Source organism: Armatimonadota bacterium, from assembly GCA_022563855.1.
GTDB lineage: Bacteria > Armatimonadota > Fimbriimonadia > Fimbriimonadales > Fimbriimonadaceae > JADFMN01.
On record JADFMN010000004.1, the window covers coordinates 115344 to 173014 of the forward strand.

At 60.3% G+C, this 57671-nt stretch carries 50 protein-coding genes and 1 tRNA gene (2 of these 51 cut by a window edge); 24 read left to right on the forward strand and 27 right to left on the reverse strand.

The window, feature by feature from the left end; genetic code table 11:
* Window positions 1-1129: the 3' portion of an ATP-binding protein gene (locus IH944_06530; GenBank protein MCH7904209.1), read on the forward strand. The gene continues 770 nt to the left of window position 1, outside the view; 1129 of the gene's 1899 nt are visible here — the last part of the coding sequence; its start codon lies beyond the left edge, outside the window; it ends in the stop codon at window positions 1127-1129.
* Window positions 1130-1252: 123 nt separating this feature from the next.
* A complete protein-coding gene (locus tag IH944_06535) occupies window positions 1253-2479 on the forward strand; it encodes a histidinol-phosphatase (protein MCH7904210.1) in 1227 nt (408 codons plus the stop codon).
* 4 nt (window positions 2480-2483) lie between these two features.
* Here IH944_06535 and IH944_06540 read toward each other — a convergent pair whose 3' ends face one another.
* Window positions 2484-2960 carry a cyclic nucleotide-binding domain-containing protein gene (locus IH944_06540; GenBank protein ID MCH7904211.1) on the reverse strand — a complete coding sequence of 159 codons (477 nt, stop codon included), beginning with the start codon at window positions 2958-2960 and terminating at the stop codon, window positions 2484-2486.
* A 500-nt stretch (window positions 2961-3460) separates the two neighbouring features.
* Here IH944_06540 and IH944_06545 point away from each other — a divergent pair, with 500 nt between their 5' ends.
* Window positions 3461-4027 (forward strand): HDIG domain-containing protein, encoded by a 567-nt coding sequence (locus tag IH944_06545; GenBank protein ID MCH7904212.1) that lies wholly within the window; start codon window positions 3461-3463, stop codon window positions 4025-4027.
* Here the strand turns inward: IH944_06545 and IH944_06550 are convergent.
* From IH944_06550 to IH944_06590, 9 genes are read right to left on the reverse strand one after another with little or no spacing between them, the layout of a single operon-like run.
* On the reverse strand, window positions 4024-5340 hold the full coding sequence (locus tag IH944_06550) for a hypothetical protein (GenBank protein MCH7904213.1): 1317 nt from the start codon (window positions 5338-5340) through the stop codon (window positions 4024-4026). The two genes, IH944_06545 and IH944_06550, sit on opposite strands and share 4 nt — an antisense overlap.
* On the reverse strand, window positions 5324-6202 hold the full coding sequence (locus IH944_06555; GenBank protein MCH7904214.1) for a hypothetical protein: 879 nt from the start codon (window positions 6200-6202) through the stop codon (window positions 5324-5326). The genes IH944_06550 and IH944_06555 overlap by 17 nt, the downstream gene beginning before the upstream one ends.
* A complete protein-coding gene (locus tag IH944_06560) occupies window positions 6199-8949 on the reverse strand; it encodes a hypothetical protein (GenBank protein ID MCH7904215.1) in 2751 nt (916 codons plus the stop codon). Before IH944_06560 ends, IH944_06555 begins: the two co-directional genes overlap by 4 nt.
* Window positions 8950-8964: 15 nt before the next feature.
* Window positions 8965-10278 carry a carboxypeptidase regulatory-like domain-containing protein gene (locus IH944_06565; protein ID MCH7904216.1) on the reverse strand — a complete coding sequence of 438 codons (1314 nt, stop codon included), beginning with the start codon at window positions 10276-10278 and terminating at the stop codon, window positions 8965-8967.
* 44 nt (window positions 10279-10322) lie between these two features.
* Window positions 10323-12899, reverse strand: coding sequence for a hypothetical protein (locus IH944_06570; protein ID MCH7904217.1), 2577 nt, complete (start codon window positions 12897-12899; stop codon window positions 10323-10325).
* Window positions 12900-12906: 7 nt separating this feature from the next.
* A complete protein-coding gene (csaB, locus tag IH944_06575; GenBank protein ID MCH7904218.1) occupies window positions 12907-13983 on the reverse strand; it encodes a polysaccharide pyruvyl transferase CsaB in 1077 nt (358 codons plus the stop codon).
* A 1-nt stretch (window position 13984) separates the two neighbouring features.
* On the reverse strand, window positions 13985-15796 hold the full coding sequence (locus tag IH944_06580) for a hypothetical protein (protein ID MCH7904219.1): 1812 nt from the start codon (window positions 15794-15796) through the stop codon (window positions 13985-13987).
* A complete protein-coding gene (locus IH944_06585; GenBank protein ID MCH7904220.1) occupies window positions 15789-16484 on the reverse strand; it encodes a rhomboid family intramembrane serine protease in 696 nt (231 codons plus the stop codon). The genes IH944_06580 and IH944_06585 overlap by 8 nt, the downstream gene beginning before the upstream one ends.
* A gap of 23 nt (window positions 16485-16507) precedes the next feature.
* A complete protein-coding gene (locus IH944_06590) occupies window positions 16508-18496 on the reverse strand; it encodes a hypothetical protein (protein ID MCH7904221.1) in 1989 nt (662 codons plus the stop codon).
* On the opposite strand from IH944_06590, the gene IH944_06595 reads away from it, so the two are divergent.
* Genes IH944_06595 through IH944_06605 form a run of 3 tightly spaced genes read left to right on the forward strand, consistent with a single transcriptional unit; the run spans window position 18462 to window position 21351 of the window.
* Complete coding sequence (locus IH944_06595; protein MCH7904222.1) at window positions 18462-19679, forward strand: prolyl oligopeptidase family serine peptidase; 1218 nt, start codon at window positions 18462-18464, stop codon at window positions 19677-19679. The two genes, IH944_06590 and IH944_06595, sit on opposite strands and share 35 nt — an antisense overlap.
* Before the next feature lie 32 nt (window positions 19680-19711).
* The gene (locus IH944_06600) at window positions 19712-20476 is read left to right on the forward strand and encodes a GNAT family N-acetyltransferase (GenBank protein ID MCH7904223.1); all 765 of its coding nucleotides are present in this window, start codon (window positions 19712-19714) and stop codon (window positions 20474-20476) included.
* Window positions 20477-20505: 29 nt separating this feature from the next.
* Window positions 20506-21351 (forward strand): type II secretion system protein, encoded by an 846-nt coding sequence (locus IH944_06605; GenBank protein MCH7904224.1) that lies wholly within the window; start codon window positions 20506-20508, stop codon window positions 21349-21351.
* A 77-nt stretch (window positions 21352-21428) separates the two neighbouring features.
* Here IH944_06605 and IH944_06610 read toward each other — a convergent pair whose 3' ends face one another.
* Both IH944_06610 and IH944_06615 read right to left on the reverse strand, forming a co-directional pair.
* Complete coding sequence (locus tag IH944_06610; GenBank protein MCH7904225.1) at window positions 21429-21752, reverse strand: hypothetical protein; 324 nt, start codon at window positions 21750-21752, stop codon at window positions 21429-21431.
* A gap of 27 nt (window positions 21753-21779) precedes the next feature.
* On the reverse strand, window positions 21780-22751 hold the full coding sequence (locus IH944_06615; protein ID MCH7904226.1) for a hypothetical protein: 972 nt from the start codon (window positions 22749-22751) through the stop codon (window positions 21780-21782).
* A gap of 148 nt (window positions 22752-22899) precedes the next feature.
* Here IH944_06615 and IH944_06620 point away from each other — a divergent pair, with 148 nt between their 5' ends.
* Entirely contained in the window at window positions 22900-23850 is a 951-nt protein-coding gene (locus tag IH944_06620) for a lactate/malate dehydrogenase family protein (GenBank protein ID MCH7904227.1), read from the forward strand.
* Window positions 23851-24075: 225 nt separating this feature from the next.
* Here the strand turns inward: IH944_06620 and IH944_06625 are convergent, their stop codons facing one another.
* Window positions 24076-25968, reverse strand: a complete 1893-nt coding sequence (locus tag IH944_06625; protein ID MCH7904228.1) for an SBBP repeat-containing protein — start codon at window positions 25966-25968, stop codon at window positions 24076-24078.
* A 129-nt stretch (window positions 25969-26097) separates the two neighbouring features.
* A complete protein-coding gene (locus IH944_06630; GenBank protein MCH7904229.1) occupies window positions 26098-27918 on the reverse strand; it encodes an SBBP repeat-containing protein in 1821 nt (606 codons plus the stop codon).
* A 221-nt stretch (window positions 27919-28139) separates the two neighbouring features.
* On the opposite strand from IH944_06630, the gene IH944_06635 reads away from it, so the two are divergent.
* From IH944_06635 to IH944_06645, 3 genes are all read left to right on the forward strand, one after another.
* The gene (locus IH944_06635; protein MCH7904230.1) at window positions 28140-29060 is read left to right on the forward strand and encodes an IS1595 family transposase; all 921 of its coding nucleotides are present in this window, start codon (window positions 28140-28142) and stop codon (window positions 29058-29060) included.
* A gap of 135 nt (window positions 29061-29195) precedes the next feature.
* Window positions 29196-29645, forward strand: a complete 450-nt coding sequence (locus IH944_06640; protein MCH7904231.1) for a hypothetical protein — start codon at window positions 29196-29198, stop codon at window positions 29643-29645.
* Between the two features lie 78 nt (window positions 29646-29723).
* Window positions 29724-29795, forward strand: a tRNA-Glu gene (locus IH944_06645).
* A 112-nt stretch (window positions 29796-29907) separates the two neighbouring features.
* Here the strand turns inward: IH944_06645 and IH944_06650 are convergent.
* Window positions 29908-30081 carry a hypothetical protein gene (locus tag IH944_06650; GenBank protein ID MCH7904232.1) on the reverse strand — a complete coding sequence of 58 codons (174 nt, stop codon included), beginning with the start codon at window positions 30079-30081 and terminating at the stop codon, window positions 29908-29910.
* A 43-nt stretch (window positions 30082-30124) separates the two neighbouring features.
* On the opposite strand from IH944_06650, the gene IH944_06655 reads away from it, so the two are divergent.
* Window positions 30125-30775 carry a DUF3800 domain-containing protein gene (locus IH944_06655; GenBank protein ID MCH7904233.1) on the forward strand — a complete coding sequence of 217 codons (651 nt, stop codon included), beginning with the start codon at window positions 30125-30127 and terminating at the stop codon, window positions 30773-30775.
* Window positions 30776-31060: 285 nt separating this feature from the next.
* The gene (locus IH944_06660; protein ID MCH7904234.1) at window positions 31061-31399 is read left to right on the forward strand and encodes a VOC family protein; all 339 of its coding nucleotides are present in this window, start codon (window positions 31061-31063) and stop codon (window positions 31397-31399) included.
* Window positions 31400-31773: 374 nt separating this feature from the next.
* Here IH944_06660 and IH944_06665 read toward each other — a convergent pair whose 3' ends face one another.
* From IH944_06665 to IH944_06675, 3 genes are read right to left on the reverse strand one after another with little or no spacing between them, the layout of a single operon-like run.
* A complete protein-coding gene (locus tag IH944_06665; protein ID MCH7904235.1) occupies window positions 31774-32760 on the reverse strand; it encodes a ketoacyl-ACP synthase III in 987 nt (328 codons plus the stop codon).
* On the reverse strand, window positions 32757-33752 hold the full coding sequence (gene plsX, locus IH944_06670) for a phosphate acyltransferase PlsX (GenBank protein ID MCH7904236.1): 996 nt from the start codon (window positions 33750-33752) through the stop codon (window positions 32757-32759). Before plsX ends, IH944_06665 begins: the two co-directional genes overlap by 4 nt.
* The gene (locus IH944_06675; protein ID MCH7904237.1) at window positions 33749-34282 is read right to left on the reverse strand and encodes a DUF177 domain-containing protein; all 534 of its coding nucleotides are present in this window, start codon (window positions 34280-34282) and stop codon (window positions 33749-33751) included. Before IH944_06675 ends, plsX begins: the two co-directional genes overlap by 4 nt.
* Before the next feature lie 338 nt (window positions 34283-34620).
* Here IH944_06675 and IH944_06680 point away from each other — a divergent pair, with 338 nt between their 5' ends.
* Genes IH944_06680 through IH944_06695 form a run of 4 tightly spaced genes read left to right on the forward strand, consistent with a single transcriptional unit; the run spans window position 34621 to window position 38341 of the window.
* The gene (locus tag IH944_06680) at window positions 34621-35928 is read left to right on the forward strand and encodes a hypothetical protein (GenBank protein MCH7904238.1); all 1308 of its coding nucleotides are present in this window, start codon (window positions 34621-34623) and stop codon (window positions 35926-35928) included.
* Window positions 35929-37419: a proteasome accessory factor PafA2 family protein gene (locus tag IH944_06685; GenBank protein MCH7904239.1), complete on the forward strand. Its 1491-nt coding sequence runs from the start codon at window positions 35929-35931 to the stop codon at window positions 37417-37419.
* On the forward strand, window positions 37416-37601 hold the full coding sequence (locus tag IH944_06690) for a ubiquitin-like protein UBact (GenBank protein ID MCH7904240.1): 186 nt from the start codon (window positions 37416-37418) through the stop codon (window positions 37599-37601). The genes IH944_06685 and IH944_06690 overlap by 4 nt, the downstream gene beginning before the upstream one ends.
* Window positions 37598-38341 (forward strand): proteasome subunit alpha, encoded by a 744-nt coding sequence (locus IH944_06695; GenBank protein MCH7904241.1) that lies wholly within the window; start codon window positions 37598-37600, stop codon window positions 38339-38341. The genes IH944_06690 and IH944_06695 overlap by 4 nt, the downstream gene beginning before the upstream one ends.
* Before the next feature lie 49 nt (window positions 38342-38390).
* Here the strand turns inward: IH944_06695 and IH944_06700 are convergent, their stop codons facing one another.
* A complete protein-coding gene (locus tag IH944_06700; protein ID MCH7904242.1) occupies window positions 38391-38891 on the reverse strand; it encodes a hypothetical protein in 501 nt (166 codons plus the stop codon).
* A gap of 137 nt (window positions 38892-39028) precedes the next feature.
* Here IH944_06700 and glyS point away from each other — a divergent pair, with 137 nt between their 5' ends.
* Window positions 39029-41104, forward strand: a complete 2076-nt coding sequence (glyS, locus tag IH944_06705; protein MCH7904243.1) for a glycine--tRNA ligase subunit beta — start codon at window positions 39029-39031, stop codon at window positions 41102-41104.
* Here glyS and IH944_06710 read toward each other — a convergent pair.
* Entirely contained in the window at window positions 41091-41660 is a 570-nt protein-coding gene (locus tag IH944_06710) for a riboflavin synthase (GenBank protein ID MCH7904244.1), read from the reverse strand. The two genes, glyS and IH944_06710, sit on opposite strands and share 14 nt — an antisense overlap.
* Before the next feature lie 162 nt (window positions 41661-41822).
* On the opposite strand from IH944_06710, the gene rpoN reads away from it, so the two are divergent.
* A complete protein-coding gene (gene rpoN, locus IH944_06715) occupies window positions 41823-43205 on the forward strand; it encodes an RNA polymerase factor sigma-54 (GenBank protein MCH7904245.1) in 1383 nt (460 codons plus the stop codon).
* Window positions 43206-43581: 376 nt separating this feature from the next.
* Here rpoN and IH944_06720 read toward each other — a convergent pair whose 3' ends face one another.
* Together IH944_06720 and IH944_06725 are read right to left on the reverse strand one after the other, a co-directional pair.
* Window positions 43582-44187 (reverse strand): hypothetical protein, encoded by a 606-nt coding sequence (locus IH944_06720; protein MCH7904246.1) that lies wholly within the window; start codon window positions 44185-44187, stop codon window positions 43582-43584.
* Window positions 44188-44520: 333 nt separating this feature from the next.
* Window positions 44521-45831 carry an HlyC/CorC family transporter gene (locus tag IH944_06725; protein MCH7904247.1) on the reverse strand — a complete coding sequence of 437 codons (1311 nt, stop codon included), beginning with the start codon at window positions 45829-45831 and terminating at the stop codon, window positions 44521-44523.
* A 152-nt stretch (window positions 45832-45983) separates the two neighbouring features.
* On the opposite strand from IH944_06725, the gene IH944_06730 reads away from it, so the two are divergent.
* The 5 genes from IH944_06730 (at window position 45984) to IH944_06750 (ending at window position 50687) form a co-directional block, all read left to right on the forward strand.
* Window positions 45984-46856 (forward strand): dihydrodipicolinate synthase family protein, encoded by an 873-nt coding sequence (locus IH944_06730; protein ID MCH7904248.1) that lies wholly within the window; start codon window positions 45984-45986, stop codon window positions 46854-46856.
* 82 nt (window positions 46857-46938) lie between these two features.
* The gene (locus IH944_06735; protein ID MCH7904249.1) at window positions 46939-47799 is read left to right on the forward strand and encodes a TIGR00159 family protein; all 861 of its coding nucleotides are present in this window, start codon (window positions 46939-46941) and stop codon (window positions 47797-47799) included.
* Window positions 47796-48737: a hypothetical protein gene (locus IH944_06740; protein ID MCH7904250.1), complete on the forward strand. Its 942-nt coding sequence runs from the start codon at window positions 47796-47798 to the stop codon at window positions 48735-48737. The genes IH944_06735 and IH944_06740 overlap by 4 nt, the downstream gene beginning before the upstream one ends.
* A 19-nt stretch (window positions 48738-48756) precedes the next feature.
* Window positions 48757-49530 carry a GNAT family N-acetyltransferase gene (locus tag IH944_06745; protein ID MCH7904251.1) on the forward strand — a complete coding sequence of 258 codons (774 nt, stop codon included), beginning with the start codon at window positions 48757-48759 and terminating at the stop codon, window positions 49528-49530.
* A 26-nt stretch (window positions 49531-49556) separates the two neighbouring features.
* Entirely contained in the window at window positions 49557-50687 is a 1131-nt protein-coding gene (locus IH944_06750; GenBank protein MCH7904252.1) for a methionine adenosyltransferase, read from the forward strand.
* 7 nt (window positions 50688-50694) lie between these two features.
* On the opposite strand, the gene IH944_06755 is transcribed toward IH944_06750, so the two are convergent.
* The 5 genes from IH944_06755 to IH944_06775 form a co-directional block, all read right to left on the reverse strand.
* Complete coding sequence (locus tag IH944_06755) at window positions 50695-51114, reverse strand: hypothetical protein (protein MCH7904253.1); 420 nt, start codon at window positions 51112-51114, stop codon at window positions 50695-50697.
* A gap of 238 nt (window positions 51115-51352) precedes the next feature.
* Window positions 51353-53323 (reverse strand): GAF domain-containing protein, encoded by a 1971-nt coding sequence (locus IH944_06760; GenBank protein MCH7904254.1) that lies wholly within the window; start codon window positions 53321-53323, stop codon window positions 51353-51355.
* Window positions 53324-53453: 130 nt separating this feature from the next.
* The gene (locus IH944_06765; protein MCH7904255.1) at window positions 53454-54305 is read right to left on the reverse strand and encodes a deoxyribonuclease IV; all 852 of its coding nucleotides are present in this window, start codon (window positions 54303-54305) and stop codon (window positions 53454-53456) included.
* 9 nt (window positions 54306-54314) lie between these two features.
* A complete protein-coding gene (locus IH944_06770; protein MCH7904256.1) occupies window positions 54315-55796 on the reverse strand; it encodes a hypothetical protein in 1482 nt (493 codons plus the stop codon).
* Complete coding sequence (locus IH944_06775; GenBank protein MCH7904257.1) at window positions 55789-56331, reverse strand: RNA polymerase sigma factor; 543 nt, start codon at window positions 56329-56331, stop codon at window positions 55789-55791. Before IH944_06775 ends, IH944_06770 begins: the two co-directional genes overlap by 8 nt.
* Before the next feature lie 87 nt (window positions 56332-56418).
* Between IH944_06775 and IH944_06780 the strand changes: the two genes are divergently transcribed.
* Window positions 56419-57671: the 5' portion of a phosphomannomutase gene (locus tag IH944_06780; protein MCH7904258.1), read on the forward strand. It continues 91 nt past the right edge of the window; 1253 of the gene's 1344 nt are visible here — the first part of the coding sequence; the start codon lies at window positions 56419-56421; its stop codon lies beyond the right edge, outside the window.

The following is a 57671-nucleotide window of genomic DNA, read 5'->3' on the forward strand; positions in this document are numbered from 1 at the left end:
CTCCCCTGAGCAGTTCGAGAGCGAGTCGGCGGTGATCCCCGACGAGCTGTTCGACGAGCTGATCGGTGAGAACGGCCTGTTGGGGAAGTACGAGTTTTCGACCAAGGAGAGCGGGCCGAACGAAACGGTTGTCGCCGTCAATCCGGAAATTCTCGGCGCGGTGTTCAGCGCGTTCATTCAAGGCGACGACAAGGCGGCAATCGTCGACACGAAGTCTCTGCGCGAGGGTTGTCGCGGTGTTATCGCTGCGCACATGGACACCGCCCCGGCGTTGGATCTGCCGCCCGAGCGCAAGCGGCTCAAGGAGTGGATGGTGCGCGTGAGAGCGATCAACATCATCGACGAGGAGTGCGGCGCGGGTTCGTACCTTGTGGCGATGCTCGAAGAGATCACCGCGCTGATCGAACGCATCTCGAAACAGCTGGGGAATCGACCTCTCCGTCGATCTGCGTTGAAGGCACAAGTCGCAAAGGACAACCTCAGGGGGCTCGACAAGAGCGATTTGGCGGTTCAAGTGACGATGATGAGGCTCGCGCTAGCCATTCTTTCAGAAGAGTCTGACGATGCGCCTCTCGCTCTCCCAAACTTGCGGCAGGTCGTCCGCGTCGGGGGCGCGCTGAAACCAGATCGGCCCGCTTCCATTCGACCGGTTCCTCCAGAAAGCGCAGAGGTCGAGTACAAGTCGACGTTCGAGTGGAACTCGCGCAAGGGCGCCCGCGACCCTTCGCTTCGCCTTGCGACGCTCAAGACCGTTGCAGCGTTTCTGAACAGCGAGGGCGGCAAGCTGTATCTCGGAGTGAGCGACTCCGGAGAGCCGATCGGGCTTGCGGGCGACTTCGGTCTTTTCTCCGAGGGCGGATCGCGGGACGGCTTCGAGGGCAAGCTGCGCGAAGCGCTGAAGAACCACTTGGAGCCGCTACCGCTTGGCAACGTATCGATCATGTGGCAGAGATTCGGCGATCTCGACGTTTGCGTCGTCTGCGTGACGCCAACCTCGACAGTCACGTACGTCCGGAGCAAAGACGACCACGGCCAACAGGTCGAGTCGATCTACGTGCGAGACGGGAACCGAACGTTGGACCTCAAGGGCAAACAGCGCGACCAGTTCGTGTTATCGCGGCATTCTTGACTTGCGGGGTAGTGTGGGAAAATGGAAAGGCTTATTCCGGCAGCGGTCGCGCTTGCGGCCACTTGGATCATCGGCGTAGGAGTGTTCGACGAAAATGCGGGGTTTCCTCCAGTGAATGAAGCGGTGTCCGACGACGTTCTAGAGGACACTACCGCTGCCCGCTGGTGGAAAGGCAACCTCCACACCCACACGTTTTGGAGCGACGGCGACGACTATCCGGAGATGGTCGTCGACTGGTACCGGAGCCGCGACTACAACTTCCTGGCGCTCTCCGACCACAACATCCTGAGCGACAAGGAGCTTTGGATGGACATGAGCGGCGGCCGCGGCGCAGGGAGGCCGCTCGTGCGTTATCTCGACCGGTTCGGCGACGACTGGGTCGAGACGCGAGTGCGAAACAACAAGACGCAAGTCCGACTCAAGACCCTGAGCGAATTCCGAGGGCTGTTCGAGGAGCCCGGCGAGTTCCTGTTGATCCAAAGCGAGGAGATAACCGACAGCGCGGAGGGCAAGCCGGTACACGTAAACGCCACGAACATTCAAGAACTGATCAGGCCGCAGCGAGGCAAGACGGTGTTCGAGGCGATGCAGAACAACGTGAACGCAGTCTTGGAGCAGCGCGAGCGCACTGGAGTTCCGATGTTCCCGCACATCAACCATCCGAACTTCGGGTGGGCCGTGACCGCCGAAGACCTGATGAAGCTTGAGGGAGAGAAGTTCTTCGAGGTGTACAACGGGCACCCGTCGGTCCGAAACTTCGGCGACGCGAACCACGCGGGCGGAGAGCTCATGTGGGACATCATCCTGACGGTGCGGCTCGCGGAGCTTGGCAAAGAGGTGATGTACGGCATGGCGACGGACGACGCGCACAACTATTTCAGTTACCAGATCGGGAGAGCCAACCCCGGCCGAGCCTGGGTCGTGGTGCGGGCTGTCGAACTGACAGCCGCGAGCATCGTGGCGGCGATGGAGCGCGGCGACTTCTACGGCTCTACCGGCGTCGTGCTGCGCAATATCGTTTATGATGGAAAGAGTTTGAGCATCGAGATCGAACCGGAGGAGGGAGTCACTTACCAAACGATGTTCATCGGCACCCGTCGCGGGTACGACCGGAGTAGCGAGCCGATCCTGAACGCCGACGGAGCGCCGCTCGCGGTCACCCGCAAGTACAGCGACGAAATCGGCGAGGTCTTCTCCGTGGTCGATGGGCTGTCGGCGTCTTACACGCTTCACGGCGACGAGATATACGTCCGTGCGAAGGTGGTCTCCAGCAAGACGAAGGTGAACCCGTTCACTGCAGGCGAGACCGAGGTCGCCTGGGTGCAGCCCGTCGTCCCTGGGACCGAGTGATCTGCTACAGCGGTGCGTGCTCCCAGTGGTCGTACGTCTTCGCCCGCAGGTCCTCCATCACGGTCGCCGACTGGCGCAGCCGCATGCTGAGAACTCGCGAGAGGTTCGCGAGCATCGTGAACCCGACCTCCCTGTTCTGCGACATGTACGCTCGCAGCTCTTTCGCCGGGAGACGCGCGAACTTCACCTGGCCCATGCAGACCGCCGTAGCAGAGCGCGGTCCGGCATCGACCAGCGCGACCTCGCCGATCACAGAGCCGGGACCGCAGTCGCCCATCTTGTCGCCTTTGTCGGTGTAGACGCACACGGTCCCCTCCAAAATCACGAACAGGTCGCTGCTCTTGTCGTCCTTCTTGATCAGACACTCGTCGGCCAGCAGGCACCCGAACTCGGCCAGTTCGGCGATTTGGTCGATCTCTTCGTCCGACAGTCCGGCGACAAGGTAGTTCTTCTTGAATACGTCTGCGTAGTCAGCGATCATTTGCAATTCTCCAGAACAGTAGCTGAGTCAACCTGTTCAACATCAGCCATGGTTCCACCGGGGTTCGTAGAGCCCCGCTCCATGATACTGGCGGCAGGTGGTCGGGCGTCAATACGGACCGGCAATTTTCCGCGCAGTTGTGGTTCGAGCGTGCCACGGTCAGGCCCGAAGGGCTTGTCCGTGCCGCCGTTCAACGGGAGGGCGAGCGTCCCCGCGAGCCGCGCGAACTAAGGGTTTCCATCGTCCAGCGGCAGTTGCGAAGTGATGTGTGGACCGCAAGCCAAGGTCGCCCAGGAGGACGACCCTCCATGGGGAAGTCCCGAACCCAGTTGGCAGTTTGCAGTTGGCAGTTCCACGAACCGCGAACCTCCGTACAAAGCAGAACCAACCCGAACACAGTTCTCAGTTGGCAGATTGCAGTTGGCAGATCCACGAACCGCGAACCTCCGTACAAACCCGAACCCCCAAACTTCTCAACATCCAAAGTAAACTCCAAGCCAATGACTCAAACCCGAGACGATGCCTGGAACCTGCTTTGCGAGCACACGCCGAGCGACAGCCTGCGACGGCACTGCATGGGAGCGGAAACCTGCATGCGGTGGTACGCCGAGAAGCTGGGAGAGGACGTCGAGAAGTGGGGCATCGCCGGGCTCTTGCACGACTTCGACTACGAGCAGCACCCCGACGAGCATCCGCTTTGGGGGATTGCGCTGCTGAAAGACCAAGGGTGGCCGGAAGACGTGATCCAGGCCATCGGAGCGCACTACACCGCCAAGACCGGAGTCGAGCCGACCGCGCCGATGGACAAGTACCTCTTCGCCTGCGACGAGCTGAGCGGGTTCATCACGGCGGTCACCTACGTCCGACCGAGCAAGAGCATCATGGAGGTGAAGGTCAAGAGCGTGACCAAAAAGCTCAAGACGCTCAACTTCGCCGCAGGGGTCAACCGCGACGATGTGTACAACGGAGCCGAGGTCATCGGGACCGACCTGAACGAGCACATCGGCAACTGCATCACGGCGATGCAGGGGAACGCCGAGGCGCTCGGCCTCAAGGGCGACGTCTAGGCGCCTCCGTCGTCGTCATCAGTGAACACGGTTGCAGCGAAGTTGTTGCCGGTGACCCGTTCGTTGTCCTCGTTCGTCGAGAGAGTAATGTCCGTCGCTTTGAACCGGTCGCCGATCGACAGCAGCAGCATTGCGTCCTGTTTTCCCTCGCTGCTGAGCAGTGTAAGCGTCTCGGCTTCGCCATCGTAGAGCGCGCTGTGCGCCCACCCGAACCTCCAACCTGACGCCAAGTCCTGCCGCGCAAACGGATTCCCGGTGATGACGGCCCGCCGTTCGCCGTCCTTGTACCAGTACTCGACCTGGTCGGCGACGACCTTGGTAGGGAACTTGCGAATGTTCTCTGTGTCGCGCAGGGCTTCGATCTGCTCGTCGGTTGCGGCCTGCGGATCGGTCGGCGTGCCGTCGCGGTCCATCCGGGGCACGTCCAGTATCTTGGTCTCCTCGAGCTTCTCGTCGTCCTCGGCTTTGATGAGCATCGTGACAGAGCCGACGAGCTTCACTCTGCGCTCGTCGCGGTAGACCGTCGCTTCGTCGCACTTCAAGTTGACGTCGACGCTCCAGTACCGCACGTTCCCGGTCGCGATCAGCACGTCCTCCTCGCGGTAGTGGGTGACGAAATCGGCGACGACGATGATCTCGCCATCGGTTGCGCGGGCCTCTTCGTAGCGGCCCACATCCCCAACGATCTCCATATGGAGGCCGTGGATCTGCCATTCGCGGCGTTCGTCTTGGACCGGGTCCTGCAGCTTTCCGGTCCACGAAACTTCGCCTGCAGTCAGGATTCTGCCATCGGTGACATACCCCACTTCGGATGCGATCAAATAACCTCCGTCGAGCGTCCCGGTCACTTCACCTTGGATCGTCAGAGTGCCGGTGTCCTTGTCGTACTGAAACTCGTCGGCGAACAAGTCCATCCGATCGTTCCAAACGTGTACGCCCTCGTCGGCGAGCAGCTGTCGAGTGTAGTACCGATACACCGCTCGCTCGGCTTCGTAAAAAAAGTCGTCGTCTTCCTCCATCCAGAAGTGGCCGTTTCGGACGCCGGTCATCGTAATCGTGCTTCGGTCTCTTGTCACCGACGCCGAGTCCACGGTTGCGCTTGACGTCAAGCGGTCGAACTCGTGAATTTTGAACTCGAAGTTTGAGATCGCAATCCCCTCGGTCGCTCCGAGCGGCTCGTCCCCGCCACGGAACTTCACGAACGCGTCGGCGCGCAGTATCTCCGCCATCGAAACCCAGCCGACGCCGATGGTCAGCAGCGCAACGGCGGGCACTCCAATTATGCGAACCACTTTCTTAGCTGATCGTGACATTGACAACTTTCAGATCGTCCGGCGAATTCAGTGTGACAGGCTCGGACCCGGTTTTGTTTCCAGACGTCGCCACGATAGTGTACGTTCCAGCGGGCACCCAGAAGCGGTATTGAGCGGCGATATCGGCAATGGTAGTCCGGATCGTCGTTCCCCCCTGCTTGATCTCGACGGTCGCGCCGATGCCATCGCCGACAGGGAGTATCGTTCCGGTGATGTTGAACGGCGGCGGCGGCGGATCGCCGGAGCTCTCGGGCGAGAGCGGAATGGTGCCGACCTCTATTACGCCGCCGATCGGCGTCGTAGGCGGGCTGAACAGACGAGTCACGAACTCCTGCTTAGTGACCTCCCCGATCAGATCCCCGAACGCGGCGGGACTGCTGAACGAGTACGCGACTTCGATAAGCGTGAATTCTCCGCTGACGTCTGTGACCGCGCTTCTGCCTGCAAGCTTGACGGTTGCGTCTGCGAGAGCGCTGAGATCAGACGCGTCGACGACGGTACCGTGCACGGTGATCAGGTCAGGTCCGATGTAAAGATCGCCGATATCCACGGTGCCTTGCACCGGCGGAAAGGTGAAGGTCATGACAACCGGAGGCTCCCCGCCGCCGGCGGAATAGCTGACTAGCACGCTGTCCGTGTTGACTGAAACCTCGAGCGTGAAGGACCCGTCCACGATGTCCGATTGGGTCGAGCCGAGGCCTGCGGCAACGCTTGCTGGCGGATCCGGCGCAGCGTTGCTCTCGATCCAAAGTATGCGACCTACTAGAATCGCGTTGGCCGGGCCGCCTCCGCCCCCTCCTCCCCCAGCGCATCCAAGCAAGACGAGTCCAGCAAGGAAGATCGCAGCGCAGCCGCGCCTCAACGGCCTGCCCCCGTTCGCACTATAAACTTGTGGGTCTGCGCACGAGCGATGAACATATATCGCCCTCGTCCGATGTACCTGCGCGTTCTGTCTGCGTCGAGGTCGATGAGGGTAAGCGACTTGCGCCTCATCATCGGCTTGAACTCAAGAACGTAGCGCCTGCCCGGCACGAGTCCCTCGGCCAAGATCGAGAACTCATCCTGTGACCCCCAGAGACGTATGTCCTTGTAAAGCCGTCTTCCGTTCGCAATCGACAGCTGCATGCCTGCGGGGTTTGGCGGAAGGGTAACGTCTTCGCTCGGTCGTACCGCCCGGAGTCCGTTTGTGGCCTGTCCGATGACGATCGGCGAACGCGACCGGAGCGGATCTCGAAGAACGATCTCGGTCTCCCACCGTTTCGGTGTGTACGACCAGTATTCGGGCAGACCAAGCGGCCTGAGCGATCCGCCGCCGACGCCAGACCGCGAGCGGTGCGAGGCCGGAACGAAAATCAGAACTGCGCCTTCCGGGCGCAGCGCCCTCACGAAGTACGACTTGCCCGGCTGCAAGACTGTGACGGGCAGGATCGTCCCCGTATCGGGATTGCCTCCGGCTGGCGCAAACTCGAAGACTGTGCTGCCGACCGACACGCCAGCCGCCTCGATGAAAGTTGAAACGGATTCGGACGAGACGGTGACGAGCAGATCGCTGGTGCTGATCGACTCTTGGAACGGGACGGAGACCATGTTCCAGCCGGGCTGCAGCGAAACGACCACCGGCACGTCCGGCGCGGTTCGGCCGTCGACCTGCACCGTCGCCGCCGATCCAGCCCGAACGAAATACCCCAATCCCGACAGGAATTGACCTTCGGTTGGGAACAGATCGAACGAGTTTGTCACTGCGTTCCACCTCGCGAACAGCGTTTCGCCGAAAGACTGCTGCAGCAGATCGGCGGGGTGAATCCGGTACGGCTGCAGCGGCAAGCCGATCATCTCCAGCCGAGCGAGCTTGTTGAGCTGATAGGAAACCTCCATCGTCGGCGGTCGAAGATCGAGCCCGATGCTGCCGACGCTTTTGTTCACCTTTCGCGTGAAAGCCTCTACAGGTCCTGCGCCGACGTCTAGGAATACTCGAACGATGAGCGCTTGCCCTTTGTCGTAGGACGTATCGGAAATCAACGTACCGAACGCAAAGTTGAGAACCGGAATATCTGTTGCCGATCCGCCGACCCAGTCGACCGATACGCTGTACTCTCCGGGTGACAAAGCCGGCAGCCCGGTCAACGTGCCGTAGAAGTTCTTCGGCGTGGGATCGGTGATGGTTGCGATCGCTCCTGCCGGCAAGTACAGTCGCGCGTTGTTCCCTTCAAACGGTAGATCGACGGCCACCCGGTACGGCTCGCCGCCGAACGTCGCCTCTGGGAAGTTCGGAACGACCGAGCCCCATGCGGCTGTCACGTTGATCAAGTCGTCCTGTGCGTTCGTGAAGAACCTCACGAAGTCCGGGCGCCAAAAGATCGGATAGCTGCGACCGGTCAGCAAAGTCTCGTCGCCGAACTTGTCTGTGCGAAAGGCGTTCAGCACAATCCCGAAGACGCCGAAGTCACCGGACACGGCAGGAGGAATTGGAAACGCCTCCGCGAGAAGCTTGAGGCCTGGCGTCAGCGTGTTGTCGAGTATGTACTGCCTCTTAGTCCACGGCTCGAACTCCAAGCCCTCCACCGTTGTGCCAGGCTGGCCGGTGAGGAAGTCCAGCACATCCTGCCCCAGTTGCAACAGCTGTGGCTCGGTCTGATAGCCGGCAGGAGCCGCGTAGTAACGGCCGTTGAACTCGGCGAAGAAACCTGGGTACTGAACGCCGACTTTCAGCCACGTCGTCCCAACCATTTTGTACCGCAGCAGGAAAATGCCTCCGGTGTTGCCGCCCGGCGGCAGGGGCGTGTCGAGCAGGTTCGGGGCGATGAAAGCAGGTCCGCCCAATGCCGGCTGGTTGTACCAGTCGTAAAACACCGTGACGTCGTACAGGCTTTCTAGGGTCAGCTCGACCTCCTCGGACGTGACGGGATTAGGAATGCTGCCGGCTGAGCGCGAGACCATCATCGCCGCCGCCCGCACGAATCCCTCTTGATACGACTCAAACGGATAGGTCTTGTCGCCAGCGTAAGCGAGCAGCATCGTGTGGATGTAGTTGACCGCTGTGGCCGCCGGACTGAAAAAGACGGGGAATCGGATTTCCGGGCCGTCGGGACCGTTCGGCACGTAGTACCCGCCGGCGACGGCCAACCGGTCTTGGATGTCGGCGTCGTAGTTGAGGACGTGAACAACTCCACCGACGTCCGGCATTCCGAAGATGGCGTTCATCGCCGGCCTTGCCGCGGTGAACACAGACTCCAGCCACGCTCGGTACTCGGCAGGAAAGGCTCGCGCGCCGGCAGTGTCGAACGTCGGTATGATATCTGCGCCAAAACCGCGCCCGCTCGGGTTGAGCGGCAGCGGCACGCCGTTCTCAGTCAGGATTACGCGAACTGGCAGCGTGAAGACGTCCTGCGGCAATCCGTGCTCTATCCTGAAGAGCCGACTGGCTTCGCTGAGCGTCGCGGTCCGACGGGCGTACTGTCGCACGGCCGCGTCGGCAAGGTCCATGATATCGGAGCGCGAGCGAGAACCGCCGACCTCGACATACAGGTCGCTTGCGCCCGCCAATCCGGCAATAAATGTAGCGGCGGCCGCCACGATGAGCGGCCGCGAGATGCTCCGAACCAAGTTCACTAAAGTCAGTTACCTCTATCCTAGGAAGGAGTCAATGGCCGTGATCGTTCGAGCTGACCAGTCACCGTTCACTCCCAGGACGAGGTAATAGTATGTCTTGCCGGGCACCAGGCCAGGGCCGTTGTAGACGTAAGAGGTGCCAAATGCGGGGTCGAGTTCGTTGCTCCAGAAGACGTCGACCCCTACGCCGGGGAACTCTTCGAACAGGAAAACGATGTACTCTGAGGCCAGCGAGCCCGCTTGCCACCGGAACGTTAGGGGTCCGAACGATGGGGGGAGCAGCGTTAATGGAGCAAGCGTGTCTACCACGACCCTGTCACTCAGTTCGCTCTCCGATCCCGCGGCCGGATAGTCCGTTGCGATGGCTGTGACCGCATAAGAGTACGTCGAGGCTGTGCCGACGCTCATGTCGACGTAGTACCCGGCTAGCGGGTCGGCCAGAAAGTCGAGGAACGAAAGCGCTCCGAACGCCGAGTTCGCTCTGTAAATGCCGAAGCCAAGAAGGTCAGGGCTCGTTGGATCATCCCAGAACACATCGACTTCGACAAGCGTCCCAACAGGAAGGTGTGCTTGACTGTTCTGCTCGCCGGTTGCCATCGCTTCTCGACGAGGATCTATCTGTGACTTGACGTACTCGATCGCGTCGACGCCAAAACCGCGGCCAGCCAGTCCGAAGCCGGGAGAGACCCAGGAAACCGCTTCGACCCCGGTCGGAGGCTCCATGAACGGTGAACCGGCGTTGCCCAGTACGAAGTTCAGCGTGCGCGACTCGCGCGCTGACAGCACGACGTCCTCTTGGTCGGAGCGGAACGTTCGAGCCGTTGCGCTGATCGTGTAGACGTAATCCGGCAGAAGGTTCGACAGTAAGTAAACGCCATCGGCATTCGTAAACGTTCTCGCGCTGCTACCGGCGCCGTTGTAGGCGTACACCGAAACGTTCTCAAGGAGGAACCCCTCTCGATCCTTCACTACGCCGTGTACGTGTGCCGCTTCGCTAGCGACTCCGACGATGATGTTGACGCTCTGCGTGACCTCGTTTTCAAAGTCGAGCGTCCAGTTGACTCCGAGGTACCTGACTCCGTTCTTAAAAATCTCCGCCTGGACGCGCACCTCGCCTGCACGCACGTTCTCAAGGACATAGGCGCCTGTCGGCGAAGTGAACGTTAGCGCATCGTCCGTCCACACCTTCGCGTCGCGCACCGGGTTGTTGTCGATGTCTAGAACCGTGCCAGTAATCGACGACGTGAATGGTCCGCTAAAGCCGCCACAACCGCCGAGGCCGGCGCATATCACGCAAGCTAGAACAGGAATCCAAAGTGCTTTTCGCATGGCTTTCACCTGGGACAAGATCAAACGCTTCACAAGCCTATCCGTTACGAGCGGTAAAAGTCGAACACGAGATCAATGTCGAATCCGCGCGAACTGTACGCCCCGGTAGATATGAACGGATCGCTGTTGCGGACGTTCCGAATCCGGTAAGCGAATTGAAGCGCCAGGCTCCTCCATATTTGATACCGGTACGTGACCCCTACGTCAGACTCGATTTGCGCAAGATAACCAGTAGTATTACCGGCCCGAACGTTCACTGCCAACGAATGTCGTGACCCGAGTCGGTACCCGAGCGCGGCGTCAACGCTAGCCGAGTTTTGGCCGAACGTTCCGCTTCCGCCCGAGAGCATGAGCCCGTAAATCACCGAGTACGACCAAAGTTGGGACGGCGCTCCGTTGAATGCGACGTGTAAGGTCGTACTCGCAGAGCGAAGCGGCGAGTCGACGAACCGCGTCCGGCTGAAGTCGAGGTTTGCCGTAACGAAGTTCTGCCGGCCGAGATCGTATGAAACGTCGATCCCAGCCCCGATAGTCGAGGTGTTCGAGCTGTACGAGCCTTGCGATCTCTGCGTGTAGCCGTACGCGTTCAGAGCTAGCCTTGCGCTGGGAACGTACTGCGCGCGCAACCGGTACCTTTGAACTTCGCTTGCGCTGGTGAAGCTTGAACTACCGACGCCTCCGCTAAAGCCGTTGCCATTGAAGCCAGCTCCGTACCCGTTTGAGAAGCCGCTCAACGCCGCAATGCCGCCTGCGTTGCTGTCCTGAAAGTCGAAGTTGATCCCCCACAGCAACTGGCCATCCTTGTTCCTCTGGTACTGAACGGTGGCTAAAATGTCGCGCCCTAGACCGTTAGACCCTTTCGACTTCACGCTGCTCAATCCGGTGTTCATCGCGACGGTCCAGACCTCGCTTCTGTCGGCTCGACCGGCTTCATACGCAGTGCGAAGGTTGAGGCCGAAGATCTCTGCCGACTGCCTTCCGCCTTCGCCATCAGGGCCTGACGCGTTCTGCTGCTGCAGGCTGAGTACGGTGTCGAGTTTGCCGAACCGCTTGTTCGTGTTGAGGCTCCAACTATCGACCGACGTTTCGCCCTGCAGGCTCCCTGAGCGACGCCGGTTGAATTCAAGGTTCCACGGGATGCCGTCGCCGCTCGGCTCGTACTTCGTGAATGCGCTGACGGTTGTGAACCTACTGCTGGTGAACGTCGCATTGCCGTTGCCATCGACCTGTCGAGACGAGATGCTGGAGTTGGTCTGTCCGAGGCCATACGTCCAACGCGAGTCAGGTCGCGCCGTGAGTCTCAGGTTGTGCGCCCTTTCGTTTCGTGCGAATCCTATAGATTCGATGCTGACGTAATCTTCTGGAATCTGCCGCGCGCCGGCAATCAGCTCGTACACCCCGAGCGTGTACCGGAGTTCGACGGATCGTGCAGTGCCCTGCGATGGGGTTGGGGTGTTGCTCAGCCGACCGGTTGCTTGGCTGTAAGTCAGCGCGCCGTCCCTCCCCCCGCTGCCGATCCCCCATCGCAAGTCCCAGCCGAAGGTCTCCCGGTCGCCGTCGACGGTCTTTGTCGGCTTTGGGGTGTACAGCACGTCGATCTCTCGCTCGGGAGCCATGAACCGCGTAAAGAAGAAGATGCTGGCATTGTCCGGATCAAAGAAGTAGTCGATCCCTTCGATCTGCTGTATTCCGTCTACGGTGATGACAACGGGCTCCGTCGGCAACGGCTCGAACTGCAAGAAGTACGGCGTCGACGGCGGACCGAAGCCAAAGAACTTTTCGAGCCTCGTCGAGAGCCGACCTGTCGCGCCAGTGATTTGACGGATCGCCGTCACGCCAATCCTCAGATTGGCCAGCACCTCGTAGGTTCCGCCGACGCCTTGCACGGTGCCTTTCTGTCCCGAGAAGCCGAACACTTCGTACGTGGCGACGATGACGCTTGTCGGTGGAATGATCTTGCTTTGACCGGTTCTGCGATTGACGAACGTGATCGCCCCCCGTTCGTATTCAATCTCATAGTCGGTTCCCAGTACCTGCCGGACGCCGTCGACCTCGATGATCTCAGAGCCCCGGACGATTTGGGTGCTCTGCAAGAAGTACGGCCCTGCGGAGTTCGTGCCGCGGATCGTCACGGTCTTGGCGGCGCCGCGCACCTCGCTGCTCACTACCCGCATTTGGAGCCGCCCCGCCCCGTACCCGATCGTCACTCCCCGCAGTGACTTGTTGAACCGTGCGAATCGATTCGTGTTGAGCAGTCTCCCACGGACGTCGCCCAATTCGATCTCCCAAGGTCCTCGGTCGTAGTCAAGCGTGAACCGTTGCCCCTGCGGGTCGTAAAACCGGCTGTCCGTGATCGTAAAGTCGAAGTTCAGCGCTCCAAGCACCTGGAAACCGCTGATACGGATCGTCCCGTGGTCTGTGATCTTCTTATCGCCTTGACCGGAGTAATTGCCAAAATTGAACGCGTTGCGATCTCCTGTGACCTCGTGGTCGTGATACGACAGCCTGCGATTGCCGGATATTGTGATGCGATCGATGATCTCTCTCTGCACCCAGCGCGGCAATCCAAGGCCGCTCTGGCCCTGGACGTGTGCAGCAGCAAGCCCGAATGCAAGGGCCACGCAGATTCTAGGTGCCAACCGTGTGTACGAGAACCTCAATGTTTCTTTCCGCCTGCTGTGCGAGCGATTCGGCGCTCTTCCGCACTGACTCCGCCCACTGCTCCTTGCTCTTGATGAAAGTCTGGAAGTCGCTGAACAGGGACTCGGCAGTCGCCTCCCTGACATTAGGAGGGGCTGGGAACCCCATGGCGTTCGAGAACACTTGAATCTTTGGGTCATACGAGACCATGAAGGCGGGAACGCCGACGGTAGCCGCCAGGACGCCGGCATGCAGCCTCATGCCTATGACAGCCTGCATTCGAGCGAGCCTTCGCTGGAGGTCCGCAGGGTGAGCAATTCCTTTGAGGTCCGGAACTTTGCCGCCGTGCAACTTGGCGATTTGATGAATCAGCGGCCGATCGAGTTCTCGATCCATCTCGATCATGACGGGCACGTACCTGTTTTCGCTCAGCAACTTGATCAGCTTGGCGAACAGCCCGACGATCGCTCTATCGCGCATTTTCCGGACCGGGCGCACCGACACGCCGACCGCCTTCATGTCGCCAAACCCGAAGCTTGCTTTGCCTTTTTCACTCTCCGGCTGCTTCAACAAGAACGCCATGTCTGCCGACACTTGCGGGCTCGCTCTCACACCCAGCGATTTGAGCGTCGCGGCCGAGCCTTTGTCGCGAACGACGATCGCGTCCGCTGCCTCGAAGGCAGACGCCGCGAAACGCTTACCCAAGAACCGGTCCAAGGGCCCGACCCCCTGTCCGAGCAGGACGACTTTCTTGCCCGCCTTTTTCGCAGATCTAACGAGGTTTGAGTAGTACGCTACGCTACGAACGCTCGTGACGTCTTGAAAGATGCTCCCGCCCGGGAACACAAGAGCGTCGCACGATTCGATCGTCGCCTGTATCGCTTTGAAATCAAGGTGCCCTACGCCCGACAATCCGTAGCTTCCCGACAGCCTCTTGGGAGAGCCGCAGATGACCGAAAAGTCGTAGTTGTAGTCTGCAACGCTCCTTGTGAAGGCAAGCATGATCGCGTCGTCCCCAAGGTTTTCTCGACCAAAGTAACCCGCCACGACTAGCCGCTTGCCCATATCAGTTGGAGGCCTCCGACGGCGCGAACAACCTCCTGCCCAACAGCCACAAAAGCCATCCAATTATACCGCCGAGCAGGATTCCCAGAGCGAGCCGGGCCAGCCCGAGAGCGATCGGTGTGTGGAGGTGGCAGAGCGTGTTGATGAGGCTCGTTTGTGCGATCATCCCGATTACGATCGCCGCTTCGCCCAAGCCGTTGCCGGCGACACGCGACCGGATCAAGGACAGTCCGATCAGTAGTGCAGGGTAGCCGAGGAAGACCTCTTTGGATCGGGGCCTTACGGAGAAAAGCTGATCAATCATCGAGCGCAGCTGGATCTCCACGGCAGAGACGGCTCCGGGGTTGTCGTTCCCCGATCGCACGAAAACGAGTACGCCGATCGCAAGTGCTGCGACTGTTAGAAGCGCTGCACCCCAAGTGACGGGATTTGGCGCCAGCTTTCGCACGCCACCGCTGCGTATGATCATCATCCAGCCGACGATGGCGATCGGCGCAAACATCGCCAGCTTGACGCCGCGAAACGCATCGGCCCTGACCATGAAATCAACGCCGACGAGCGTGCTCGCCACGACCAGGCCGCCGACCAGGCTCGCAAGGCACATGCCCAAGAACGCAACGATCGGGTGCAGGTCGCTCTTCCGGGCGAACAGCAGATACCCGCACACCGGGTAGGCAATGGCGGCGAGCAGTACGTAATACGCGCGCAGTTCGGGAATCACCGTGGCGCCAGCAAACGCGAGAACACCGATCCACGCAATCGTCCGCCCTCCGCGCACGGCAAGAACCTCAGATACCGTCCAAGCAATGGCCGGCGCTGCCAGGAGCGAGATTGCGACGATGAGCCACTGCGGAACCGCGGGGTCTTGGAACGGTCGCGGCTCTTTGACTTCGCCCCCGACGCTTCTGATTTCAGTTCGTATTGACGCGAGCGTTCGACCCATCTCCTCGACGGCGTTTGAGCTGGCCTGCGTCGTCGGGCGCAGCAGAAGCCACCGCACGTTTCGCTCTCGGAACGCCTTTTTCATCCGGTCGAGAAGAGCCCGAGACGAGAGCCGCTCGGATTCAAGTTGCTGGATGGAGTGGAGCCGAATCGTGCTCTGTGCCAACTCGGATCGCAGATACGAATCGCCGCCGAGTACGACGAACTCGGGCGACACATAGTCCATTCCCAGCTCCTCCAAGGTCTCCGCAGTCGTCTCGATCAGCACGCGCGAGCCGAGCGCCTGATTGCCGCCGATCAAGTATGCGTCGGCACCGAGCTCGCTCGACTGGGCCAGCGTATCTTCGATGTAATTTTCGTTTGCCCCAGGCACGTTTTCGTGGCGAGCGATGAGCACGAGCCTCGCGGATTTCACCTGCGCAGCGCGGGCGGGATTGAGTCCGATTGGCGTGTCGTACAACGTCGGCACGTCGCGATCAGAGCGAAAGATATTCGGCCTAAGTTCTTGCAGCGGCTCTCCGAACCTGCGCTCATATGCGCTTCTGAGGCGGGCCGAGCTCGACAGTCGTTGAAGAATTATTCGGTTCCCTCCCTCCTCCGGGAGCAGGAAGAGCGAATTGTTCTCGACCAACGTCTGCACAGTCTCCTCCGTCATCGCGACGCCCGTCAGGCCGCGCTCAGCCAGGTACTCCAGGGTCTCCTCGTAGCTCAGCCCGCTGGTCGATGCAAGCGATTCGATGACGCTTGACTCCAGCATCAAGCCTACGGCCTTGTTGGAAGCCTCGGCCTTGTGGCGCAAACTGAGCGACCAGCCCGCAAGTAGCAAGCACAGCGCAGAGCAGACAGCGATCGCCTGGCGCGACTCAATCATCCTCGTCCTCCTCCTTCAGCCATCGCCGCCACCGCCCGCCTTTCAGCACCTTCTCTCTGCCGCCCATCACCAATACCGTCACCATACCGGCCAAGAAGCCGCCAGCGTGAGCCCAATTGGCAACGCCCTGCTGAGGCAGCAAGACGTTGAATACGAACCAGAACCCTAGAAGGATCCACGCAGGCAGCCTGAACACCCAGAAGATGAACGGAGGAACGAACACTGAGATCTTGTTTCCCGGGAAGACCAGGAAGTACGTTCCGAGCACTCCGCCGATCGCTCCGGACGCCCCGAGCACTGCAACGTTCGACGACGGATCGACGAATATGTGCGCAGCGGAGGCGACGACCCCCCAGAACAGGTAGTAAAGCGCGAAACGGAATCCGCCGAGAGCGTTTTCGACGTTCTCCCCAAACGCGAACAGGTACAGCATGTTGCCGATCAGGTGCGTTAGCGAGCCGTGCAGGAACATGCTCGTGAACAGCTTGCCTAGCTCGATCGGGTCTCCCTGCCCGCTAACCGCGCGCATCACCTCCGCCGGGCGCATCGCAAGGTCTGCGAAAACGTAGCTGGAGCCACCGAGCGACCAAGCTCGATCCCACACGAAGATCAAGACGTTGAGCCCGATCAGTGTCCATGTGACGATGGGCTTGTCTCGCGATTCCAGGTTGTCGCGGATCGGGATCATCTACGCGGCTAATTCTGACACGGCTACTTGTCCCAGAAAACGCCTAGCTGGCTTTCGGCGGGCGTCGGCGCCCGATCGGTCCAACTCGCCGTCTTTACGCCGTTGCGCGCCCACGGTGTCCCGTCGGGGTATGTGTCTACGCCGGACATGTCGATGAATACGCCGAGGCATAGCGCCCGCTCTCGGATGCTGCCCTTGGTCGCGGCGTTCGCCTTGCCCAGCGTCGTACCGCGCGACTCGTAGACGTCGTCGCCCGCTGCGTCATAGAAGATGCCGATTCCGTTAGCATTGCCAGCGCCAAGGCTGAGGTTCGGCGCTCGATACGTGTCGTTGCCGCCGCGGTCGATCAGATACCCGGTGCCGAAGTCGTGGCCAGCCCCCTGCGCCATGTTCATGACTGCGATGTATTCGTCGGCCCCTGCCTTATCCTCCAGGTACCCGAGCCCGAAGTGCGCCGAGGCGCCCTGCACGTACCACATCCCGTAGTATTTGTCGTCCCCCGCGTCGTCCCAGAGCATGCCGAGCGCCTGCCAGTACCCGGTGCCTTGGCCGAAGACGGCGCACGAATAACTGTCCGATCCCTTAATGTCGTAGAGCAACCCCACCCCGCCGCTCAAGCTGTGCCCCGTCAGGTAGTCGGATCGAACCCCAAACCCAGCGCCCTGGGCCATGCTGAAGTTGTGCTCTGCGGACTGTGCGGAGGGCATGTCGATGACCGTGTCGTTCGCGACGTAAGTGTCGTCGCCTGCCCGGTCGATCACAGCGCCAAAGCCGGCAGTCAGGCCCACCCCCTGCACCTGCATAAAGCCTGAGTACGAGTCGTCTCCGGCCAAGTCCTCCAGAACCCCGACGCCGAATCGGCCGAACCCCTGTGCGCTGGTGTACGCGTCATAGACGTCGTTCCCGTCCATGTCGATCAACATCGACGCGCCGAACACGGCTGAACCTAATCCGGTACGGTGCGTCCTGTACAGGTCGTCGCCGAGCGAATCGACCAGGAACGTGACCCCGAACGCCGCCGCGCCCGGTCCGAGTTCGCGCTGGCCGTCCTTTCGGCCGTCCCAGTCGGGAACGGCGATCTGTTTCAGCGCCAAATCGGAGAGGTAGCTGTCGGATCCGTGGGTGTCGATGACGACCGACAGCCAGTTGGTGCTCGACGCGTTCGACGGAACGTTCAAGTACGTGTCGCTTCCTCCTGTATCGATGAGGAGCAGCGTCGGATTGTCTTCGTGCATGGAGTCGTCGCCGCCTGTCAGCACGATCTCGCCCCAGACCGTACTGACGCGGTATCCGTACGATTCGGAGGCCGATACAACTTGGGCCTTTGACTGCGCCTTCTGCACGGCCGCCGCCAAGTCCTGAGACGCCGCGAGCAGGTACTTCATTTCCACTGTCCGGTAGAGGTCGACGAGCGCCTTGTACGCCTGCGGGTCGGCCTCTGCCTCTACCGCCAGCACCCGGCTGTACTCCAGCGCGATGTCATCGATGTCGCTGAACGACGCTCGGCGGTACTTGATCGCGTCAAGCGCGACCTCTAACACGAGAGCGGCCGCGGATCGAACTTCGAACGGAACGTCGTCGGCCGACGGGATGGCGCCGACGATCAGCCCTTGGGCTTTCATCTTCGTCAGGGCTGCGCGCAGGGGTTTTTCGACCTTGATCCTCTCCTCAGCCTGCGCGATCGGATTGCCCAGAAGACTCCTTCGGCTGCCTAGGCCGATCATCCGACTGGCAGTGCTGAGAGTGGCTGCTGGGTCGCCTGCCGTTACCTTCAAGGCTCGACGGTACATGCCCAAGTAAAAAGGCGTCCGCCACGGCTCGGTGTGACAAACTCGGTACAGCGGCGTCGCGAACTCCCCTTGGGCGTAGATCGCCAACATTTCGGGATCGAACACGGCGGTGTTGGCGGTGAGCCCAGCCGCGCCGAGCGCGATTGCGAAGTCGTTGTCTAAAATGGTTGGGGCCTGAACTGCTGAAATGCCAACGGTTGCAATAAGAATCAAGTTTGTCATCGCGCTTTCTCTTTGCGTAGGGGGCTTCTGCATGACTTTGGCTCAGACCGCGTCGATACTGCAAGCTCCGCCGCAGATTCAGTTCGACGGCTGGCGCGAGACGGAGCGTCGCGAGTTCTACAGGCGGTACGAACTCTCCTTTCCCAGCCCGTACGACACACCGTACCCAAGGAACAACATCGTCAAGCTCTCGATCACGATGCCGACGGATTCGCCGGGTCCCGTGCCGGTCGTGATCCTGCTGCACTACTGGGGCGCTTCGAGCGCCACCGTGGAGGATGTGCTGTCGCGCAACTTGGCGGAGCGCGGCGTAGCAAGCGTGCTGATGCCGCTGCCGTACCACCTCACCCGGACCCCGCCCGGTACGCTCTCTGGCGAGCTTGCAGTCCAGGCCGACCCGGAGGCACTGAGGAAGACGATGACTCAGAGCGTTCAGGACGTACGGAGAACGATAGACTGGATTGCGACCAGACCTGAGTTCGATTCAACCAAGGTAGGGGTCAACGGCACAAGCTTGGGAGCGATGGTCGCCGCGCTGGCCTTCGCTGTCGACAGCCGGATTTCGGCGAGCTGCTATGTTCTGGGAGGCGCTGATCTCGCCCATATTCTGTGGAACAGTTCGCGAGTCGTCTCGCAGCGCGAGCGGCTCCGAAAGCTCGGGTACACGGAGGCGAGGATGCGAGAGGAGCTGAAGGAGGTTGAGCCGCTCAACTACCTCGATCCGTCCGATTCGCGTCCGAGCTTCGTCATCGCAGCGCGCTACGATACCGTGATCCCGCCCGTCGACAGCGAAAAGCTCATCGCGGCGCTGGGCAACTCGCAGGAGCTCTGGTTGAACACGGGGCATTACGGCGGCGTGTTGGTGGGGCCGAAGATCTCGCGAACCGTCGCTCGCTACTTCCAGACGACGTTCAACGGTCAGAAATTTGTAGCCCCGACCGTCTTCTATTCGCCGACCATTCGATTCGGTCTGCACACCAATGACGAAACCGGGGTTCAGGTCATAGCAGGGTTGGACGTGTGGCGTCTCCGAGCTGCGGGCAAGACGTTCGCGTCTGTGCTGGTGACGCCCAAAGGAGTACTGGGGTACATCGGACACACGGTCAGCCGGGAGCTGTCGATCGGCATCACGATTACTCGCAGAAGGACTACATGGGGGGTGTTGTGGAGCGTCGTACTTTAGCCGACCCATCTCTCGAAGAGGCGCGCGGTATCGTGATTCACACGTATCTGCGGCTTGCGCTGGCTGTGCCTGGCACCTTCGCAGACCGTCGCCAAAACGCGACGGTTGTGCGCGGTCCAGAGGGGCTTGGGTTCTGCAACTTTGCAATCGGGCTGAACTTCGACGACGATGCGGGGCCGGGACTGGATGCGTTAGTGGCTGAGGCACGGAGCAAGCGGGCGTTCAACATATTCGCGATGACGGGCGACCGGCCGACGGATCTTCGGCAGGAGCTAGAGGCGCGGGGTCTGGCTGTTCGGCAGTGGCTCGTGACCATGCATTGCGCAGGCACGGAATCCGTGACAGCCATCCCCACCGTGCAAGCGGTACAGGCGTCGGTTCGGCGCGAGGTGGCCGACTTTATGGTTCGTCAGTTCTTCCATCAGGCATCGGAGGCGGTCCAGGGCACGCTAGCCCAGGCAACAGCCGGCTCGGATCTGGAATTGCGATATATCGAGGATCGATCGGGGATCGCTGCGGCCTACATGCTCGCACCTGGCCGGACGGGATTTGGGCTGTACAACCTATGCGTCAGGAGCGACCGCAGAGGCCAAGGGTTAGGTGCCAGCCTAGCCCAGCAAGTAGCAGGACAGCTCGCGGCAAAGGGGATGCGAACTTACCTTCAGTGCGAGGAGTCGCTCGTGAGCTGGTACGAGCCGCTCGGGTTCAAACCTCTTGGTGAAGTTGTCGCGCTCGCCTTTGCAGGAACAAAGCAGGATGATATACTGCTGCATAGATCACGGAGTACGGACCGTTGAGCAAGAGTCGAGCCTTCACACTGATCGAGATGCTCGTCGTCATAGCCATCGTGGCGATACTGGCGGCGGTGCTTTTCCCCGTCTTCAGCCGCGCCCGCGACCAGGCGAAGGCGACGGTCTGCCTCAGCAACTTCAAGCAGGTCAGCACCAGCGTGCTGCTGTACCAGGTCGATTACGACGACCGCTACGTTCCTGCGAAGTACTCGACCGACGCAAACGCCGATTCGAGCACAGACCGCACCTGGGTACAGCTGATACTTCCGTACGGCAAGAGCTTTGCCCTCTTCAAGTGTCCGGGCGACTTCTCTGTTCGACCGACGAATGAGAGCCTCTTCAACGCTGACGCCCTTCCAAACGATTCGTACGCTCGGTATTACCGCGCTTCGATGCGATCGAACCTCGGCTACAACTACCTGTATTTTGCTCCGTTGTTCACAGCTCGCTCGAGAATTCCCTATTCCGTTACTCGATCGACATGGGAGGTCCAAGACCCGTCCGGCATGCTCGTTTTCGGTGATTCAGTTCATTCGATCGATTCTTCCGGCAAGCCGGTTGGCGGCGGCAGCTACCTGATCGTTCCGCCGTGCAGGTACGCCAACGCCGAAAACGGCACCGTCGATACGTTCCTGTTGGACTCCATTCCGAATACAGACTTGTACACGGGGAGCCTGGATTGGGGTCCGATCGGCAACGGCGTCGCCGCAGTGGCCAGCGGCGGTCTTTGGCCGTGGCACAGCGACCGGTTGACGACCGTATATGCGGACGGCCACGCCAGGCGCATCACCCTGGACCAAGCGGCGGAAGGATGCGAGGCGTTGCCGATGTGGGCCGGACTCATCTCCGACCGATCGAAGTATCGCTGGGACTTCGACTAGTCTCACCTGCGACCCCAAAAATTCACGACAGGCGAAACACCAGAGGCGGCGCTTCGCCTGTCGTCGGTCGTATGGGACTACTTGCCTTCTACAAGTGCCTTGACCTTCTCGCGGAACGGTATGAAGATCGTCGGCGTGTAGCCGATGTGGATGAACGCCACGTTGCCCTCGCGGTCTAGCACCACCCAGTGCGGAATTCCGCCGACGCCATAGGCGTCATTGTTCGACTGGCCGCCAAAGACCATCGACCAAGGTTCGCCCTTGTCGGCGCGGAAGTTCGCCATTTCAGCGAACTCTTCCTCTTCGGAGATCTCTCTCTTCGCGCCTACGTATCCGTAGTACTGGGTCACGGCGACCATTTCGAGTCCTTTGTCGTGGAAGTCAGCGTACAGCTGCTTCAGGTCCGGAACGGACCTCTGACAGAACCCTCACCAGTGCGCCGTGAAGTCGATGATGACGACCTTGCCCTTCCAGGCATCCAGGCTCTTGAAGTCGCCGTACTGCCGGTCGAAGTCCAGCGCGGTCGCCGGCGAGCCGATCATCTCGGTCTGCATGATCGCAGAATTGGCGCGGCGCACAGAGGCGTTCGACGGATCACGGTCCTTGACGAACTCCTTCAAGACAGAAAGAGCCTCGTCCTTGCGTCCCGCATCTTCCAACAGCCCTGACTTTTTGTTCGCGGCGGAATAGATCAGGCCGACTCTACGGTTCTTGGCGCTACTGACCAGCATTGCGGTGATCTGCTTGTCCGTCATCTCGCTGCCGTCGCGGTTCCTGGTGCCGCGCGCTTTGAAAGAGTCGAACGAGCGCTTCGCGTACTCCTCTGGATCTTCGAACTTGGCCAGGGCCATAGCGTCGTCAATCGCCTTGAGAGCGGCCTCGATGCCCATTTTCTCGGCGATGGTATCGGCGTAAAACCGCACGACGCTCCCCAAATGCCCTTGGCTCTCAATTGTCGTCGCTGGGGCGTACGTCGCCAGCATCTCGACCAGCATGTCCGCGTCACCAAGCGAATTGCAGGCCCTCATCGCCATGCCCTGGGCAATCGACTTGTCCTCTCGGCTCGGATTACTCTCTAGGAACCTCAAGCAGAGGTCGCAGATCTCCTGGTGCATGCCGGCAAAGGAGAACACCGACGCCCACGACAGGGCTAGATCGAGATCGACGTTCGCCGGGTCGACCCCTTTGGCCGCCTTGAGCGCCATAGCCTTAGTCTCAGCGTTTATGGCGGCCATATCGGCCCGCTGTCCAGCAGAACGAGCCTCATCCATGCGTTGCGTCCTGTGGGCGACGATCGCATCCATGATGTCCTTGGGATTCTTCTCTTGCGCAAAGGACACCGCGGTGCTGACGACCAGCGTCAGGCAAGCGACAGTGCGGAAGAAGTATTTCACGGTCATATTCACCTCGTGCCCGGACGTTACCCTTTCGTAGCGCTTGCCGACGTTGGACGAGAGCGCACGGGCGGAGGCCGATTGTCGGAGATACCGATGCGATCCCGGCTAAACTGGTGCCCCTACAGCTTCAACGGAGAACCAACAACACATCATGAAAGTCAGCATCATCGGAGGCGGCGGGCGCGTAGGATCGGACGCGGCGTACGCCCTACAACTCGGCGGCATCGTCACCCACATCGCCCTCGTCGACGTCAACCAGGACATGGCTGCGGGCGAGGCGCTCGACCTGCGCCACGGCGCGTCGTTCACGGCCAACCAGACGTTCACCAGCGGCGGCTACGAGGAGTGCGAGGGCAGCGACTGCGTCGTCATCACAGCAGGGCTTCGCAGAAAGCCCGACGAGAGCCGGCTCGACCTCATCAACCGCAACGTCGGCCTATTCACGGGCATCCTCGAATCATTGAAGGAAGTCAAGCTCGCCGACGTCGCGACGATCCTCGTGGTCAGCAACCCGGTCGACATCCTCACGCACCTCACGGTCAAGAGCGGCCTGCTCCCGCAGAGCCAGATCATGGGCCTCGGAACGGTGCTCGACACGGCGCGGTTCCGCAGCCTGATCGCCGACCACTTCAAGGTCGGAGCGAAGGACGTCAACGCGGTCATCCTCGGCGAGCACGGCGACTCGATGGTGCCGATCTGGTCCGGCGCGACGATCAACGGCGTGGCGATCTCCTCGATCCCCGGCTGGAGCGACTCCTCCGCCGACGAGCTTTTCGAGACGACCAAGAAGTCCGGCGCGACAGTCATCAGGCAGAAGGGCGGCGCGGGCCGCGCGGTCGGCATCGCGATCAAAGAGGTCGTCGAAGGCATCGCGCTCGACGACGGCCGCCTGCTCCCCGTGAGCAGCGCGCAGACCGGCACGATGGGCATCAGCGACATCTCGCTCTCGCTGCCGACCGTGGTGGGCCGAGCGGGCGTGGTCGCGGTCTGGGAGCCGAAGGTCAGCGACGCCGAAAGAGAAGCCCTCATGAAGAGCGCCGCCGCGCTCAAGGAGACGTTCGCCATCGTCGAAGAGTCGACCTTTGGGAGTGCGCGGGCTTGACCGCCCTCTCCGTTGCGTCGGCTTGACGACGCGTGTTCGGATTGGTCCGGGTTAGTTCGGGTTGGTTCGGGTTGGTTCGGGTTTGACCTTTGACCCTTAACCATTTCTCTGCCAACCGCCAACTGCCAACTGCCGACTGCCAGCTGCCGACTGCCGACTGCCAACTGTCTTCGGATTGGTTCGGGTTCGTGCAGGGGGAGCGCTTTAGTGGTGCGGGCTCCACGGTCAAGGCACGATCGTCCACACTGTCTGATCGAAGCTGATCAGCCACGGGTATGAGAGCACGATGCCGGCTTCCTTGTAGCTGATCTTGGCTCTCATCTGCTTCGTTCCTGCTTCGACGAACCGCGCCGGGTCTGTCGTGATGCTCACCTCCACGATCGAGTCCACCGTCGTCGCGATCATGAAGTCGACCTGCTCGTACGAGTTCGTGTCGTAGTTCCACAGCTCGATCCACTGTCCGATGTTGTTGATCTCCGCGTGGGCCTCCAAACGGAATCGAAGCTCGGTCGGCGTCTCAGTCGGAGAAGTGCCAGTGACGATGAGCTGCACCTGTCGCTCAGATTGGTTCAGCGTGATCCCTGGCAGCACCGTCATCCAGCTGTCGTCGCTCGCGAGCAGGTCGCTCAGCCCGCCGCCGGTCAGAATCCCGCGGAACAGCGAGAAACTGTCGGGTAAGACCTCGACCGTCTGAGAGTACTTGATCGTCGCGTAGTCGTAGTTCGTGCCTGAGCCCCACGACCAACCGGTTACATACACGTTGCCCGGGCCGTCCACAGCAACGGCCTCGGCACGGTCATAACCGATGCCTGAACCGTCGTAGCGCATCGACCAAAGCCGGTTGCCGTCCGTGTCGTACTTCAACGTCAAGTAATCGAGGCTCGTACCGAAGCCACTCGAGAAGCCGGTCACGTACATGTTGCCTGAGCTATCCAGAGCAAGCGCAGCGGCACCGTCCGAACCGTTGGCTGGGCCGTTGTAGCGCCTTTCCCAGACAAGGTTGCCGTTCGTGTCGTATTTAAGGGTCGCGACGTCGGTGCGCGTGCCGGAGCCCACCGACCAGCCGGTCACATATACGTTGCCAGCTTCGTCAACAGCAAGCGCATTGGATTGATCGACATCGTTGGCCGGACCGTTGTAGCGCAGTGCCCAAACCAGGTTGCCGTTCGCGTTATACTTCACCGTCGCATAGTCGATGTCTGTGCCGACGCCCCAAGAAGATCCGGTCACATAGACGCTTCCGGCCTCGTCAACAGCAAGTGCGGTAGGGACATCGATGTAGTTGGCCGGGCCGTCGTACCGCCGTACCCAAAGCTGGTTTCCGTTTGTGTCGTATTTGAGGGTCGCGTAGTCGAAGTTCGTGGCGCCCCCCCATGATTGGCCGGTTACATAGACGTTGCCGACGTCGTCGACAGCAATTGCAGTAGCGATATCGCCATTATCGTTGGACGGGCCGTTGTACCGTCGTACCCAGAGGAGGTTGCCATTCGTGTCGTATTTCAGCGTCGCGTAGTCGACACCCGTGCCACCGCCCGAAGAGCTACCGGTCACGTACACGTTGCCAGCGCTGTCCACGGCAAGCGCGTATGCTTGGTCGCCACTTCGGTCTGCGCGGCTGTAGCGGCTTAGCCAGAGCAGGTTGCCGTCCGTGTCGTACTTCAATGTCGCGTATAGCTTGTACCCGTTGGAGGCGGTTGAGGCTCCGGTCACATACACGTTGCCTGCGTCGTCCACGGCAAGCGCACGGGCGATATCGAGTCTGTTGCCTGGGCCGCTGTACCGCCTCTCCCAGAGCTCGTTGCCCACCGTGTCGTACTTCAACGTCGCGTAGTCGTTGCCAGTGCCGGAGCCGTCCGATTCGCCGGTCACATACACGTTGCCTGCCCTGTCCACAGCAAGCGCTCTGGCGACATCCCGATCGTTACCCGGGCCGTTGTAGCGACGGACCCACTCCTCCTGCACTTGGCCGAAAGTCGCGCTCGTCACCGCGAGTGCGACGGCGGTGCACGCGATCCTCACAAATGATTTCCGAGCGCGTATTGCCGACCGTCGCCCGGCTTCATACTGCGCCCTCGTCGCTTCTCGCCATCTGTCTGTTGCGTTTTGGCCGTCAAACATGATTACGGCTTCCTTACAGCAGCTCAAGGCCGCAGATACATCATGACACAGTGCTTCGTCAGAGGATGCCAGTAATTTCACCGGCACGAGCGAGGCGAATTGCTAGCCACGCGATTGCCGGTTGGTCGTCTACGGGACGATAGCCCACACCGTCTGGTCGAAGCTGATCAGCCACGGGAATGAGAGTACAATCCCGGCTTCTTTGTAGCTGATCTTCGCCTTCATCTCCTTCGTGCCCGCCTGTACGAACCGGCCCGGATCGACCGTGATGCTCACCTCGACTATCGAGTCAGTCGTCGTCGCGATCATGAAGTCGACCTCTTCCCACGAACTCGTGTCGTAGTTCCACAGCTCTATCCACTGCCCGATGTTGTTGATCTCGGCGTGGGCCTCCACTCTGATCCGAAGCTCGCTCGGCGTTTCAGTCGGAGCTGTACCGACGACGATGAGCTGCACCTGGCGCTCCGCTTGGTTCAGCGTGATCCCCGGCAGCACAGTCATCCAGCTGTCGTCGCTGGCGAGCAGGTCGCTCAGCCCGCCGCCGGTCAACATCCCGCGGAACACGGAGAAGCTGTCCGGCAAGATCGTCTGCGTCTGGCTGTATTTTATCGTCGCGTAGTCCGTGCCCGTGCCGGAGCCCGTCGATTCGCCAGTTACATACACGTTGCCGGCACTGTCCAAAGCAAGCGCATGCGCCCTGTCAGAACCGTTGCCCGGACCGTTGTAGCGCATTTCCCAAAGCACGTTTCCGCTCGGGTCGTACTTGAGCGTCACGTAGTCGTCGTCAATTCCAGGGACCGGCGAATAGCCGTTCACATACACACAGGATTCGGTGTCGATTTCAATGTCAGCGCCTTGATAGGTAACGAAGCCCGGGCCGTCGGACCGCCTATCCCAGAGTTGATTGCCGTTCGAGTCGTACTTCACGGTCGCGTAGTCCCAGCCTTTGTCGGGTGCCCACGTCAGGCCGATCACATAGACGTTGCCTGCGTTGTCGACAGCAAGTGCGGAGGCACGATCCGCATAGTCGGCCCTGTTGTAGCGGCTTGCCCAAAGCAGGTTTCCGTCCGGGTCGTACTTCAGCGTCGCGTAGTCTAAATCCGTACCCGAGCCAGTCGATTCGCCGGTAACATACACGTTGCCCGCGCTGTCCACTGCAATGTGAGAGGCGATATCCCATGCTCCTCCCGAGCCGGCGTAGCGCCTAGCCCAGAGCAGGTTTCCGTCCGTGTCGTACTTCAACGTTGCGTAGTCCCGTCCAGGGTAGGAGCCCGTGCCCCCGGTCACGTACACGTTGCCTGCGCTGTCCAGTGCAAGCGCAAAGGCGGCATCCGAACCGCTGCCGCCGCCATTGTAGCGACTTTCCCAGAGCAGGATGCCGTCCGTGTCGTACTTCAACGTTGCGTAGTCGTGCCCCGTGCCGGAGCCCACCGAGTTGCCAGTCACATACACGTTGCCTTCGCTGTCCACTGCAATCGCCCGGGCTTGATCGGTACTGCTTCCCGGGCCGTTATAGCGTCTTGTCCAAAGCAAATTGCCGTCCGAGTCGTACTTCAACGTCGCGTAGTCTCTGAGCGTGCTATGTGAGCCGTACGAATCTCCGGTCACATACACGTTGCCCGCGCTGTCCACGGCAAGCGCATTGGCGAAATCGGGTCTGTTGCTTGCGCCGCCGTATGAGCCGTCGTAGCGCCGTTCCCAGAGTTGATTGCCGTCCGAGTCGTACTTCAGCGTCGCGTAGTCCAAGTGCGTGCCGGAGCCCACCGAGCTGCCGGTCACATAGACGTTGCCGGCGCTGTCAACTGCAATCACAGAAGCAGTATCCGAACCGTTGGCGGCGCCGTTGTATCGCGCGACCCACTCCTCCTGCACTTGGCCGTAAGCCGCGCTCGTCACGCCGAAAACCGTGGCGATGCAGAATAACTTTCTTGCGACAGTGACAGTACGCACTTCATCCCTCCAAGCTCGTCAGCGATCGGCGCCGCACGCGCGCGACCGTCACGCTCCCATTGGCAACAACACAGTTGGCCATCGTCCCTCTGGTACCGTTCCACAGTACCGAACCTCTAAAATACCACAGACAGCAACGGTCCGGATTCGGATGCGCCCCGCCCACCCGGTATATTTACGTGTTTATATACTTGTGACACAATCTGTGCTATACTAGGGGCGTGGCCGACCTTCTAGCACTACCCAAGAGCCTGATGGACGCGATGGCGAAGTTCTCGAATGAGGACTATGCTTTCGAGTACGTCAAGGCTAAACGATGGCCGAACGGCGTCATCTGTCCAAGGTGCGGCACTATGGAGCCGTCCTTCGTCAAGTCTCGCAAGATATGGCGTTGCCACGGTTGCAAGAAGCAGTTCAGCATCCGACTTGGCACCATATTCGAGGACAGTCCGATACCGTTGGGCAAATGGCTCTCTGGCGTTTGGCTAATGGCGAACGCTAAGAACGGTGTTAGTTCCTGCGAGGTCGCCAGGAGCCTTGAGATCACGCAAAAGTCAGCATGGCACCTGGTTCACCGGATCAGGCTCGCAATGGAGGCAGAGCCGCCCTTTCGTCTATTGGAGGGCACGGTAGAAGCCGATGAGACCTTCGTTGGGGGCAAGCTGGACAGGCGGAGGCACAAGGCGGGCAGAGACAAGTTTGGCGACTGGGCCCACAAGACGCCAGTGATGGGCGTCCTCGAAAGGGGCGGAGAGGTGCGGGCCATGACGATCCCGCGCTCAAGTGCGCCCCAACTCACTCGCACCGTCCGACGCCACGTGTCGCCAGGATCGAACCTCTATACAGACGCGCACGCAGGCTACTACTGGCTCAAGACGGACTACCTGCACGAGACTGTAAACCATTTGGATGAGTGGGCGCGTGGTGCCGTCCACACCAACAATATCGAGTGCTTCTGGAGCCTGTTCAAGCGGAGCATCAGAGGCACATGGGTTCGCCCTAGCCGCAAGCACATGGATCGGTACGCCGTAGACCAAGCTTTCCGCTGGAACCTCAGAGAGACAGACGACCCTGGCCGCTTCGCTGAGCTGTCTGGCCGTGTGTTTGATCGTCGGCTGACATGGCAGGACTTGGTTCGCTAGGCCATCTGGCGCGAATGCTCGCCGCGTCTTGCCTATCGTCCAGGTTCGAATCCGTCGTTCGCACGGTATAAATACCTATTCTCGTCTATACATTGCCGTCTGTCCAACTCTTACCATGCAATAATAACAGGAACGATGAGCGTTCGGAAGCAGATCGAGAGGCTTGTAGCCAAGAAGAAAAAGGAGCTAGTCTCCTGGGAGGAACGGCTTGCGTCTTTCCACGCCGAGATTGCCCGCCTTAAGGGACAGATCGAGGGCCAAGAGGAACTCCTCCAATTGTTGCCCAGGGACTTGCCCCGCACCAAGGATAAGGTAACACTGAAGCCGGGCAGCGTCATGGCGAGGGCGCACACCTATCTCAGGGGCAGGGGCTCCCCAGCCCACGTCAGGGAGATCATCCAGGGCATCGGCGATGAAGAGACCCCCAAGTCCGTTCGAGTGGTCGCCAGCCAGCTCAATTCCTACTTCAAGGAGGGACGCTACTTCACGCGGCCACTGCCCAACACGTTTGGGCTACGAGAATTTTCCCTAGACGATCAACAGGAGCAGTCGTCCAATGGGAAGCCGGACGGAGGTCCGGCTTGAAGGTGTGGGGTCGTGCTTAGACCCGCCGGTTTCCCCGGTCACGGTCTGAGGGTTCCATGGCCCCACTGTAATCTGATAGGCGAGTGCAGGTTTGCTAAAGCGCGACTCTCAATTGTGCCCAAGGCGGTTCGAATCCGCCGCTCGCCACCACCCCTATTTTGACGCATTATTGGCCCATATAAACCCTACAAGCTAAGAAACCATTTAAATTGCGAATTTGAACCGAATTCCGGCCCGCCCGGTTCGGCTTAGTACCTAGTACCTACCTGCCGGGCTCGGGATGCTTGGCCCGACCGTCCGGTTGGCCGTTTCCGTTAGGGATGTTCTTGCCGGGCTTGGCGACCTTCTTGCCCCTGATGGACTTCTTGGGCACCAAGAGAATCTGTTCGAGCAGCTTCTCGAACTGTTCGACCTCTAGCTTCTGGTCGGGCTCCATTGGTTCTATTCTACTTCACTCGGCTAGTACACTAGTGTAAGGCATGGCGGATGTACATATGTTCGGGGATGAGGCTGGCGACAATAAGTTCAAGGCCACCTGTTCCAACTACTACATGATCGGCACGGTCTGCATGACCGTGGGAACTCTAGCCCAAGACCTCTGGGAGCTTCGCCGAGACTTGACTGAGAGCGGCGACTTTACTGGCACCTTCTTTCATGCCTGCAATGACACGTGGCCGGTTCGTAATGCGGTCTTCCAGTTGATTGCCAGCCACCAGTTCAAGTTCGACGCCACGGTGATCGAGAAGCGTAAGACCGAGCCGCACCTGGTCAGGAACAAGCAACGGTTTTACAAACAGGCTTGGTTCTTTCACATGAGCAAGATTGGCAAGAATCGAGTCCGGGCCGGGCAGTCGTTGTTTCTCGTAGCTGCATCGCAGAAGAGTGACCACAACGACATGAGTCGAATCAAGAGAGATTTGGACGACATCTGTAACCAGACCCTTGCGGGGAGGACTTTTACGACTGCCTGCTGGCCCTCTGCTTCAGATCCATGGCTACAGGTGGCTGATTACTGTAGCTGGGCCGTACAACGAAAGTACGAGCGTGGCGACGACACTTGCATGAAGTTGATTTCGTCTCAGATCGACACCCTATATCATCCGTTCCATCATGGAGCCAAAAGATACTAGGGGTAGGTGGTGCCGCCGAGCCGGACTCTCACCGACAGACCCCAGCGGGGCAGCTATCAGCGACACCTCAATGCTGTCCTAATTATGACACAGTTTCGGGTGCGATTCACCCTAAACGGCCACCAACCAGGCACATCTACGAAGCCTTTGTGTCACAAGTATATAAACACGTATATTTACCCGGGCAAGTCGCGGGCGCTGCTGACGCTTGTTCCTGACTCTCGCTTGTCGCCGACACGTCCCGTGCAAGCACGCTGAAGGAGCCATGTTCGGTATAGTTGTTCGATGTCCATTAAGATCGGCCACATCGAGGTCTTCTGCAAGGACACCGCAGAGGCGAGAGACTGGTACGTTGATGTATTAGGCGCAAGACCCGTATCGGAGCAGGATGAGTACCAGTGGGTCGAAATCGGCGGCACAGAGATCCTCCTGCGCCCCGGCAAAGGTGTGCCAGGAGGCGGTTACAAGGACAGCGCGGTGGCGCTCGTCCTGTACGTGGAGGACGCCGCAGTCTTCAAAGAGCAGCTAGAGAACAACGGCGTCGAAGTCACCCACGGCGACAACGACGAGTGCCTGACGTTCCAAGACCCGGACGGTCATTGGATACAAGCGGTCCAACGCTGATTCTGCGAGGGACGACTTTCCATCTGCTCTTCAGAAGTCTCTAGTCCGCCAATCGTGTGCCACGGTCAGGCCCGATAGGGTTTGTCCGTGCGGTTGCGGAGTGCGGTCGATGTCAACAGCACGACCGAAATGGCGAGTCAATCGATAGCCAAGGTCGCCCAGGAGGACGACCCTCCATGGGTAAGACCGGAGTTTCGTCACTCGCGGCGCACGGCCTGCCCTTCGGGTCAGACCGTGGCACCCAATCCGAACCTCCCAAAAGTCGACCGCGTCGCTGTCGGCCGGTCGTCGTCCGCCTTCGGCGTCACCGCGAGGACAATCGGCGACAACTTGGCGACTACCTGGCGACCACCAGACGACGCCCCGCCGGATCTCTACCACCGGATCAAATTAGCGCCCCACACGAGTCCTGCGCCGAAGCCGACGGTCATCACGACCATGTTCTTCTCCAGCCGACCGTCGATCACCGCCTCATAAAGCCCGAGCGGGATCGATCCGCCGCTCGTGTTTCCGTACTTTTGAACGTTCAAGTACACCTTTTCTTCCGGCAGCCCGAGCCGCGATGCAGCAGACATGATGATCCGCAAGTTCGCTTGGTGAGGTACGAACAGATCGACGTCGCTGGCGGTCATGCCCGTCTTCTCGAGGACTTTGCCGCAAGCGTCGACCATCGCCTTGACGGCGAACTTGTACGTCTCTGGGCCGGCCATGTAGATGTACGGCTTCTTGCCGTGCGAGCTCGCCAGATCGTGCGGGTATCGGGAGCCGCCGCCCTCCACGTTGATGTAGACCAAGCCGGATCCATCGGAGTACATGACTGTGTCGATGAGTCCGCGGTCGGTGCCCTCTTCGCCCTTGAGCACGAACGCACCGGCGCCATCTCCGAACAGGATGCAGGTGGAGCGGTCCGTGTAGTCAACAAACTTCGTCAAGGCGTCGGCCCCGATCAAGAGCACGGTCTTGGCCCGGCCGGACTCAACCATTGACGCGCTGACGCTTAGCGAGTAAATGAAGCCAGCACAGGCCGCTCCGATGTCGAACGCCCCCGCGTTCTTCGCGCCAACAGCATCTTGGACGATGCTGGCTGTAGAAGGGAACTGCATATCGCCAGTGACCGTTGACACGACGACCGTATCGATATCGGCCGCACGAACCCCCGCACTGTCGAGGGCCTCCTTCGCTGCGGCGATCGCAAGGGTGCTCGTCGACTCTTCGGCTGTGCAGACTCGCCGCTCCTCGATGCCCGTTCGCTGGAGGATCCACTCGCTGTCGGTGTCCACCATTCGCTCAAAATCCGCGTTCGTCAGCACCTTGTCAGGTACGGAATGTCCACGGCCGTGGATCACCGCTCGAATGCTCATGCGTTTTTCAGTTTACTTTCGTGTGCGACGGCCTCACGAATGGTCGGTACAAGGTCGTTCTGGATCGCAACGGCAGCAAGTGCGACGGCGCTTGCGATCGCCCGCGCATTGCTGTGGCCGTGACAGATGATACACATGCCGTTGAGACCGAGGAGTGGCGACCCGCCGTATTCTGCGTAGTCGAGCAGCTTTTTCACGGGTCGCAATGCCAATTTGAGCGGAAGGGCGGCCAGCCTTGCAAATCCGCTTGAAACGGATCGCTTGATCTCATCCATGATGAATTGGCTGACGCCCTCGGCGGTTTTGAGTACGAGGTTCCCGGCAAACGCATCACAGACAACGACGTCGCAGGGGCTGCGGAACATTTCGGTGCCTTCGATGTTCCCTGCAAACCACGCATGGTCGCTGAGCAGTTCGTGTGCCCGCTTTGCGAACGCGTTGCCCTTGCCGGGCTCTTCGCCGATATTCAGCAGATGCACGCTAGGGTTCACCCTCTGCATCACCTTCTCTGCGTACGCGCGGCCCATGAGTGCGAACTCAAGCAGGTGAACGGGGTCGACGTCGGGCGACGCGCCAGCATCGAGCAGCAGGAACCGGCCGTGCTTGGTCGGCACATAGCTCGCGATCGCGGGACGATGAACCCCTTCGATCGGTCGCCAGGACACGAGCGAGCAGGCCGTCACAGCGCCAGTGTTGCCCGCCGAAACCATCGCGTCTGCCTGCCCGTCCTTGACAAGCTGACAAGCCACGGCGAGCGAGGAGTCCTTCTTCCTCCGCAGAGCCACGGTGGGCTTGTCGTGCATTTCGACGACCTCGCTGGCAGGATGGATGGAGACGTTGGTCGGCGCGCATCCGTCCAAGCACGCCTTAATTCTCGCTGGATCGCCGACCAGGATAATGTTGCCGTCGAGCTTTTCAGACGCGAGCAGCGCTCCGGCGACGACCACATCGGGAGCGTAGTCCCCGCCCATAGCGTCCAGCGCGATCCTCAAGCCCCGGGCTCCTGTGGATGAAGGAGCTTCCCTAGGTTCTGCATGCCGGGGTGCCCGGTGTCCGGCCGCGCACTCTCTGTCCGGAGCGCGTGCGGGCAGGCGCCGTCCCATCCGAACTTGCAAAGCGGCTGTCCTGGAAGGTTGATCAGAACTCCCTGTCTGACGTAGGCGTCGCAAATCAGCGAGTTGCCGTCGAAGATCGGGAAGTCTTCCTCTGGTTCGACTCTGGCGAAGTCGCCGGTCCCGTAACAGCTTGGCGTGCCCTCGACAACGATGTGATCCTCCATTTCAAAATCGAGGTCGGTTTCAAGGGGTGCCCCGCAGCGAGCACACTCCAAAACGCACCTGCTGCGAAATTCACCGCTCAGAATCAGAAGGTTGCCGGTGCACTCGACGTGCAAAGACCCGGTGACGGGCTCAAGCAAATCCAAGTCTTGCTCCTGGCCCAGGCTCGTGCTGACTTCGAAGGCGAGCTTGCAACCTGGGTGCTGAATAGCGCCGTTCAAGTCGATGAGCCCGTCGCGTTTCATCAGGCGGCGATTGTACCTGTGCGCGAAGCTGGCTCAAGGCCTTGAATCGACCGCCCTCACGGGCTCGCCCTGGCTCCAAATCCGCACCTCGGCGGGGGTGCTTCGCCGAATCTGCGAGTCGTCGAACCAGAATTGCCGGGCTGGGGACAGTACAGTCTGAGTACATCTTCGAACGAAACCAAGTAAGTACAGCGTCAAATGGTGTACTCTTGGTCGCGAATGCTCGACTTGTACGCTAAGTCGGGCCCTGTAGGCTTGTCCTCTAGGGCCAGAACCAGTATTATCTGGAGCGTCGCGTTCGGAGACATTTGAAGAGGTTATCAGCTTTGAGGAAGTGGTTGTTTGCTTTTGTTGCGGTGGTTGTCGTCATCGGCTGCGGTGGCGGTGGCGGTACGGGCGGTGGCGGTACGGGCGGCGGTACGGGCGGCGGCGGTGGTACGACCGGCGGGCCGACTGCGCCAACCGTAGTGCTAGATACGGATTCGACGGTTCAGTACCTGCTGTTGACCGGCGCTAACCGGCGTGCCGGTGGTATCGGGGACCAGTTCGTCGTCATGAGGAACATCAAGGTGCAAAACGATGTCTTCGACTTTGCGCCGACGTCGCAAGGGGGCGCCAGCGTTATCCAGGCGCGGTTGAACGGCTACAAGATCTTCTCATCGTTCTTCACCTATACCATCCAGGCGGGGGACAACTTCAAGACGTTCGTTGAGTATCCGATGGAGATCAGCGGCATGAAGGAGCAGACGGGGCCGGGCGAGGGGGACATCACCGATCTCTTTACGACCCCTGAGTTCATTACCCCTCCGTTTGCTCTGAACCTGGTCTTGCTCAGAGGGCGACAGCACACGATTCAGATCAACCTTGACGAGTCGATCGTCTTCTACGATCTGTTCACAACCCCCAAGTTCAACTTTGACCGAGCTGGCTTCGAGGACGAAAACTACGACCCGATCGACAACTCGATCAACTCGTTCTTGAGCGACTACATTTCGTTTGACATATCGAACATGGCAGCTGCAGACCGGCCAAATATGGTGAGCACGGCAGAGGCCGACAAGATTCTCATCTCCGGAGACGCGATCGCGATGGCCGCGGGTTTCGATACCGACGACTCTTTTGAGGTCTTGAACCCTGTGTTTCTAGACCAGGGTCGGTTTACGGCGCCAGACCCGGGTCCACCTCCGTTTCCGGGCACCTACTCAGTGTTCGAGGACGATCCCAGGGACCTCATTCCCCCGATCGCACAGCTGATTGCGCTGCAAGGCATTTGGAAAGATTACAGCGAAGTCTTGACCGACGTTGGCACCAACGTCGGCAACGAGGCCGTGATCGCTTTCCCGAATAGCCGCCAAGACACAGAGAGCATGACGGTTGTGTACTTCAAGCGCGACGTGTCCGGCAACATCATCGCGCTGTGGCAGGGCGTCATTCGACTCTCTGGCGCACAGACGAATACGATCATAGTTTCACCAATCGATGACCTGCCATCAGGGATCCTGGCTGGCGAAGCGAGGGGCACGTTATCCAACCTCGTCTTCCTCAACGGTGAAGTCATCCGTGGCGAGTTCACGTTTGTTAGCGGGCCGGGGCTGCCAGGATTCCCGTTCTCGCTCGCAGGAGAATTCGCAGTATTCATCAGGTAGATGCGGTCGATTCTGGCCGGACTTGACACCGAGTACGGCTTAGCGGTCGAAGGACGAGGCGCAGAGGACCAGATAGACGACGCAGAAGCGCTCATCCGGAGTTATCCGGATGAGCGCTTCTTAGGTTGGGACTACCGGTTTGAATCGCCGAGGAGAGACCTTCGCGGGTTCGACTTGGAGCGGCTGGCATCAGACCCCGTCGATGCCGCTTTCGATAAGGGGCGAGCGCCAACTGTCGATCAGCGGGCCGACCTCGTCCTTGTCAACGGGGCGAGGCTGTACAACGACCACGGCCACCCAGAGTACGCGACACCGGAGTGCTGGAGCCTGAGAGAGCTCGCCCTGCACGATATGGCGGGGGATCGCACGATGCTGCTTGCCGCGAGCGCCTTTGAGGTTCAGACAGGGCGTTCAGCGCGGCTATTCAAGAACAACACGGACTTTCACGGAGCGTCGTACGGCACCCATGAGAGCTACCTGGTGCCGAGGAGCGTTCCGGTAGAGCAGCTCATCCGCGGCCTCCTTCCGCTATTCGTCGCCAGGCAGGTGCTTTGTGGGGCTGGCAAGGTCGGCAGCGATAGCGGCAGCCGGTGTGAGTACCAAATGTCGCAGCGCGCTGACTTCTTCGTCGATTCCGTGAGCGCCGAGACTCTGTACAAACGACCGATTTTCAATACGAGAGACGAACCGCACGCCGATGTTCGGCAGTGGATGCGGTTGCACGTGATCTGCGGCGAATCGAACAGGATTCCTTCTGCCGTGACTCGCAAGGTCGGGCTTGTCAAGCTCGCGCTAGCTTCGATTGTCGAGGGGATTGCGCCGGAATGGGATCTCTCAAGTCCGGTTGAGAGCGTGCAGGCCGTCAGCCGCAGCTGCGACGAGGAGGGGCGGGTCGAGCTCGCGAGCGGCTGGACGACGCCGAGAGAGATCCTCGAGTCGTACTTCGCAGCGGCCGAGCCTTATATCGACTCGTGGTTTGCGGCAGATATTGCAAACGAACTGACGCAGGTCGTCTCGGACTGCAGAACCCTCTTAGCGGACCGGTTTGAACGGTCCGGCGAGTTCGCTCGCAAAGTTGACTGGGCAGCAAAGCTGCAACAGCTGCGGAGTTTCGCCGACGCAGAGGGCACTGGCTGGAAGGAGCCCGCCATGCAGAGCATCGACCTCGCATATCACGAATTGGGGGGTCAGGACGCGCTGTTTCCGGCGCTGGTCGAGGCGGATGTGGTCGAAGCCATGCCGGACGATGGGGAAGTGGAGGTCAGAATGCGCTCAACGTTCGAGTACAGCCGCGCGTTCGCACGGGGCCTGGCCGTGCGAGATTATCGCGAGGAACTCGCGGGAGTGAGCTGGGGCAACCTGAGGTTTCAACTCGGCGACGGTATAAGGGATGTGTCCCTAGACCCGTCGAAGAAGTACCCAGATGAGCTTCAGCGTTGCAAAAGCGTAGAAGAATTCATATCATTACTGGAGGACGTAAGCAGAACATGATTTTTGAAGTTGATCGATTGCGGCGATCCCGCGACGCTGGACCCGACAGAAAGTTCGGCGAGGACGACGGGCCGGGCAAACCTGACATCCGGAAACCGGGCGCGCCGAACGAGCTGCTCAAGCGAATGAGGAAGGTCGATCCCGACCAGGCCAAGAAGTACAGGCAGCGGTCAGGTCAATGAGGCTGTCTTCACCCCGGACCTTCGGTGAGCTCGTCGACTTCCAGCCGGCCCCGCTGCCGGCGGGCGCCGGAGAGACCCACGGGACAACGGTGCTCGCACTGATGTGTGCCGACGGTGTCGTGACCTTGGCAGACCGGCGGGCGACGATGGGAAGCCTCATCATGTTCGACAAGGCCGAGAAGATCGTGGCGCTGGATCGTTGGACGGTCGTTGCCATCAGCGGCGCGTACGCAAGGTCGATCGACGTCTGTCGCTACCTTCAGCACGCGTTCATGTACTACGAGCGTCGCAATTTGCAGGAGATTTCAGCCCAAGGCAAGCTGATGGAGATCTCGAAGGCGCTGTCGGAGAACCTTCAGCTTGCGTCAGACGGCTTCGGGGTTTTCTTACCTATCGCCGCCACCTACGACCGCAAGGCCGATCAGTTCGGGATCTACTTCTTCGATATGGCTGGCGCGAGGTTTGAGTCGGCTCAGTACGCATGTGCAGGGTCCGGCTCTGAGAGGATCAGAGGGATCTTCGAATACGCACTTCGAGATAAGGGCCCTTGGTCGGACCGCAGCCTTGATGACGTGCTCGAAGACGGGCTACGTATGCTTGACATCGCCGCAGATCTGGATTCAGCAACCGGCGGGGTCAGGAAGCACCTTCCCTCGGTCTGCGTGCTGACCGCCGACGGGGCGAGGGTGATGGACGAAAGCGAGATACGGCCGTTCGTTGATAGGGTGCTGCAAACGTAAGGAGGGCGAACCCTAGGTCGGATTCGCCCTCTGAGATTCGGGTCCGCGCCTAGTAGCGGTACCCGAGGTAAATGCCAGCGCTCGTGGCACGGACGCCGCCTTGGCCCTGATCGGAGTACACAAAGTTCGATTCGATAAAAATGTGTTCGCCTAGTTCGACTCCGAATCCCGAGCGCACCATAGCGAGGGAGTCGGTACCGAAGATGTCAATAATTGCCACGCCAGCTCCCAAGTGGAAGTAGGTGCGGTTCGCCGAAAAGTAGTCGCCGCCGATGTACCAGCGCAAGTTGAGAGCTAGAGGGAACATGTTGCCCTTCGCTCCACTCGCGCTCTTGCCGAGCCAGTCGAACGACAGGTACGTCTCGGTGTTGCCCAGCAGGCTCTTTTCAAAAAAGTAATCCCCGCCAAAACCGATCATGTTGCCGACTTGCGCCCGCGTGACGTCGTCGATAGGGTAGCCGAATCCGAGGCGAAACGCCACGTTGACAGGGTTGCCGATATCCTGTGCAGTGGCCATTCCGGCCAAGCCCAAAGAGGCGATCAAAAGCATTCGCTTAATCATGAGATACATCCGTAACGATTCTTTTACAAGGGCTCAATCCGGTTGTGCCCGCACCATTCTACTGATTATCGTCACCTGGGTCAAATCTGGGGCAACAAAATCCCAGCGGTACACTCGTTTGCGACATGCCTGAGATGCTGTTCGAACTTGGCACTGAGGAGCTTCCGGCCGTTGCCGTGAGACCAGCCTACGAGCAATTGGAGCGCGAAGTGCTCCACGGTCTTGGGTCTGCCGGGGTCGAATTCGGCGAGGTTGCCAGCATGGGAACGCCCAGGAGGCTCATTGTCCAGGTTCAAAACGTGTCTGCCATGCAGCCTGACAGGGTGGTCGAGCAGCGCGGTCCGTCCGTTAGCGCTGCGTTCGACGATTCAGGAACTCCGACCCGGGCGCTGGAGGGCTTCTGCAAGGGGCAAGGCGTGGCCGCAGACCAGGTTCAAGAAAGGGACGGCTACGTGTGGGTCACAAAAAACGTGCCGGGAAGGCCGACGATCGATATCCTACAGGAAGTGCTCCCGAGCGCTGTCCGCGCGCTGGCCTTCGCCAAGACGATGCGCTGGGCCGGCACGAAGATGCGGTTCGCCCGTCCGATCAGGTGGGTGCTGGCGGCGTTCGGAGGCGAGTGCGTGCAGTTCGACCTTGAGGGCGTGCGATCGGGACTGCTGAGCCGAGGTCACAGGTTCAACTCTACCGGCGAATTCGAGGCTTGCACGCTGGACGAACTGGTTGCGGGTCTGCGAGAGCGCGACGTCGAGCCCGACCCGGACGCCCGCGAAGAGGCGATTAGATCGGGCGCGAACGAGGTGTCCGGCGGGCGCGTCGAGCTGACGGACGACTTGGTGGAGGAGAACGTCTTCTTGACCGAAAGCCCGGTCGCGCTGAAGGGGGTCTTCCCAAAGGAGTATCTAGGGCTGCCAGAGCCGGTACTGGTGACCGCAATGGCCAAGCACGAGAGGTTTTTCCCAGTTCGCGACTCGAACGGCAAGCTGGCCAACGAGTTTGTGAGCATTCGAAACGGCGGCGATGAGAGCGTCGTGCGAAGCGGCAACCAGTGGGTGCTCAACGCGCGGTTCAACGACGCGAAGTTCTTCTTTGACGAAGACCTGAGGATGACGCTCGACCAGTTCTTGCAAGCGACCGCAAGGATGACGTTCGCCGATGGACTGGGCACAGTTCTAGATCGCTCATCGCGCTTAGAGAGCTTATGCGGGGCGATTGCGACCGCGACGGGCGCCGATGAGGGCGAGCGCGATCAGGCGATGACAGCTGGCAAGTACGCCAAGGCGGACCTATCAGCCGGGCTGGTGAGCGAGCTGCCGTCGTTGCAGGGCGTCATCGGTGGCGTATACGCCGAGCGGGAGGGCATGCCGGGGCCGGTTTGTGCGGCGATCGCCACACAGTACGACCTCGACGCAAATCCGCTGCCGGACAGCGCGGAAGCTCGAACTGGGATTCGGCTGACGATGGCCGACCAGATCGACAGGCTGGCAGGGTTCCTCGGGACTGATCGGTCGCCGACCGGCTCCCGCGACCCGTTCGCGCTGCGCAGGGCGGCCGCTCTGCTGACTGACGCGGCCCTCCGGTGGTCTCAGCCCTTCCACGGCTACATTAGCCTGTTCGATCACGCGGTGGGGCTGTACGAGGCCCAGGGCATCGCGCTGGATCGAGGCAAAGCGTTCTCGCACCTGGCAGAACTGTTCGAGAGCCGATACGAGGTCGCTTTCCCCGATGTGCGCAGCGATATCTTGAGCGCGGCGATGATGGATCGCTCACCCGACGACCTGTTCAGTCCGCGGCGCGTCGGTCTGAGGATCGAAGCGCTGCAACGGTTGACCCACGACGACGCGTTCGTGCAGACGGCTACGAGACCGATCAATATCGTGGCGGCGGCCGTCGAGTCCGGGGAAGACATTGCGGACGGGCTGCCCAAAGAAGCGGCGCTGGATTCAGCTGATGGCGCGGCGCTCCTTGCGCTGATTCAAGACGTGGCTGTCAAGGCCGGCAAGGCTGAAGAATCGGAAGCCGTGGAAGATCTGTGCGATGCGTTGCAGACGTTGGCAAATCCGATCAATGCGTTCTTCGAATCGACGATGGTCATGGCCGACGACGATGCTGTCCGCTTAGCTCGCCTGCAACTTTCGAAGGCCGTCGGCGACACGTTGAGGCTCGCTGGCGACTTCACCAAGGTCGTCATTGACGGGTAGCGAGGAGCCCCTCGACGTACTTCGCGAGCACGTCGAACTCGATGTTGACCGCATCGCCCGCCGTCAGTTGCCCCAGGGAAGTCTTCTCCTGCGTCAGCGGGATGACGGCAACGCTGAAGTCGCCCTTGTCCGGTTCGACGACTGTGAGGCTAACGCCGTCGATCGCCACGGAGCCCTTGTCGACCAGGTACTTCGCGAACTGATCGGGGATCTGGAAGCGCCACGAGCCGCCCGAACTTCGATCGACGAAACGACCCGTACAATCGATATGCCCCTGTACGTAATGTCCGCCGAGTCTGGCACCGACCTTCAACGCCCGTTCCAGATTGACCTGGGTTCCGGCCGGTAGCCCACCGAGCGTTGTCCGTCCGAGAGTCTCCTCGCTGACCTCGAACGCCAGGCTGTCATTTTGTGCCGCGAGCGTCAGGCAACAGCCGTTGATCGCGATGCTCTCGCCGACGCTGAGATGATCCCAAGAGTCGGGCCGAGCGACCGACAATCGCTCTCCGTCGAACTGCAACACCTCTTCAAGACTTTCGACGATCCCTGTAAACATGCCTGAGCCTTGAGTCTACGCGATACACGCCGGGGCCGGCCGAAGTGCCCGATGTTCGAACTCTGGTAAAGCCAACAGTGAGCTAGAACCAGGTTCAGTACCGATGATTCTGCTTAGTACCGCGAACCAAGGAAGAGTGAGCTCTTCAAGGTACAGGGCACGATGCAAAACGGGTTACGCGCTAGCACACGCACATCGCTGACGACTTCGACTCGCGTTGATCCGAAGGTCGTACTCGGCAGCAAGATCCTGCAGCTCAGTCAGGCCGAGCTGCAGCAGGCGATAGAGCGCGAACTTGCCGAAAACCCCGCGATGGACCGGATTGACGAGCCCGATGCGCCCATCTCTGATGAGGAAGTTCTCAGGGTCGTGGCACCGGACGAGTTGAAGAGGTCCTCGACGGACTATGAGGCTCGCCGATCCATGCCGGCCGACTCCGACCAGCGCCCTGACTGGGTCGATCTGACCGCCAGCTGCGACACTCTGTGGGATCACCTGCGCGCCCAGCTTGGCCGCGTCGTTGCCAAGGAGGACCGCGAGTTGATGCATTACTTCATCGGCTCGGTGAACGACCGCGGCTATCTGAATTGCACGGTCGAAGACGCGGCGCTCGACTGTAAGACGAGCCTTGAGTCAGCTGAGAACGTGCTCGAACTGCTTCAGCAGTGCGAGCCGGCTGGAATCGGAGCGACCAATCTTCGAGAGGCGTTGCTGCTCCAGCTGCGGCGTCCGGAGGGCGATGCCGAGCGGTTGGCGCGGTTTATGTTGAAGAACTGCTGGGATGAGCTTGTTGCTAGAAACGCGAAAGCGATCCAGCGGAAGCACAAGGTTGATCCGGAGCTGATCGAGCAAGCGTTCGAGGTGATCCTCTCCCTTCGACCGTTCCCGGGCGAGGGGTTTGCCGTTGGCGTTGCGCCTCCACACGAGCGCGTAGTCCCTGCGAATCCCGATGTCAGCTTCACTCTCGACGAGGCGGGCTGGATCATCGAAGTGCTGGGGCCGTCACCGCTCAGCCTGCGCGTCAGCAGAACGTATCTGCAACGTCAGCAAGAGCTGCAGAACACCGCCAACGCCCCAAAGGACGAGAAGCGACACGTCGATCAGTTCATCGGACGCGCTACGATGTTCAAGGAGGCGCTGGAGCAGCGCAGAAGGCTCATCGGGGACATGGCTAAGTACCTGGTCGACCACCAGGGCGGGTTCATCAGCACCGGCAACTACCAATTCATCAAACCGCTGACCCGGTCGAAGCTCGCCCGCGATCTCGGAGTGCACGAGAGCAGCATCAGCCGCGCGACGAACGGCAAGTTCTGCCAGCTTCCGAACGGTGAGATCATCCCGTTCGAGGTGTTCTTCAAGCCTGCGCTACGCGTCCAGAAGATGATCGAGGAGATTTTGAGCACAGAGAGCCCGGACGGCCCGCTGAGCGACGAGCGCATCCGCAAGATTTTAGCGGAGAAGGGTGTGAAGATAGCCCGCAGAACCGTGAACAAGTACCGCTCTCGCCTCAAGCTGCTCAGCTCCCGCCAGCGGCGGACTGCTTAGCGGCGTTCGGCTAGTGTGGGAGTGCGCTGGCTTGACAGCGCTTTGCATCCGCGCGGCATGACGCGCGCTTCGAGCCGATCGGGTTTGTTCTGCTCCCTGCTCCGCGCTGCTCGCACCTTCCCCTGGAGGGTCGTCCTCCTGGGCGACCTTAGCTTGCGACAGTATCGAACATCGGTCAGGAATACAAAGCTAGACGCTGTTTCTCGGCCCCCTCCTAACCTCCCCCGGCCACGAGGATCTGCGGCATGCGAAGACCGTTTGGCCCTGGGGAGGGATTCGGAGCGCGGACTCTTAGTCCGCATCCCGGCACTTGGACTCTCAGTCCATTTTCGAACGTGGCACACGGCTCCTCACGCCAAGCCAATTGACTCGACCTTTACCTGCCTCTCCAGTTATTCTCGTAGCCGTTCTCCTCCGCATTTTGTTCTAGGAGTTCAACTGCTTGAGCTTTGTCATTTCTCATTACTTTGATATTGAACCCGCGAGGGGTTGTGTACCCTTCAATTTCAATCCCGTTCTCCTGAAACAGATGGGTGACGAGGTCTGCGAATTCAAGATCGACCGTCGCGATGAGCACGAACTCCATCTGTCTGTCAATCTGTCTGTCAGCTTCATAGTCGATCAATTCGTCCGTCGTCATCAGGTCGGTTTCGGCAACCGTGAGAACGTATAGGTTTTTGAAATACAGATTATCGCTAACCCTTGACTTCGGCACTTTGATAATCCCCAGTAGCCGACCGTCCTCAGAGAAGACCTCGAAATCATTACCAGCAAACGTGAGGTCCCTGAGACCTTTCTCCTGTACTTTGTATGAATTGGGCTCGACAGTAAGCGGCTTTCTAAGGCCCAGTTTTACGCTGATCGTCTCGTCGGTCGTGTTGATGACAATTACGTCGAATGATTCCGTGCAGCCGTTTAGGAGAACGGCCGCCAGGACAGCGCAAGTCCCAACTCCGATCCAGGCCCCTATCTTCTTACCCATAGTCCCAGTGTATCAGAGACCGAGCAGCCTTTGGCTGAATCATCTGCGCCAGTCGCTGGCGCGGTGTCGCAGGAGCGCCACCCTCCTGCCCCGCACGGACAAACCCTGCGGGCCTGACCGTGGCACACTTGGGCCGGCTAACTCCTCTCCCCTTGAGGGAGAGGTTGGGTGAGGGGTTTGAGGGATTCAGTCCTTGCCGTTCAGGCTTCCTTGGCAGGGAGCAAGCCGAGAAAGGAAAGGACTGTGTTGTTTCGCCCCCTCTCCTCAATCCTCCCCCTCGTTGGGGGGAAGAAGCAGCTTGCCATTGGAGTGTCGAACGCAAATCCGCCTTGCTTACTCAGCGTCTTCCACCGGATTGAGCGCTTCCGGATTCAGGTACACGGCCAGGCGCGTGATGCGCTGGCGAGCCATGTTCTCGACCTTGAGCGTTCCGATCGGCAGCTCGACGGTGTCGCCGAGGTGCGGCACGTGACCGAGCCCTTTGACGATGAGCGCCGCCAGCGTGTCGGTCGTCACGTCCTCTCCGTTCAAGTCGAACTTCAAGAACGCGATCAGTTCGTCGTAGCGCACCTCTGCCCGGGCGGTGACGCGCGACTCGCTGGTCCTCTCGATCGCTGGCCGCTCGCTCTCGAGCCGATCCTCCAGGTCTCCGAATATCTCCTCGACGACGTCCTCCAGCGTTACGAGGCCGCTCGTGCCGCCGTACTCGTCGCGGATGATGACGATCTGCGTCTTGATGTCTCGCATCAGGTCGATCATGCGGTCGAGGGTAAGGGTCTCGGGGACGAACTCGGGCTCGCGCATGATCCTGTCGATCTTGAAGTCGTCGTCGTCCCAGTGCGCGAGGATGTCCTGGACGTACACGACGCCGACAAGCTCGTCGATGTCCCCGACGCAGACCGGTATCCGGCTGTGCGGTATCGCCGCGATCTTGGCGGGCAATTCGTCCCTTGGCGTGTCTAGTTCCAACCACTTGATGTCCAGCCGATGAATCATCACGTCGTTGGCGTCAAGGGTGTCGAATCTCAGGGTTTTCGTGAGGAGTGACGCCTGCGCCTCGTCGAACTCGCCCTCGCTCTGGCTCGTCTGCACCATCACGGCGAACTCTTCGCGAGAGATGCCCTCTGTCTGCCGCGCGTCCATATCGACGCGAAACGGCTTTAGCATCAGCACCGTCGTCGTGCGGAACAGCCAAGTGACCGGCTTGAGCACGGGGATGATCAAGCGAAGCGGGTTGACCAGCAGCATCGCCACGCGCTCGGAGTATCGCAGCGTGACGTACTTCGGAAGCAGTTCGCCGATCACGACCATCGGGTAGGTGACGGCGATGATCGCCAGCGTGCTTGCGACCTGGCTCGGCAGCGTAGAAACGAGCCCGAGGATCACCTGGGAGAGAAACGGCTCGGTCAGCGCGCCAAGCGCAATGCCGAACATCGTGATGCCGATCTGGATGCCAGCGATGTACGTAGCGCGATCGTCGAGCATTACCAGAACGCGCCTTGCCGACCGATTGCCCCTCTTGGCCAGCGCGGTGATTTTGCTTCGCCTTGCCCCCACGAGGCCGTATTCGGCTGCAACGAAAAACGCGTTGCCCAGAAGTAGCAGCAGGCTGAAAAGTAGCGTTAAGCTACTGTCACTTTCCATTCGACGAACTGCTATTGTATCAAATAATAGGTCGGTCGGGTCGAATTAGCTTGTAAAGAAACACATCAGGCCCGTAAAAGTGCGAGGCGCCGAGGAACTCGAGGCCCACCTACATCGGCTCTATTTCACCAGGCAGGGATTATACTGACCGGATGTTGTCGCATGGCGTCTACCCCGCCGCCGTCACTCCGATGGACGACCAGGGGCAGGTCGACGAGGCATCGGTAGCGAGGTTGCTCGCGTACTTCGAGGCGGCGGGCTGCCGAGGGGTCGTGCTGGCCGGGACGAACGGCGAGGGGCCGTCGCTGAGCGCGTATGAAAAGCGCGACCTGCTGCGCACGGCAGAAAGGTGCAAAGGGCGTCTCGATCTGATCCTTGGGATCGCTACGCCTAGTCTTGACGAGGCCAAATGGTCGTGCCAGCAGGCGGCGAAGAACGGTGCGTCAGCGGTGCTGGTCATGCCGCCCTCGTACTTTCGATCCGCTTCGGAGAAGGGAGTTGCGGCGTGGTTCGTCGAGCTGGCCGACAACAGCCCGTGTCCGATCATCGCGTACAACTTCCCGAAGATGACGGGGTTCACGATGAGCGCGGCGTTCGTTGCCGACCTCGCCGGACACGAGAGAGTCATCGGATTCAAAGACTCCAGCGGCGAGCGTGCAAACATCGAAGCGTACCGGCGAGCCGTACCCGAGGGGAAAAACCTGTTCGTCGGCGATGAAACGCTTCTCTTGGAAACTTTGCAGGCTGGATGGACAGGCACGATCAGCGGCGCAGCAAACTGCGTGCCGCAGTGGCTCGCAAAGGTCGTCGCCGACCTGGATGAGGCCAAGTTCAAGATACTGCTCCCAGTGATCCAGGCGATCCGCGCTCAGCGCCAGCCCGCTGCGAACAAGGCGGTCCTGCACGCTCTGGGCGTCATCGCCTCGCCAAGTCCGAGACTGCCGCTGGAGCCCGAGAACCCCGCCGAAGTGCTCCAGGCCCTGGAAGAGCACTTAGGGATTACGCGCGATAACCTAGGCGTCTAGCGGATCGGCACCAAACCGGCGCAGAGTGGCGCGCCGCCCTCACGAGGTTCAGCCCGTTCGGTTAAAATGGGTACGCGCACCCTTGAAAGAGTTCTTTACTGATCTGTTCGGGTTATCACAGCGGGGATTCATCAACGTCCTTGATATTCTCCTGGTCGCGTATCTGAACTACCGAATCTTGAAACTGATCAGGGGGACTCGCGCTTGGCGGATCGTCGTAGGCGTGTTCGTTTTCTTGGCGGTGTTGTGGCTGAGCGACTACTTTCAATTTGGCACGCTGCACTGGATTTTGGAAAAGGCGACGATCTTGGCTCCGGTCGCGATCGTGATCCTCTTCCTTCCCGAACTGCGCCAGGCCGTTGAAGGGTTCGGGAAACTCGGCCTCTGGACGGAGAAGCTGATCGTTTTTCGGGGTGCTCCCGAAGAAGGGACGCTGGGCGAGATCGCTACTGCGGTCGGAGCGATGGCCGAGCAGCGCATTGGCGCGCTGATCGTCATCGAGCGTGGGGCGCAGTTGGCAAACATCGCCGACACGGGAGTGCCGGTTCACGCGAAGGTATCGGCGGAACTGATTGGTGCGATTTTCTACCACGGCAACCCTTTGCACGATGGCGCGATCGTCATTCGCGGCGACGAGGTTCTGGCTGCTGCCTGCCGCCTGCCGATGAGCGATAGCCGCAAAATAGACACTCACTACCATATGCGTCACCGAGCTGGCGTCGGAATGAGCGAACAGTCTGATGCAATCGTCATCATCGTAAGCGAGGAGCGCGGCGATATCATGGTTGCCCAAAACGGTGAACTCCAGCCGTTGGAATCCGAGGTCGAGTTGCGAGAGTTCATGTCGAAGCAGATCCGCAACGTTGGGCGCTCGCGGCTAAGATGGACCCGCAAGCAGCGTGATTTGGCTGGATCCGAGTCGGCCGAGGTGGCAGATCAATGAGCGGAATCATCGACTTTCTTTGGTCGCGGCGAGACAACATCCTGCTGTTCATCGCCTCTCTCGTGATCTCGCTGCTGTTGTTCGTTCAGTTGCAGACGAGGCTCGACCCTAACAGTGAGCTTCAGTTCGATGCGGTGTTGGAGTGGGAGAATCTGCCGGAAGATCTCGTCGTCGTTCAGAGCCCGCAGCGCATAAAGGTGGTCGCTTCCGGTTCAAAGCAGCAGCTTGACCGGCTCGACACGGCACGAATCACGGCTAAAGTCAACCTCTCAAAGGCTGCAGATGGAGTTGCGCGCTACCTCATTGGGATAGGCGGCTCTGTTCCTCGCGGCGTCACGATCTCGCCGGACCGACCCTTGATCGAAATTGGGATTGAAGAGATGGGACGGCGGACGTTCGAGATTGAAGTCTCCGCGATGGGCGTTCCTCCTGGCGCGTACACGCTCTTGGGATTGAACGCAGCTCCAAGCACGGCGGTTGTCAGCGGACCGAAGTCAGTTGTTTCGCAGGTCAAGAGCGTGCGTGCGATCGTAGATGTGACGCAGGCTCGACCCGGCAGTGCGTTCGACGTCAGACTCGAGGCGCTTGGCGACGAGAACAGGCCGGTCGCGATCGTTGAGATCAGTCCTGAGTTCGTCTCCGTAAGCCCGGCGCTGTCCCTGGCTCCGACGAGAAGGCCGCTTTTCGTCACGGCATCATTCATAGGGCAAGTGCCGTTCTCACATCGCTTCTTCGACTACTCCGTCGAACCGACCGAGGTCGAGATACGCGGTAGCAGCGACGTGCTTTCGCGACTTCGCATGATCGGTACGGCATCCATAGACTTGACGGGCCTGACCGAGTCCACGTCGATCGACGTAGCGCTGATCATCCCCGCAGGGGTCGAGCTCGTCGGCGAAGCTACGGTTAGGGTAACGCTCGATATACGGCGCAGATAGCCTGCTAAGATGTTTTTGCGTGGTTGAGATTCGAACGATCGACGAGAGCGAAGCAGAGCAGTTCCTTCACTTGCTTTGCCTGGTCTTCAACCTCGACATCGATATGGCTCGATCCATATTTCGGTCTGAGCCGATGTTCGATCTGAACCGCAAGTGGTGCCTTTTTGAAGACGGCGAGATGCGCTCTATTCTCACGACGACGCCGCTGATCTTCGGTTGGGGCAGGGCGTTCGGAATCGCGGGCGTCGCCACCCGCCCGGAGTATCAGCGAAGGGGCTACGGACAACGAATTTTGGAGCACGTGCTGGCACATGGCAAAGAGAGCGGCGAGCCTGCAGCGCTGCTGTTCGCACACGAGACAAAGGTGTATGAGCGCGTCGGCTTTAAGATGCTGGACGAGGTCGTCCGTGGCAGGCTCATCACCGACCCGGAGCCGGGCGTGCGCCCAGTGCTGACGGATGAGGAGATCCGTGGCGTCTACGATGCTTGGGCCGAGGCTGACGATCATCGGCTGCGACGAGACGAGCTTCGATGGAAGTTCTGGTCGTGGGTGCTCAGGACCTGTGAGCGAGCGGGTGGCGGCTACATATGCCTTGAACCCGGGTTGTGCCGCGAGGCGATCTTGGAGCCGGCGCTGGAGCGTTGGCCGCTGCCGGAGGAAACTGAGTGGACTGGTCTTGCTTCGATGACCGACAGGTTTGCAGTTCCGCTGAAGGACAGGCGCCACGTGTTGCACGTCATGGGGGTCGGCATGAGCGCTTTGCCCCAGATGTTCATGACGGACCAGTTTTGACCCGGAATTGACCTATAATCAGTACGATGGCTCAGAAGATTCACACGTCCGAATCGGTTAGTGAAGGGCATCCGGACAAGCTGGCGGATCAGATTTCAGACGCGCTGCTCGATTCAGCCCTCGCTCAGGATCGGAACGCGCGCGTTGCTATAGAAACGTTGCTGACGCGCGGTACTGCCGTCATAGCAGGGGAGGTGACCATCGACGGATACATCGAGGTCGCCAACATCGTGCGCGAAACGATCAAGAGCGTCGGATACACAGACACCGAACTCGGCTTCGATGGGAGCTCCTGTGGAGTCGTGGTCGCGATTCAAGAGCAGTCCGCAGACATAGCAGTCGGCGTGGATCGAGGTGGCGCCGGGGACCAGGGGATGATGTTCGGCTTGGCCACGCGCGAGACGCCCGAGCTGATGCCGCTTCCGATCGCGATGGCGCACGCGCTGATGCGTCGGTCGGCGGACGTGCGCAGGAAGCACCCGTCGCTCGGTCTGCGGCCCGATGCAAAGGCGCAGGTCTCCGTAGTGTACGTGAACGGCCAGCCCTCGAAGGTCGATACGATCGTGCTCTCGACGCAGCACAGCCCCAATCTATCGCACAAGGCCGTTACTGAGATCGTCCACGAGTACATCATCGAGCCGGTCCTGGCGGAGTACTCAGAGGCGGCATCGTCCGACATCAAGTTTTACATCAACCCCACCGGCATCTTCGTCGTTGGCGGACCCCAGGGCGACACCGGGCTGACCGGCCGCAAGATCATCGTCGATACGTACGGGGGACTGTGCCCTCACGGCGGCGGATCGTTCAGCGGAAAGGACCCGACGAAGGTCGATAGGAGCGCGGCGTACATGGCCCGGCACGTGGCGAAGAGCGTTGTGGGGGCAAACATGGCCGACAAGTGCCAGATCGGATTTGCGTACGCGATCGGCGTCGAACACCCAGTTGCCGTACAGGTTGAGACGTTCGGCACAGAACATCTGGAGCCGGAGAAGATTTCAGAGCGCGTGCGCGAGACGTTCGACCTCACTCCGCGCGGAATCATCGACTATCTGGGACTGCTGGACACAAAGTATCTGCCGACTGCGAAGAACGGGCACTTCGGGAACCCGTCGTTCCCCTGGGAGCGGACGACGGACGCCGAGAAGCTGCTCGGGTGATCGACGCCTAGTTGATGATCGTTCCGATGTTTCCAAACGGCGGAAGAGAGCGGGCGGCGGCCAGCGCCTTCCTTTTTTCCACTACGTTCGGACCAGCCTGTCGCCACTGCTCGACCGCTGTGAGCGCCGCATGCACCTGCGCGCAGAATCGCGGATCATCGCTCTGCGCCAGCGCATCGGAGAAGTCGCCGTATGCGTAGTGCAGCTGACCGAGAGAAAGATAGGACATTCCTCGGGTGTATCGGTATCCTGGCTCCATCGGGTTTAGCTTCAACAGCCGTGTCGTGGTGCGGATAACTTCAAGGTATTCGCCGGCAAACCACTGGGCTTGCGCCGAAACTTCCAGGGCGCCCAGGTGATCAGGGTCTCGCTTGAGAAGATCACGGCAGTTGTCTAATGCGCCTTGCCAATCGTATGCGTACAACATCGTTCTCGCCTGTAAACCAACATCAAGCGCCAGGACAGCTTTCGCCCTACAGCCTGCCGCAGCGCTCGAAAAAACAGTCTGTTGCGTCGTCGTCGTTTGCGCTCGACACGTTCTCAGGTCGTGAATGTCCCTCACGATGCACGGCCTTCAACGTCCAACGTCAAGTGCGTCGACTTATCTGCAACTGCGCAGTTAGTGTGGCCTGTCGAGACACGTTTTCGCATACTGGATTTGTACATTAAGCGACCTTCTGTGTGGAAAGCTGGTGATTTTGCTGGTGAACAGCGGCAACTTTAGCTCTCAGAGCAAGTGGGATTCGAGTCTGTCCATCCGGTGACATGACTGCAACCATGGATGCTGTCGCAGCTGCGCCGTTGGCCCAACTAGTAGCGAACTCCTCGTCTCTTGTGAGCAGGAAGACTACGTAGTCGCCCTCAGCACGTCGGCACATCGCCGCGCCTGACGGCAGCTTGGACTTGATTGTGAGCGCAAATTTCCGTATCGCGTGCTCGACCGCCGGTCCCCCGTAGGTACTGATCAGATCGTCCTTTCTCGGGACGTCTAGATACACCATAAAGCCGTAGTTGTTCGATCGCACGATTTCAAAGAACTCCCTTGGGGTCGCGAGCCCTTCGGCGTCGCGATGCCCGTTCGTCAGGCGCGCGAACGCCTGCGACAGCTCGGCGCAGATGATTCGGAGGGTTTCGAGTCCTCCGTCGTCGATGCCGTCCACTCGATTCGTCATCGCGGTGACGAACCCGAACGGCTTCTCTCCGAATTGGAGCGGAAGGAGCACAAAGCTACCGATTCGCTGGCGCAGCGCTTCGTTCTTCGAAAGCCGGTTGTCCTCACGCGCATTGAGCGCACAAACCTCGGGCGCGCCAGTCTGCAGCCAGCCTGCGAATCCGGGGCCGTTCGCGAACGAAAAGTGCTGCAGGAAGTTCTTTTCGATCCCCTGGCGCGCGACTTCGACTTCCTCGCCGTCCTCGATCAGCGAGATCGCGAGGTGGTCGAGTCCTAGCGTATCCCACAGCTCCCGAACCACGCGCTTGGCAAGAGTCTTGGGCGTGTGCGCCCCGCTCGTCGTAGTCGCTACCGAATACAGTAGCTCTGCTTCGCGCAGTCTGCGGCGTTGGTCATCCTTGCCAACCTGCTCTGCCACCATGCACGAGAGAAAGTCTGCGGTCTCAGAGACCTGCTTCATGGACTCTGTCAGGGCCGCTTGGTCGCGATGGAACAGTGCGAGCAAGCCGGTGATCTTGCCGTTCACCTTGAGGATCAAACTGCCGACGGCGCGCCCTCTTTCGGGCGTAGAGATCGACGACAGAGTCCGCTCGACCTGCTCTCGGATCGACTTTTCGGAGTCCTTTTTGGATACCCGGAACGAGTTCGCCCCGCCCGTATTCGATCCGAATGTCGCAGATCGGGCGGTTAGCGTCTCTCCGGAATTCGTGATCGTGTAGAGAACGGCTGCCTGCGCGCCAAAAATTGTCTTCGCTGTCTCGGCGATCGCTAGGTACGGCGAGCTCGGAGTCGACGTCACGCTCTCGTACAACTTGACCGCGTTGCTGGCGCCGCGGCTGTTCCGTTCCAGTCTGCGCGTCCGAATGGACAGCTCTCGAAAGCTCTCTTTCAGCGCAGCGCTCGCGGCCTCTGGTGCCGCAGGCAGTGGGGCAGGCGTGCTCGCGGGCTCGAGGATCTCCTCTTCGGTTTCGTACTCGAATACGTTTTCCTCGCGTTGCTTCGCCAGCTGTCGGGCGTCGTATTTAGCTCTGCCCCAGCCAAGGCCCAGTCCAACGATCAGCACGCCCAAAGCGTTGACCAGCAGCAGCGGCGTGAACGCGTTGCCGCCTCCGAAGAGGTTCGCTCCGACCAAGAGCCACGAGGCGATCAGCGGCGCCATCATCGCGGCGTTCGCCTTGAACCTCAGAGTGGCGTAGGCCATCGGGATGATCGTGAGTCCGCTGAACGTCGTGGAAAGGCCGGCGTTCGCGAGAAGCGCTGCGATAACGCCCGCATCTGCGACCGCGATCAGACCCGACATGCCGGCGTTGCGCGAGTTCTTCCCTTCCATCAGGTACGCCAGGTAGGAGTACGACGCGAAGAGCAGCGCGGCCTGCCACGCCATCCCAAAGTCCGGCTTTCCCAGAATCCCTGCGGATGCCATGACCCCGGATGCCAATGCGACTCGTACGATCAGCTCAAACATAAAGCTCTACTTCAGGTTTCGGGTTGAAGGAACTAATCCTCAGGGTCAGAGTTGGCACAAATTCTGAGAAGCTGGCAAATTTACTTGTGTGAAATCGTTGGGAATGTGGAATATTGCCGAGCCGAAGCGATCAGCCTTTCGCCCACTTCCACAGGCGACCGACGTTCACCTCGTGCATTTCGTCGGCGTCGGGGGTCTCGACCAGGATCGGGGTGTTCTCGAACCGTTTGTCGTTCACCAGGCACTGGAACGCCTTTTTGCCGATCAGTCCGTCGCCGAGGTTTTCGTGCCGGTCCTTGCGCGTGCCGAGTTCGTGTTTGCTGTCGTTGCAGTGGATCGCTTTGATCCGGTCGCACCCGACCAGGCGATCAAACTCCGCCATCGTCTCCTCGTAAGTCTCCGCAGTCCGGATGTCGTACCCGGCGGCGAAGATGTGGCAGGTGTCGAGGCACACGCAGCAGCGCGGATGCCCGCCGACCGCGTCGATGATCGTCGCCAGATGCTCGAACCGGTAGTTCAGCACGGTGCCCGGCCCGGCGGTCGTCTCCATCAGGATCATCACGTCGTCCGGCGTGTCGTCCAGGATCTGCTTGGCGGCCTCGGCTACTCGCGCCAGCCCGACCTTCTCGCCCTGCTTCATGTGCGCGCCCATGTGGCTGACGACGTACGGGATGCCGAGCTGCGAGCACCGCATTAGTTCGCTCTTCAGCCCGTCGATGCTCTTCTGCCGCTTCTCCTCTTCGGGAGCGGCGAGGTTGATGAGGTACGAGTCGTGGCTGACGATCTTGCCGACCATTCCGGTCTCCTCCAGCGCCTCGGTCAGCTGTGCGACCATCTCGTTGGTGATCGGCTTGGCGTGCCAGGTCTGAGGGCTGGAGGTGAACACCTGCAGGGCGGTGCACCCGATCGCCTTGCCGTTTCGCACGGCGTTGTGCAGCCCGCCCGCCATAGGCATGTGCGCGCCGATCAGTTTCGCTGGCATGGCGCCATTCTACTTGCCGTCCGTAACCGGAGGTGGCCCTGCTTGACGCCGCATTTTCTCTAAAACCCGTTTCCTTCGCTCTTTGCGGAGCGCCGCTTCTTCTTCCTGAGTAATTCCGATGTTCTTTGCTGAATATCGACCAGTGACAAATAAGTGGTCTGGGTCGATCTGATCGGTGATGACAAATCCCCAACCCCGGACTGGTATCGTCGTGACGCGGAACGTTGCATAACCGACCTGTTTGCCGCTCGCTCGGTGCGCCACGTACTCGCCCGGTTTCTGTATGTACGGCTCCACAGGCTCGCAAACAGGGATCACGACGTTATAAGTGACCGCCTGGTTTGGCTCGACGCGGCCAGGGTTGAACTGCAGACAGTAGTACGGCTCGCCCTTGTGGAACCCCATCGGCCTCAGCTTTACCACGATATCCTCCCGTGCCACACGAGGTGGAGGGTTTTCTGGCGGGATTCCGTAGTTCCGCTCGCGAGTGCGATCGTCGTCCTCGAACCAGAAGTCGACCAGGTGTTGTTTGCCGCTGGTATCGAAGACCGCCGCCTCGGCGAACAGCGGTGGCACAGCCCCGCCTGTCCATAGAATGCGCACAGTTCCGTCCCTTTCTTGAAAGGCGCCGAGCAACACGATCTCAATCCCTTTGACCGTTTGTTTCGGGGCATCGCCCTTGAATCCGGCAAGCAAGTCCCTTACAATTTTGTCGCAGTCGTAGGCGACGAACCCCTCAGGCACTTGCGGCTCGAAGACCTCGTCTGGAATGTCGTCGGGATACTCGAACCGCACGATCCATTGCAACACCCATTTGCCTTGGCTCGTGATGCTGAACTTCTTCTGTTCGATCGGAAGGCTGGTCTCCGGGTCGGCTGTGACTTCGATTCTGAACGGACTGTAGTCGTACTTCAGGTGGGCTTGAAAGACAAGGGTCTCCATGCCGTTGACGACTTTGCGCTCGATCTTCGGATTCTCTCTCGATACCAACCTATAGCGCTTGATAATGTCGTCGATGGTCTCGAGTTCATTGATCTGGTTTCCCGGTAGGCGGATGCCGATTTCGACGTTCTTGCCTTCGAAATCGACCCGCCATGAGCGCCGGCCGTCGAACCCGCTGTCCGACCGAGGAATCCGCCTTGCGAGGCCTGACCAGCGCCTGTACTTGGTTCCCTCTCGCCACTCCTCACGGTAAACGTCTCCCTCGATTCCGCTGTCGACGAACCTGTACGTGATGTGTACAGCGTTTTCGCTTTCGAGCGCATCGGCCATGTCCGCTAGGGTGACTGCCTTGGCAGGTTGTGACAAGAGCAGTGTCGCGACTGTAACTAGCACTGGGATCAACGCCAGCGCCGAGTAAAGGGCTGCCCCCTTGATCCTCTTCACCGGGCGGTCGAAGACCCGGTAGCGTGCGTAAACCGTCTCGATCCCCGTCGTCGGAGCCGTCGCCCGGACGCTCTTCAGCGCCTTCCTAAATCGCCTATCAACCATGTTCCACCTCGCAGGATCGCGTGTCGGAAAAGTCCCATGCCGATGCCAGCTTGCGCCGCAGGCGCTGCTTGGCGAGCGAGCAGCGCGACTTGACCGTCCCCTCGGGTACGTCGAGCACCTCTGCTGTTTCTCGTACCGAGAGCCGGTCGATCTCGCGCAGCACGAACGTCTCGCGAAGCTCGTCCGGAAGCGCATCGATGGCCTGTTGCAGGACGATCCCGTCCTCGGTGAGCCCAGCCGGACTTTCCACCGACTCGCTCAACGCCACAGTCTCCTGCCTGTCTCTGCGCCAGTGCGTGAACTCGTGGTACGCGATCGAACGGAGCCAAGTACGCAGACTCGACTCGTGCCGGAATTCCGCCAGCGCGTCCTGCGCCTTTACGAAGGTCTGCTGTGTCAGCTCGACCGCCTCTTCCTCGGAGCCGGTCAAGTAGCGAAGGAAGCGCAACAGCGGCCCGTAGTGGTCGTCGACGAAACGGCGCGCGGCCCTTTCGTCTCCGCTCAACAGTCGCTGGACAAGCCTTCGCTCGAGCATCGGGTTTCTCTTCCGCCCCAATAGAGCCGTTGGAACGGGGATCGGTTCACAGCATCTTACTGGTTCGTCTCAGGTACCTTCCCCGCGATGGGCGAACATCTCGCTTGCTTCAAGGCCTACGACGTGCGCGGGCGTGTGCCGGAGGATCTCGACGCCGATCTCGCGTACAAGATCGGGCGCGCGTTCGCTGACGAGACCGAGGCGAAGCGCGTCGTAGTCGGGCACGACATCCGCCTGAGCGGGCCCGAGTTGAGCGAGGCTTTGACCAAAGGGCTCAACGACGCGGGAGTCGACGTGACCGACATCGGCTTGTGCGGCACGGAGATGGTCTACTTCGCGACCGCGCACTACGGTTTTGACGGCGGAATCATGATCACCGCCAGCCACAACCCGCCCGGCGACAACGGAATGAAGATGGTCCGCTCTGAGAGCCGCCCGATCAGCGGCGACACGGGGCTCTACTCGATCGAGAGGCGCGCCTTCGAGAGCAAATGGGAGTGCGAGGGGAGCGGCACTAACCGAGAGAAGGACGTTTACGACGACTTCGTCCAGCATTTGCTCAAGTTCTGCGATCCGGCGACCATGAGGCCGCTAAAGGTGGTCGCCAAGGCCGGCAACGGCGGGGCGGGCATCGCGATCAACAAGCTCGCTCCCTTCCTGCCGCTCGAGATCACCGAGATGCAGTTCGAGCCGGACGGGAGCTTCCCTAACGGAGTCCCCAACCCGATACTCGCGGACAGCCGCAAGGACATCGAAGACGAGTTGCAGAAGGGCGGCTACGACTTTGGAGTGGCCTGGGACGGGGACTACGACCGCTGCTTCTTTCTTGACGGGCAGGGAAGGTTCATCGAGGGGTACTACATCGTCGGCGTACTGGCCCGTGCCATGCTGGCCAAGAACCCCGGCGAGGCGATCGTATACGACCCGCGCCTAACCTGGAACACGCTTGAGATCGTCGAAAAGGCCCGCGGCAGAGCCGTGATCTGCAAGTCCGGCCACGCCTTCATCAAGGAGAAGATGAGGGCTGAGAACGCCGTTTATGGCGGCGAGATGAGCGCCCACCACTACTTCAGGGACAACTGGTACTGCGACAGCGGGATGATCCCGTTCCTGCTGATCGCCCAACTGATTTCGGAGACCGGCCAACCGCTTGGTGAGATGGTTGCGGAAATGATCGAGCGGTACCCGTGCTCAGGCGAGATCAACTCGGTGGTTGACGACGTTCCCGGAACGCTTGAGCGGGTCGAATCTAGGTATAAAACGGGCGAAATCGACAAGATCGACGGGTTGAGCGTCGAGTTCGACGAGTGGCGCTTCAACCTGCGCGGCTCGAACACCGA

Excerpts from the sequence above, each read along its gene's own strand:
- IH944_06540 (MCH7904211.1), bottom strand. The coding sequence starts at position 2,960 with ATGATCGCTGACTACGCAGACGTATTCAAGAAGAACTACCTTGTCGCC.
- IH944_06545 (MCH7904212.1), top strand. The coding sequence starts at position 3,461 with ATGACTCAAACCCGAGACGATGCCTGGAACCTGCTTTGCGAGCACACG.
- IH944_06550 (MCH7904213.1), bottom strand. The coding sequence starts at position 5,340 with ATGTCACGATCAGCTAAGAAAGTGGTTCGCATAATTGGAGTGCCCGCC.
- IH944_06565 (MCH7904216.1), bottom strand. The coding sequence starts at position 10,278 with ATGCGAAAAGCACTTTGGATTCCTGTTCTAGCTTGCGTGATATGCGCC.
- csaB (MCH7904218.1), bottom strand. The coding sequence starts at position 13,983 with ATGGGCAAGCGGCTAGTCGTGGCGGGTTACTTTGGTCGAGAAAACCTT.
- IH944_06580 (MCH7904219.1), bottom strand. The coding sequence starts at position 15,796 with ATGATTGAGTCGCGCCAGGCGATCGCTGTCTGCTCTGCGCTGTGCTTG.
- IH944_06585 (MCH7904220.1), bottom strand. The coding sequence starts at position 16,484 with ATGATCCCGATCCGCGACAACCTGGAATCGCGAGACAAGCCCATCGTC.
- IH944_06595 (MCH7904222.1), top strand. The coding sequence starts at position 18,462 with ATGCCAACGGTTGCAATAAGAATCAAGTTTGTCATCGCGCTTTCTCTT.
- IH944_06590 (MCH7904221.1), bottom strand. The coding sequence starts at position 18,496 with ATGACAAACTTGATTCTTATTGCAACCGTTGGCATTTCAGCAGTTCAG.
- IH944_06605 (MCH7904224.1), top strand. The coding sequence starts at position 20,506 with ATGCTCGTCGTCATAGCCATCGTGGCGATACTGGCGGCGGTGCTTTTC.
- IH944_06615 (MCH7904226.1), bottom strand. The coding sequence starts at position 22,751 with ATGACCGTGAAATACTTCTTCCGCACTGTCGCTTGCCTGACGCTGGTC.
- IH944_06620 (MCH7904227.1), top strand. The coding sequence starts at position 22,900 with ATGAAAGTCAGCATCATCGGAGGCGGCGGGCGCGTAGGATCGGACGCG.
- IH944_06625 (MCH7904228.1), bottom strand. The coding sequence starts at position 25,968 with ATGTTTGACGGCCAAAACGCAACAGACAGATGGCGAGAAGCGACGAGG.
- IH944_06640 (MCH7904231.1), top strand. The coding sequence starts at position 29,196 with ATGAGCGTTCGGAAGCAGATCGAGAGGCTTGTAGCCAAGAAGAAAAAG.
- IH944_06650 (MCH7904232.1), bottom strand. The coding sequence starts at position 30,081 with ATGGAGCCCGACCAGAAGCTAGAGGTCGAACAGTTCGAGAAGCTGCTC.
- IH944_06655 (MCH7904233.1), top strand. The coding sequence starts at position 30,125 with ATGGCGGATGTACATATGTTCGGGGATGAGGCTGGCGACAATAAGTTC.
- IH944_06660 (MCH7904234.1), top strand. The coding sequence starts at position 31,061 with ATGTCCATTAAGATCGGCCACATCGAGGTCTTCTGCAAGGACACCGCA.
- IH944_06665 (MCH7904235.1), bottom strand. The coding sequence starts at position 32,760 with ATGAGCATTCGAGCGGTGATCCACGGCCGTGGACATTCCGTACCTGAC.
- IH944_06675 (MCH7904237.1), bottom strand. The coding sequence starts at position 34,282 with ATGAAACGCGACGGGCTCATCGACTTGAACGGCGCTATTCAGCACCCA.
- IH944_06685 (MCH7904239.1), top strand. The coding sequence starts at position 35,929 with ATGCGGTCGATTCTGGCCGGACTTGACACCGAGTACGGCTTAGCGGTC.
- IH944_06690 (MCH7904240.1), top strand. The coding sequence starts at position 37,416 with ATGATTTTTGAAGTTGATCGATTGCGGCGATCCCGCGACGCTGGACCC.
- IH944_06695 (MCH7904241.1), top strand. The coding sequence starts at position 37,598 with ATGAGGCTGTCTTCACCCCGGACCTTCGGTGAGCTCGTCGACTTCCAG.
- IH944_06700 (MCH7904242.1), bottom strand. The coding sequence starts at position 38,891 with ATGCTTTTGATCGCCTCTTTGGGCTTGGCCGGAATGGCCACTGCACAG.
- glyS (MCH7904243.1), top strand. The coding sequence starts at position 39,029 with ATGCCTGAGATGCTGTTCGAACTTGGCACTGAGGAGCTTCCGGCCGTT.
- IH944_06710 (MCH7904244.1), bottom strand. The coding sequence starts at position 41,660 with ATGTTTACAGGGATCGTCGAAAGTCTTGAAGAGGTGTTGCAGTTCGAC.
- rpoN (MCH7904245.1), top strand. The coding sequence starts at position 41,823 with ATGCAAAACGGGTTACGCGCTAGCACACGCACATCGCTGACGACTTCG.
- IH944_06720 (MCH7904246.1), bottom strand. The coding sequence starts at position 44,187 with ATGGGTAAGAAGATAGGGGCCTGGATCGGAGTTGGGACTTGCGCTGTC.
- IH944_06725 (MCH7904247.1), bottom strand. The coding sequence starts at position 45,831 with ATGGAAAGTGACAGTAGCTTAACGCTACTTTTCAGCCTGCTGCTACTT.
- IH944_06730 (MCH7904248.1), top strand. The coding sequence starts at position 45,984 with ATGTTGTCGCATGGCGTCTACCCCGCCGCCGTCACTCCGATGGACGAC.
- IH944_06740 (MCH7904250.1), top strand. The coding sequence starts at position 47,796 with ATGAGCGGAATCATCGACTTTCTTTGGTCGCGGCGAGACAACATCCTG.
- IH944_06750 (MCH7904252.1), top strand. The coding sequence starts at position 49,557 with ATGGCTCAGAAGATTCACACGTCCGAATCGGTTAGTGAAGGGCATCCG.
- IH944_06755 (MCH7904253.1), bottom strand. The coding sequence starts at position 51,114 with ATGTTGTACGCATACGATTGGCAAGGCGCATTAGACAACTGCCGTGAT.
- IH944_06760 (MCH7904254.1), bottom strand. The coding sequence starts at position 53,323 with ATGTTTGAGCTGATCGTACGAGTCGCATTGGCATCCGGGGTCATGGCA.
- IH944_06765 (MCH7904255.1), bottom strand. The coding sequence starts at position 54,305 with ATGCCAGCGAAACTGATCGGCGCGCACATGCCTATGGCGGGCGGGCTG.
- IH944_06770 (MCH7904256.1), bottom strand. The coding sequence starts at position 55,796 with ATGGTTGATAGGCGATTTAGGAAGGCGCTGAAGAGCGTCCGGGCGACG.
- IH944_06775 (MCH7904257.1), bottom strand. The coding sequence starts at position 56,331 with ATGCTCGAGCGAAGGCTTGTCCAGCGACTGTTGAGCGGAGACGAAAGG.